61 protein-coding genes (2 of these 61 cut by a window edge) are annotated in these 56,541 nt (G+C 55.9%); 6 read left to right on the forward strand and 55 right to left on the reverse strand.

Annotated elements, in window-relative coordinates; translation table 11 throughout:
• A protein-coding gene (locus ACTVIM_RS10385) for a hypothetical protein (protein WP_445612556.1) crosses the window boundary here: on the forward strand, window positions 1-88 show its 3' portion. The gene continues 65 nt to the left of window position 1, outside the view; the window shows 88 of its 153 coding nt (coding positions 66-153); its start codon lies off the left edge, out of view; the stop codon is at window positions 86-88.
• A gap of 20 nt (window positions 89-108) precedes the next feature.
• On the forward strand, window positions 109-279 hold the full coding sequence (locus ACTVIM_RS10390; RefSeq protein WP_445612557.1) for a hypothetical protein: 171 nt from the start codon (window positions 109-111) through the stop codon (window positions 277-279).
• A gap of 43 nt (window positions 280-322) precedes the next feature.
• Here the strand turns inward: ACTVIM_RS10390 and ACTVIM_RS10395 are convergent, their stop codons facing one another.
• Window positions 323-565, reverse strand: coding sequence for a hypothetical protein (locus tag ACTVIM_RS10395; RefSeq protein ID WP_033021683.1), 243 nt, complete (start codon window positions 563-565; stop codon window positions 323-325).
• Window positions 566-824: 259 nt separating this feature from the next.
• On the opposite strand from ACTVIM_RS10395, the gene recU reads away from it, so the two are divergent.
• The gene (gene recU / locus ACTVIM_RS10400) at window positions 825-1,442 is read left to right on the forward strand and encodes a Holliday junction resolvase RecU (protein WP_445612558.1); all 618 of its coding nucleotides are present in this window, start codon (window positions 825-827) and stop codon (window positions 1,440-1,442) included.
• A gap of 16 nt (window positions 1,443-1,458) precedes the next feature.
• Window positions 1,459-4,131, forward strand: coding sequence for a transglycosylase domain-containing protein (locus ACTVIM_RS10405; protein ID WP_445612559.1), 2,673 nt, complete (start codon window positions 1,459-1,461; stop codon window positions 4,129-4,131).
• Window positions 4,132-4,404: 273 nt separating this feature from the next.
• Here the strand turns inward: ACTVIM_RS10405 and nth are convergent, their stop codons facing one another.
• From nth to ACTVIM_RS10490, 17 genes are all read right to left on the reverse strand, one after another.
• Window positions 4,405-5,058, reverse strand: a complete 654-nt coding sequence (gene nth, locus ACTVIM_RS10410) for an endonuclease III (protein WP_144975037.1) — start codon at window positions 5,056-5,058, stop codon at window positions 4,405-4,407.
• 283 nt (window positions 5,059-5,341) lie between these two features.
• Window positions 5,342-6,049 carry a DnaD domain-containing protein gene (locus ACTVIM_RS10415; RefSeq protein ID WP_445612560.1) on the reverse strand — a complete coding sequence of 236 codons (708 nt, stop codon included), beginning with the start codon at window positions 6,047-6,049 and terminating at the stop codon, window positions 5,342-5,344.
• A 63-nt stretch (window positions 6,050-6,112) separates the two neighbouring features.
• Window positions 6,113-7,408, reverse strand: a complete 1,296-nt coding sequence (asnS, locus tag ACTVIM_RS10420) for an asparagine--tRNA ligase (RefSeq protein WP_445614347.1) — start codon at window positions 7,406-7,408, stop codon at window positions 6,113-6,115.
• 168 nt (window positions 7,409-7,576) lie between these two features.
• A complete protein-coding gene (locus tag ACTVIM_RS10425; protein ID WP_033019577.1) occupies window positions 7,577-8,758 on the reverse strand; it encodes a pyridoxal phosphate-dependent aminotransferase in 1,182 nt (393 codons plus the stop codon).
• 21 nt (window positions 8,759-8,779) lie between these two features.
• The gene (locus ACTVIM_RS10430) at window positions 8,780-9,256 is read right to left on the reverse strand and encodes a cell wall elongation regulator TseB-like domain-containing protein (protein WP_445612561.1); all 477 of its coding nucleotides are present in this window, start codon (window positions 9,254-9,256) and stop codon (window positions 8,780-8,782) included.
• 6 nt (window positions 9,257-9,262) lie between these two features.
• Window positions 9,263-9,433, reverse strand: a complete 171-nt coding sequence (locus ACTVIM_RS10435; protein WP_081897228.1) for a YpmA family protein — start codon at window positions 9,431-9,433, stop codon at window positions 9,263-9,265.
• A 430-nt stretch (window positions 9,434-9,863) separates the two neighbouring features.
• Entirely contained in the window at window positions 9,864-12,593 is a 2,730-nt protein-coding gene (dinG, locus tag ACTVIM_RS10440) for an ATP-dependent DNA helicase DinG (RefSeq protein ID WP_445612562.1), read from the reverse strand.
• Window positions 12,594-12,632: 39 nt separating this feature from the next.
• The gene (panD, locus tag ACTVIM_RS10445; protein WP_033019574.1) at window positions 12,633-13,016 is read right to left on the reverse strand and encodes an aspartate 1-decarboxylase; all 384 of its coding nucleotides are present in this window, start codon (window positions 13,014-13,016) and stop codon (window positions 12,633-12,635) included.
• A 13-nt stretch (window positions 13,017-13,029) separates the two neighbouring features.
• Window positions 13,030-13,899 carry a pantoate--beta-alanine ligase gene (gene panC, locus ACTVIM_RS10450; protein WP_033019573.1) on the reverse strand — a complete coding sequence of 290 codons (870 nt, stop codon included), beginning with the start codon at window positions 13,897-13,899 and terminating at the stop codon, window positions 13,030-13,032.
• Window positions 13,896-14,735 (reverse strand): 3-methyl-2-oxobutanoate hydroxymethyltransferase, encoded by an 840-nt coding sequence (panB, locus tag ACTVIM_RS10455; protein WP_033019572.1) that lies wholly within the window; start codon window positions 14,733-14,735, stop codon window positions 13,896-13,898. Before panB ends, panC begins: the two co-directional genes overlap by 4 nt.
• A 272-nt stretch (window positions 14,736-15,007) precedes the next feature.
• Window positions 15,008-15,997 (reverse strand): bifunctional biotin--[acetyl-CoA-carboxylase] synthetase/biotin operon repressor, encoded by a 990-nt coding sequence (locus tag ACTVIM_RS10460; protein ID WP_033019571.1) that lies wholly within the window; start codon window positions 15,995-15,997, stop codon window positions 15,008-15,010.
• The gene (locus ACTVIM_RS10465) at window positions 15,955-17,169 is read right to left on the reverse strand and encodes a CCA tRNA nucleotidyltransferase (RefSeq protein ID WP_033019569.1); all 1,215 of its coding nucleotides are present in this window, start codon (window positions 17,167-17,169) and stop codon (window positions 15,955-15,957) included. Before ACTVIM_RS10465 ends, ACTVIM_RS10460 begins: the two co-directional genes overlap by 43 nt.
• Complete coding sequence (bshA, locus tag ACTVIM_RS10470) at window positions 17,166-18,302, reverse strand: N-acetyl-alpha-D-glucosaminyl L-malate synthase BshA (RefSeq protein WP_033019566.1); 1,137 nt, start codon at window positions 18,300-18,302, stop codon at window positions 17,166-17,168. The genes ACTVIM_RS10465 and bshA overlap by 4 nt, the downstream gene beginning before the upstream one ends.
• The gene (bshB1, locus tag ACTVIM_RS10475) at window positions 18,299-19,012 is read right to left on the reverse strand and encodes a bacillithiol biosynthesis deacetylase BshB1 (protein WP_033019563.1); all 714 of its coding nucleotides are present in this window, start codon (window positions 19,010-19,012) and stop codon (window positions 18,299-18,301) included. The genes bshA and bshB1 overlap by 4 nt, the downstream gene beginning before the upstream one ends.
• 5 nt (window positions 19,013-19,017) lie before the next feature.
• A complete protein-coding gene (gene mgsA, locus ACTVIM_RS10480; RefSeq protein ID WP_033844062.1) occupies window positions 19,018-19,452 on the reverse strand; it encodes a methylglyoxal synthase in 435 nt (144 codons plus the stop codon).
• 31 nt (window positions 19,453-19,483) lie between these two features.
• Window positions 19,484-20,278 (reverse strand): 4-hydroxy-tetrahydrodipicolinate reductase, encoded by a 795-nt coding sequence (gene dapB, locus ACTVIM_RS10485; protein ID WP_033844063.1) that lies wholly within the window; start codon window positions 20,276-20,278, stop codon window positions 19,484-19,486.
• Window positions 20,275-20,610: a nucleotide pyrophosphohydrolase gene (locus tag ACTVIM_RS10490; RefSeq protein ID WP_033844945.1), complete on the reverse strand. Its 336-nt coding sequence runs from the start codon at window positions 20,608-20,610 to the stop codon at window positions 20,275-20,277. Before ACTVIM_RS10490 ends, dapB begins: the two co-directional genes overlap by 4 nt.
• A gap of 159 nt (window positions 20,611-20,769) precedes the next feature.
• Here ACTVIM_RS10490 and ACTVIM_RS10495 point away from each other — a divergent pair, with 159 nt between their 5' ends.
• Entirely contained in the window at window positions 20,770-21,639 is an 870-nt protein-coding gene (locus ACTVIM_RS10495; protein ID WP_445612563.1) for a YitT family protein, read from the forward strand.
• A gap of 208 nt (window positions 21,640-21,847) precedes the next feature.
• Here the strand turns inward: ACTVIM_RS10495 and ypjB are convergent, their stop codons facing one another.
• From ypjB to ACTVIM_RS10675, 36 genes are all read right to left on the reverse strand, one after another.
• Window positions 21,848-22,636: a sporulation protein YpjB gene (gene ypjB, locus ACTVIM_RS10500; protein ID WP_445612564.1), complete on the reverse strand. Its 789-nt coding sequence runs from the start codon at window positions 22,634-22,636 to the stop codon at window positions 21,848-21,850.
• Between the two features lie 266 nt (window positions 22,637-22,902).
• Complete coding sequence (locus tag ACTVIM_RS10505) at window positions 22,903-23,508, reverse strand: DUF1405 domain-containing protein (protein WP_445614348.1); 606 nt, start codon at window positions 23,506-23,508, stop codon at window positions 22,903-22,905.
• 78 nt (window positions 23,509-23,586) lie between these two features.
• Window positions 23,587-24,351 carry a c-type cytochrome gene (locus ACTVIM_RS10510; protein ID WP_445612565.1) on the reverse strand — a complete coding sequence of 255 codons (765 nt, stop codon included), beginning with the start codon at window positions 24,349-24,351 and terminating at the stop codon, window positions 23,587-23,589.
• A gap of 51 nt (window positions 24,352-24,402) precedes the next feature.
• Window positions 24,403-25,077: a menaquinol-cytochrome c reductase cytochrome b subunit gene (qcrB, locus tag ACTVIM_RS10515; protein WP_033021820.1), complete on the reverse strand. Its 675-nt coding sequence runs from the start codon at window positions 25,075-25,077 to the stop codon at window positions 24,403-24,405.
• A gap of 3 nt (window positions 25,078-25,080) precedes the next feature.
• Window positions 25,081-25,590, reverse strand: coding sequence for a QcrA and Rieske domain-containing protein (locus ACTVIM_RS10520; protein ID WP_033021821.1), 510 nt, complete (start codon window positions 25,588-25,590; stop codon window positions 25,081-25,083).
• A 142-nt stretch (window positions 25,591-25,732) separates the two neighbouring features.
• Window positions 25,733-26,188 carry a YpiF family protein gene (locus ACTVIM_RS10525; protein ID WP_033844066.1) on the reverse strand — a complete coding sequence of 152 codons (456 nt, stop codon included), beginning with the start codon at window positions 26,186-26,188 and terminating at the stop codon, window positions 25,733-25,735.
• An 89-nt stretch (window positions 26,189-26,277) separates the two neighbouring features.
• Window positions 26,278-26,811 carry a ReoY family proteolytic degradation factor gene (locus tag ACTVIM_RS10530; RefSeq protein ID WP_033021302.1) on the reverse strand — a complete coding sequence of 178 codons (534 nt, stop codon included), beginning with the start codon at window positions 26,809-26,811 and terminating at the stop codon, window positions 26,278-26,280.
• Window positions 26,812-26,867: 56 nt separating this feature from the next.
• Window positions 26,868-28,124 carry a tetratricopeptide repeat protein gene (locus ACTVIM_RS10535; RefSeq protein ID WP_445612566.1) on the reverse strand — a complete coding sequence of 419 codons (1,257 nt, stop codon included), beginning with the start codon at window positions 28,122-28,124 and terminating at the stop codon, window positions 26,868-26,870.
• Window positions 28,125-28,391: 267 nt separating this feature from the next.
• Window positions 28,392-29,675, reverse strand: a complete 1,284-nt coding sequence (gene aroA, locus ACTVIM_RS10540) for a 3-phosphoshikimate 1-carboxyvinyltransferase (protein WP_033844948.1) — start codon at window positions 29,673-29,675, stop codon at window positions 28,392-28,394.
• 49 nt (window positions 29,676-29,724) lie between these two features.
• Window positions 29,725-30,828 (reverse strand): prephenate dehydrogenase, encoded by a 1,104-nt coding sequence (locus ACTVIM_RS10545; protein WP_445612567.1) that lies wholly within the window; start codon window positions 30,826-30,828, stop codon window positions 29,725-29,727.
• 83 nt (window positions 30,829-30,911) lie between these two features.
• Window positions 30,912-32,009 carry a histidinol-phosphate transaminase gene (gene hisC, locus ACTVIM_RS10550; protein WP_445612568.1) on the reverse strand — a complete coding sequence of 366 codons (1,098 nt, stop codon included), beginning with the start codon at window positions 32,007-32,009 and terminating at the stop codon, window positions 30,912-30,914.
• Between the two features lie 15 nt (window positions 32,010-32,024).
• The gene (gene trpA / locus ACTVIM_RS10555; RefSeq protein WP_445612569.1) at window positions 32,025-32,849 is read right to left on the reverse strand and encodes a tryptophan synthase subunit alpha; all 825 of its coding nucleotides are present in this window, start codon (window positions 32,847-32,849) and stop codon (window positions 32,025-32,027) included.
• On the reverse strand, window positions 32,827-34,041 hold the full coding sequence (trpB, locus tag ACTVIM_RS10560; RefSeq protein ID WP_445612570.1) for a tryptophan synthase subunit beta: 1,215 nt from the start codon (window positions 34,039-34,041) through the stop codon (window positions 32,827-32,829). Before trpB ends, trpA begins: the two co-directional genes overlap by 23 nt.
• Window positions 34,042-34,141: 100 nt before the next feature.
• A complete protein-coding gene (locus tag ACTVIM_RS10565) occupies window positions 34,142-34,795 on the reverse strand; it encodes a phosphoribosylanthranilate isomerase (RefSeq protein WP_445612571.1) in 654 nt (217 codons plus the stop codon).
• Window positions 34,758-35,558 (reverse strand): indole-3-glycerol phosphate synthase TrpC, encoded by an 801-nt coding sequence (gene trpC, locus ACTVIM_RS10570; protein WP_033021232.1) that lies wholly within the window; start codon window positions 35,556-35,558, stop codon window positions 34,758-34,760. The genes ACTVIM_RS10565 and trpC overlap by 38 nt, the downstream gene beginning before the upstream one ends.
• On the reverse strand, window positions 35,551-36,570 hold the full coding sequence (gene trpD / locus ACTVIM_RS10575; RefSeq protein WP_445612572.1) for an anthranilate phosphoribosyltransferase: 1,020 nt from the start codon (window positions 36,568-36,570) through the stop codon (window positions 35,551-35,553). Before trpD ends, trpC begins: the two co-directional genes overlap by 8 nt.
• Window positions 36,564-38,090, reverse strand: a complete 1,527-nt coding sequence (trpE, locus tag ACTVIM_RS10580; RefSeq protein WP_445612573.1) for an anthranilate synthase component I — start codon at window positions 38,088-38,090, stop codon at window positions 36,564-36,566. The genes trpD and trpE overlap by 7 nt, the downstream gene beginning before the upstream one ends.
• A gap of 496 nt (window positions 38,091-38,586) precedes the next feature.
• The gene (gene aroH / locus ACTVIM_RS10585; RefSeq protein ID WP_445612574.1) at window positions 38,587-38,979 is read right to left on the reverse strand and encodes a chorismate mutase; all 393 of its coding nucleotides are present in this window, start codon (window positions 38,977-38,979) and stop codon (window positions 38,587-38,589) included.
• Entirely contained in the window at window positions 38,976-40,076 is a 1,101-nt protein-coding gene (aroB, locus tag ACTVIM_RS10590) for a 3-dehydroquinate synthase (protein ID WP_445612575.1), read from the reverse strand. Before aroB ends, aroH begins: the two co-directional genes overlap by 4 nt.
• 2 nt (window positions 40,077-40,078) lie before the next feature.
• Window positions 40,079-41,245 carry a chorismate synthase gene (aroC, locus tag ACTVIM_RS10595; RefSeq protein ID WP_033021220.1) on the reverse strand — a complete coding sequence of 389 codons (1,167 nt, stop codon included), beginning with the start codon at window positions 41,243-41,245 and terminating at the stop codon, window positions 40,079-40,081.
• A 90-nt stretch (window positions 41,246-41,335) separates the two neighbouring features.
• Window positions 41,336-42,106, reverse strand: a complete 771-nt coding sequence (locus ACTVIM_RS10600; RefSeq protein WP_445612576.1) for a CheR family methyltransferase — start codon at window positions 42,104-42,106, stop codon at window positions 41,336-41,338.
• A 71-nt stretch (window positions 42,107-42,177) separates the two neighbouring features.
• A complete protein-coding gene (ndk, locus tag ACTVIM_RS10605; RefSeq protein WP_033021210.1) occupies window positions 42,178-42,627 on the reverse strand; it encodes a nucleoside-diphosphate kinase in 450 nt (149 codons plus the stop codon).
• A 98-nt stretch (window positions 42,628-42,725) separates the two neighbouring features.
• The gene (gene hepT, locus ACTVIM_RS10610; RefSeq protein ID WP_445612577.1) at window positions 42,726-43,688 is read right to left on the reverse strand and encodes a heptaprenyl diphosphate synthase component II; all 963 of its coding nucleotides are present in this window, start codon (window positions 43,686-43,688) and stop codon (window positions 42,726-42,728) included.
• A gap of 15 nt (window positions 43,689-43,703) precedes the next feature.
• Window positions 43,704-44,408 carry a demethylmenaquinone methyltransferase gene (gene menG, locus ACTVIM_RS10615; protein ID WP_033021206.1) on the reverse strand — a complete coding sequence of 235 codons (705 nt, stop codon included), beginning with the start codon at window positions 44,406-44,408 and terminating at the stop codon, window positions 43,704-43,706.
• Window positions 44,409-44,412: 4 nt separating this feature from the next.
• Window positions 44,413-45,189 (reverse strand): heptaprenyl diphosphate synthase component 1, encoded by a 777-nt coding sequence (locus tag ACTVIM_RS10620; protein WP_144977260.1) that lies wholly within the window; start codon window positions 45,187-45,189, stop codon window positions 44,413-44,415.
• Window positions 45,190-45,303: 114 nt separating this feature from the next.
• On the reverse strand, window positions 45,304-45,528 hold the full coding sequence (gene mtrB, locus ACTVIM_RS10625) for a trp RNA-binding attenuation protein MtrB (protein ID WP_008879621.1): 225 nt from the start codon (window positions 45,526-45,528) through the stop codon (window positions 45,304-45,306).
• 13 nt (window positions 45,529-45,541) lie between these two features.
• The gene (gene folE, locus ACTVIM_RS10630) at window positions 45,542-46,108 is read right to left on the reverse strand and encodes a GTP cyclohydrolase I FolE (protein WP_033844073.1); all 567 of its coding nucleotides are present in this window, start codon (window positions 46,106-46,108) and stop codon (window positions 45,542-45,544) included.
• A 126-nt stretch (window positions 46,109-46,234) separates the two neighbouring features.
• The gene (locus ACTVIM_RS10635; RefSeq protein ID WP_008879623.1) at window positions 46,235-46,507 is read right to left on the reverse strand and encodes an HU family DNA-binding protein; all 273 of its coding nucleotides are present in this window, start codon (window positions 46,505-46,507) and stop codon (window positions 46,235-46,237) included.
• Between the two features lie 521 nt (window positions 46,508-47,028).
• On the reverse strand, window positions 47,029-48,507 hold the full coding sequence (spoIVA, locus tag ACTVIM_RS10640; RefSeq protein WP_033844075.1) for a stage IV sporulation protein A: 1,479 nt from the start codon (window positions 48,505-48,507) through the stop codon (window positions 47,029-47,031).
• A gap of 158 nt (window positions 48,508-48,665) precedes the next feature.
• The gene (locus ACTVIM_RS10645) at window positions 48,666-49,388 is read right to left on the reverse strand and encodes a hypothetical protein (RefSeq protein ID WP_172418514.1); all 723 of its coding nucleotides are present in this window, start codon (window positions 49,386-49,388) and stop codon (window positions 48,666-48,668) included.
• A 19-nt stretch (window positions 49,389-49,407) separates the two neighbouring features.
• Window positions 49,408-49,611 carry a DUF2768 domain-containing protein gene (locus ACTVIM_RS10650; protein ID WP_033021200.1) on the reverse strand — a complete coding sequence of 68 codons (204 nt, stop codon included), beginning with the start codon at window positions 49,609-49,611 and terminating at the stop codon, window positions 49,408-49,410.
• A gap of 175 nt (window positions 49,612-49,786) precedes the next feature.
• Window positions 49,787-50,824, reverse strand: coding sequence for an NAD(P)H-dependent glycerol-3-phosphate dehydrogenase (locus tag ACTVIM_RS10655; protein WP_172418800.1), 1,038 nt, complete (start codon window positions 50,822-50,824; stop codon window positions 49,787-49,789).
• Window positions 50,825-50,991: 167 nt separating this feature from the next.
• Complete coding sequence (gene der / locus ACTVIM_RS10660) at window positions 50,992-52,302, reverse strand: ribosome biogenesis GTPase Der (RefSeq protein WP_033021196.1); 1,311 nt, start codon at window positions 52,300-52,302, stop codon at window positions 50,992-50,994.
• Between the two features lie 109 nt (window positions 52,303-52,411).
• Complete coding sequence (locus ACTVIM_RS10665) at window positions 52,412-52,597, reverse strand: capping complex subunit for YIEGIA (RefSeq protein WP_033844077.1); 186 nt, start codon at window positions 52,595-52,597, stop codon at window positions 52,412-52,414.
• Window positions 52,587-53,489: a YIEGIA family protein gene (locus ACTVIM_RS10670; protein ID WP_033844078.1), complete on the reverse strand. Its 903-nt coding sequence runs from the start codon at window positions 53,487-53,489 to the stop codon at window positions 52,587-52,589. The genes ACTVIM_RS10665 and ACTVIM_RS10670 overlap by 11 nt, the downstream gene beginning before the upstream one ends.
• Window positions 53,486-54,082 (reverse strand): YphA family membrane protein, encoded by a 597-nt coding sequence (locus ACTVIM_RS10675; protein WP_033844079.1) that lies wholly within the window; start codon window positions 54,080-54,082, stop codon window positions 53,486-53,488. Before ACTVIM_RS10675 ends, ACTVIM_RS10670 begins: the two co-directional genes overlap by 4 nt.
• A 1,233-nt stretch (window positions 54,083-55,315) precedes the next feature.
• On the opposite strand from ACTVIM_RS10675, the gene ACTVIM_RS10680 reads away from it, so the two are divergent.
• Window positions 55,316-55,450: a YpzI family protein gene (locus tag ACTVIM_RS10680; RefSeq protein WP_081897229.1), complete on the forward strand. Its 135-nt coding sequence runs from the start codon at window positions 55,316-55,318 to the stop codon at window positions 55,448-55,450.
• A gap of 750 nt (window positions 55,451-56,200) precedes the next feature.
• Here ACTVIM_RS10680 and rpsA read toward each other — a convergent pair.
• Window positions 56,201-56,541, reverse strand: the end of a protein-coding gene (gene rpsA / locus ACTVIM_RS10685; protein WP_033844081.1) for a 30S ribosomal protein S1. Its footprint extends 823 nt past the window's final position; only the last 341 of its 1,164 coding nucleotides appear in the window; the start codon falls outside the window, past its right edge; its stop codon occupies window positions 56,201-56,203.

Below are 56,541 nucleotides of genomic sequence, written 5' to 3' on the forward strand. Positions count from 1 at the left end.
CGCAGCACCCGTTTCCGTTCATTCACCTAACGAGGGAGCTTTTCCCTTCTTTTTTTTGCATATTTTTCGTAACGACACCCCATCGTAATACAAAGGGGGTGCTAGCTAATGGGACGCGGCGTGCATTTCCATCATAAACAGAAAGGCCATGATCACGAAAAACCGCAACACGGCGAACCCGCTCCGTCCAAACATACCGAACGGGTCGCGTATGACATTCACACCGTCGCCACGGCGGAAAGCGGCCCTGTGTCCATCACCACCAAAAAAGATGGCTGAACGAAAAAAGCTGTCCCCTTGCGCGAGGGGACAGCTTCTCCGCTTACACCCCATACAGTGTGGACGACAGCGGCAGCCGCCCGTCTGTTTTCTTGCCGTCAAGCCGTTGTTCAATGCCGGCGATCCGTTTCTCTAAACGCCCGATTTCTTTTTGATGTTGGCTGTATCGGTCTTCGATAACGTCATGAATCACCTTTTCCATTTTTGCATCCACTTGTTCGAGTAACGCCACCATTTCCTCGAGCTGTTTTTCGATTTCCTCTTTTTTGACGAGCCGTTCTTTCATTCCCTTTCCCCCATTCTTGGCGTGATGATATTCCTTTCGCGGCTGGGCGGAGCACTCCCTTCCTCGGCGACAAAAGTAGAACGAATTCGGCAAAGAAAGAAGCAACTAGCCGCCGTTCGACAGCGATGGCTCCCCAGCGGCTTGATGGTGCCCGCGGCGGAAGCGGGGGATTTCGATGCCTGAGCCGTTCGAAAAAACAAAAAAGCGCACATTCCTCAAGCGTATGGTATAATAAAAACCATTCAAAGGAGGGGAGGCCATGACGCTGAACTATCCGAACGGAAAACCGTACCGCGACGAACGAGCAAGGTGGAAGCCCCCGTCTGTGGCTGGCTATGCCAATCGCGGCATGACGCTCGAAGACGACTTGAATGCAACGAATGAATATTACCGGGAGCACGGCATCGCCATTGTGCATAAAAAACCGACCCCGGTGCAAATCGTTCGCGTCGACTATCCGAGGCGGAGCGCGGCGGTCATTAAAGAAGCGTATTTCCGTCAAGCGTCAACGACCGACTACAACGGCGTGTACCGCGGCAAATACATCGATTTTGAGGCGAAGGAAACGCGAAATCAAACAGCGTTCCCGCTCAAAAATTTTCACGCTCACCAAATCCGGCATATGGAGCAAGTGGTCGCTCATGGCGGCATTTGTTTTGCGATTTTGCGGTTTTCCTCGCTTCAGGAGACGTATTTGCTCGATGCAGCCCACCTGATCACTCGGTGGAACGAGCAACAATCCGGCGGCCGGAAATCCATTCCTAAGCGGGAGATCGAGCAGCTCGGTCACTACATCCCGCTTGGCTGTCAACCGAGAATTGATTATATTAGTGTAGTAGAACGCGTATACTTCACCCTTTCCGGTGAAAACTCGTAAGAAAGGCAGGATTTTTATGTCTGGTGAATATCGTTCTCGCGCGGAACGGAAACAGGCGACAAAGCGAAGAAAACAAAAAAAAGGAAAAGCGAAAAAAGGGACTTCATGGATGAAAACAATCGCCATGGCCATATTATTTGTCATCGTCCTCGCCGTCGTCGGGGGCGTGGCGACGTTTGCCTATTTCATCAAAGACGCTCCCCCGCTCGATGAGGCAAAGATCAAAGACCCGCTCTCTTCGACCTTGTTCGATATGAACGGAAAGAAAGTAGCGGAACTCGGCGGCTACAAGCGGACGTACGTTTCGTACAAAGAAGTGCCGAAAGTGCTGGAAAAAGCGGTTTTAGCCGCGGAAGACGCGCGCTTTTACGAACATCACGGCATTGACATCGTCCGCTTGGCCGGCGCCGCCCTCGCCAACATTAAAGAAGGATTCGGCGCTGAGGGAGGCAGCACGATCACCCAGCAAGTCGTCAAAATGACGTTTTTGTCGCCGAAAAAAACATTGGAGCGGAAAGCGCAAGAAGCATGGCTGGCGCTCCAGCTTGAGCAAAAATATTCCAAACAAGAAATTTTGGAAATGTACTTGAACAAAATTTATTATTCCGATGGCATTTACGGCGTCGCCCGTGCCGCTGAATATTACTTCGGCAAAACGAATCTGAAAGACTTGACGCTTCCGGAAGCCGCGCTGTTAGCCGGCATGCCGCAGGCGCCCAACCGCTACAACCCGTTTGACCATCCGGAGGCGGCGAAAGCGCGGCGGGACACCGTGTTGACGCTCATGGCGCGGCACGGCTTCATCAGCAAAGACGAAGCCGAAAAAGCGAAACAAGTGCCGATCCAATCGATGCTCGTCAAACATCGGAAAAAGCAAAGCGGCGTGCCGTACGACGCCTTCATTGAAGAAGTGATCAAAGAAGTGACGGATAAAGCGAACGTCAACGTCTTTGAGGATGGGCTGAAAATTTACACGACGCTCGATCAAAACGCCCAGTCCTACGTTGAAAACCTGCTAAACTCCAATCGCTATTTCACGAATAAAAAAGATTTGCAATCGGGGATTGCCGTCATCGACACGAAAACGGGTGCGATTCGCGCGTTGGGCGGCGGCCGTCATCGCGACCAAGTCGAGTTTGGCTTCAATTATGCGATTAAACCGGTCGGCCAGCCTGGATCGACGATTAAACCGATTTTGGACTACGGCCCGGCCATCGAATACTTAAAATGGTCGACAGCGCACATCCTCGTCGATGAGCCGTATGCGTACTCAGATGGCACGCCGATCCGCAACGCCAGCAACAGATACGCAGGAGCGGTGACGATGCGCAGGGCGCTCACGTGGTCGTATAACATCCCGGCGCTCAAAACGTTCCAAGCTGTCGGCAAAGAGCGGGCGATGGAGTTCGCCAACCGGCTCGGCATGGGCTTCACCGAAGTGTATGAGCCGTTTGCGATCGGCGGCGTTTCCCATTATGTATCGCCGCTGCAAATGGCCGGTGCCTACACCGCGTTTGGCAACAACGGGATCTACACCAAACCGTACGCCGTCACCAAAATCGTCTTCCCAGACGGCACGGAAATGGATTTGCGGCCGAAACCGAAGCGAGTCATGCACGATTATACGGCCTATATGATTACTGATATGCTCAAATCGGTCATCCGCTCCGGAACGGGGCAGTCCGCTTACGTACCCGGGCTCGAGATGGCCGGGAAAACGGGGACGACCAACTACGGCGAGGATGGCCGCAAATTCGGGCTTACTAAAGACCATGTGCCTGACAGCTGGATCATTGGCTATACGCCGAACTACACGACCGCCGTCTGGGTCGGCTTCAGCAAAAAAAGCGAAACGGCGTTCCTGACAGATCGAGAACAGCGGATTCCAAAACTGCTGCTCAAAGACATCATGTCCCATATTGATGACGGCAGCGGCAAGTTTCAACAGCCGTCCAGCGTCGTGAAACTGCCGATCAAAAAAGGGACGAATCCGCCGAAGCTCGCCGGCAAATACACGCCGGAAAACGAGATTATCTATGAACTGTTCATCCGCGGCACCGAGCCGACGGAAACAGCGAAAGATGAGCCTAAAGAGCTGCCGATGGTCACCGGCTTGACTGCTTCATACGACCAAGCAGCGAACGCCATTTCGGTTTCGTGGTCGTATAGCGAACAGACGGACGACACGGTCTTTGAGGTGCACATTAAAGACAGTCAAGGCCATGTGCAGACCGCTGTGACGAAAGAGCTGGCCGTCTCGATTTCCAATCCGACGCCGGGCTCTTCCTACACGATCGCCGTCTATGCGAAAGAAGGCGAACGGATGAGCAAACCGGCCATCACCTCCGTTCAAATTCCTAGCGGCGAACCAAATGAAGGAACACCGACCACGCCGGGTGATGGTTCCAACAACTCCGGAAACAACGGGCAAGGGAACGGCCAAGGGAACGGCCAAGGGAACGGCCAAGGGAATGGCAGCAACCAAGGTGAAAACAACGGAAATAACGGAACGAGCGAAAATGGTGGAAACGATGAAAACGAAGGTCATTCCGACAACCCAAGCGGACAGCCGAACGGCGGAACCAACAGCGGCCAGCCAAGCGGAGGCACGGGGGGCAGCTCGCCACCGTCAGCGCCGTCGACACCATCAAACAAAGGATCAGGAACCCCAAACGGAAGCGCTCGATAAAAAAGATGGCGGCATTAGCCCACCACTTCCTATGTAGCCGGCATCCGCCAGCTGCTTTCAGACCAACGTTGAAACAAAAAGCAAGTGGAGAGAAACGAAAGGTTTTTCTCCACTTGCTTTATTTTTTAGCGACTTATCGGACAGCCCTTTTTCTATATAAGTTGAAATTTTGTTTTACATCCCGCTGATTCCTCTCATATCAACTTGCACTTAGATGAAACCCGCAACGAAAAATCGGAAATTCTTTATTGCAACTTATATAGCGCGGGTAAGTTATGGCTCGCGCTTTTTCATTCGTTTTTTTCCTTCCCGGCATAGCTCAAGCAGCGGACAGACCGGACATTGTGGTGCTTGCGCCTTGCAATGGTAGCGGCCGAAAAAAATCATCCGGTGGTGGGTGATGGACCACTCCTCTTTCGGGATTTTTCTCATCAGCGTCTGTTCCACTTCGAGGACCGAGTCGCTCCAGCGGCAAAAGCCGAGCCGTTTGCTGACGCGTTCCACATGTGTATCGACGGCGATGGCTGGAACGCCAAACGCGACAGAAACAACGACATTCGCCGTCTTCCGTCCCACTCCCGGCAGCTTCATCAATTCATCGCGGTCGCGCGGCACTTCGCCGTTATACTGTTCTATCAACATCGCACACAACTTTTGAATATGTTTCGCCTTGTTTCGATACAAACCGATCGAGCGAATATCCTGCTCCAACTCCGCCAGCGGCACAGCGACGTAGTCATGCGGCGTTCGATATTTTTCAAACAGCCGTTTGGTCACTTTATTGACTAACGCGTCCGTGCATTGCGCCGACAGGACAACCGCAATCAACAGCTCAAACGGATTGCGGTGCACAAGTTCGCAATGCGCATCGGGAAACATGCGCGCCATGACATCCAAACAATAACGGATTTGCTGTTTCGTCAGCACCCGTCTTCCCCCTCCTTTCGTTGCCGCGCTCGCAGACCAAACAAAAACGAGAGACAACGCCTCTCGTTTTCGGAGACCGATGATCGAAGGGCGCTGACCGCCCCCGAGTCACTGACCGTTTCCTCCCTTGTGATTTCCCCGCTCTGTCGGTCTTTCCCGTTCTTTGACGAAAGCGGGTCGGATCCCAGCCCCGTTTTTCAACGAGAACCTCCTTGCCGCATCGGCGCTTCTTTTCCCACGTTTCCTCATCGATCGCGGGGAGCCGTTGGTGTTCACCGGCCGTTTAGGAATCGAGCCAGTTGAAAAACGGGATCGTCGGTTGAAATTCCCCTGTCGCCTGCTTCGCCGGACGAGCGGACGGCTTCGGTTTGCGGAATTTTTTTCCGTAATCTTGCGCCTGTTCAATCGTCCGAATGCCGTTCTTTTTCCATTCGAATAAAATGCGATCAATGTAGCGGAAATTCAATTTTCCCGACAGCACGGCCTCGCGCAGCGCCGCCTTGATGATCGCCGGCTCGTGGCCGTCTTGATCGATCCACATCGCCAGCGTTTCGCATTCAAACGGGGAAAGGGGGCGGCCAAACTCTTGTTCAAAAACGGTGTATAAGCTTTCCTCCGCCTTCTCTTCGCCAGCTTGCCCGCTGCGAACGGCTTCTGTATACAAATGGTGCACCAACTGCTCCCAGAGGGGCTCGAGCGTATATTTTTCGCTGCGAATGCCTCGCTCATCCGTCTGTTCCTCGATGGCGATCATTCCCTTTTGCAGAAGCCGCCGCACCATCTCCATGCATTCCGCCGCCGAGATCGTCATTTTGTCAGCCAGTTCAGCCGGTGTTGGAAACGAAACCCCCGCTTCGAAAAACGACTGCATGTGCAGAAGCAGGACAAGTTCCCTTTCGTCCAAGCCGAGCTGCTTGTAGCGGTCAAGCAGCAGTTTGGAAACAGCAATGCTTCCTTGCGCCAGCCATTCGGCCACTTTTTTCTTTTCCATGCCGATGCACCTCAATGATAGTATACCATGCCGGCGGCGAAAAAACCCTTTTTTGCCGAGGGATTATGGATAAAGACGATTGAGCAGCCGCGGGAACGGAATGGTTTCGCGCACATGCTCAACGCCGCAAATCCACGCGACGGTTCGTTCCAAGCCAAGGCCGAATCCGGAGTGCGGCACGGAACCGTATTTGCGCAAATCGAGATACCACGCATAAGCGTCAAGCGGCAAATGATGCTCCTCGAGGCGCTTTTTGAGCAGCTCGTAATCGTGAATGCGCTCGGAGCCGCCGATGATTTCCCCGTATCCTTCCGGCGCGATCAAATCGGCGCACAACACCACTTCCGGGCGATTCGGGTCCGGCTGCATATAAAACGGCTTCAAGGATGTCGGATAATGAGTGATGAACACCGGTTTGTCAAAACTTTCAGCGATGGCCGTCTCATGCGGCGCGCCGAAATCATCGCCCCATTGGATATCGGTAAACCCTTTGTCATGCAGCAGTTCGATCGCCTCATCGTACGTCAAGCGCGGGAACGGCGGCTTCACCAATTCCAGCTTGGCCGTATCGCGCTCAAGGCGACCGAGCTCGAGCCGGTAGCGAGCGAGCACGGACTGCACAAGGTGCGACACATACTCTTCTTGCAGCCGCAAGTTGTCCTCAAACTCATAAAACGCCATTTCGGGCTCAACCATCCAAAACTCGATCAGATGGCGGCGCGTTTTCGATTTTTCGGCGCGAAACGTCGGACCAAAGGAAAACACTTTGCCGAGCGCCATGGCGGCCGCTTCCATATAAAGCTGGCCGCTTTGCGATAAATACGCGTCTTCTTCAAAATATCTCGTATGGAACAGCTCGGTCGTTCCTTCCGGCGCGCTGCCGGTCAAAATCGGGGCATCGACCTTAACGAAACCGCGGTCATTGAAAAATTCATACGTCGCACGGATGATCTCGTTGCGAACTTTCATGATGGCGTGCTGGCGCCGCGACCGCAGCCAAAGGTGGCGATGGTCCATCAAAAATTCAACGCCGTGCTCCTTAGGCGTAATCGGGTAGTCGACCGCTTCATGAATGACTTGCAAATCGGAAACCGATAGTTCATAGCCGAACGGCGAGCGCTCATCGATGCGCACCGTGCCGGTCACATAGAGCGACGTTTCCTGCGTCAGCGCTTTTGCCCGCTGAAACACTTCTTCGGAAACATTGGCTTTTTCCACCACCGCTTGAATAAAGCCCGTTCCATCGCGCAGCTGCAAAAAAGCAATTTTTCCGCTCGAGCGCTTGTTCGCCAGCCAAGCGCCGATCGTCACTTGTTGTCCGACGTATTGATTCACTTCCGCAATCGTTGTCGTTTTCACGTATCCATTCCCTTCCTTTCCTCTTATCACCTTGTCTGTGCGTTTGTCCTCATGATGCCGCCCCGCCGCGACAACCCGATCCCCAGCTGAAGCGCGGAAAAAGCGGCTTTGCTTCAAGCAAAGCCGCCCTTCCATTGCCTAGCGGCCAAAGAGGCGGGCGGATCGCTGTTACGCGCGCGCTTCCATAAAGCGGCGAATGCGTTCGATGGCGGTTTCCAACGCCTCTAACGAAGTCGCATAGGAGAGGCGAACGTTGTCCGGCGCCCCAAATCCTGAACCCGGCACAAGGGCCACTTTCGCTTCTTCGAGCAGGGCGGCGACAAGGTCATCAACCGTGCGGCAGCCCGCCATCGCGGCCGCTTGGCGAGCGTTCGGGAACAAGTAAAACGCCCCTTGCGGCTTCAGGCACGTAAAGCCCGGAATTTGCACGAGTTTGTCGTAGATGATATGAAGGCGCTGTTCAAACGCTTGGCGCATTTGTTCCACCGGCTCCTGTGGGCCGCTGTAAGCAGCGATCGCCGCGTATTGGGCGATCGAGGTCGGGTTGGACGTGCTATGGCTGGCCAAATCGGTCATCGCGCGAATGATCTCTTTCGGCCCCGCCGCGTAGCCAATGCGCCAGCCTGTCATCGAGTGCGATTTCGACAAGCCGTTGATAATGACCGTCTGCGCCTTTAACTCCGGCGACAGTTCGGCGATCGACACATGCTTTGCCCCACCGTAAATGAGTTTTTCATAAATTTCATCGGAGACGATCAGCACCCCATGCTCCAAGCAAATGTCGCCGAGCGCTTTTAATTCTTCGGCCGTGTAAATCATGCCGGTCGGATTGCTCGGCGAGTTGATGATGACCGCTTTCGTCCGCGGCGTGATCGCCTCTTTCAGCTGCTCCGGCGTCATTTTAAAGCCGTTTTCCTCCCGCCCCTCCACATAGACGGGAACGCCGCCCGCCAGCTTCACCTGTTCCGGATAGCTCACCCAATACGGGGTGGGGATAATGACTTCGTCGCCTTCGTCCAACAGCACTTGAAACAGCGTGTACAGCGCATGTTTCGCCCCGACGCATACGATCACTTCCGCCGGTTCATAATCGAGCCCTTGGTCGCGAGCGAACTTTTTGATAATTTCCGCTTTCAACGCCGGCAGTCCGCCCGATGGCGTATATTTCGTATGCCCTTCGTTCATGGCTTGAATGGCGGCCTCGATAATGTGCTGCGGCGTGTTGAAATCCGGTTCGCCGGCTCCTAACCCGATCACATCGTGCCCGGCCGCTTTCAGCTCCTTCGCTTTCGCCGTAATCGCCAGTGTAGCCGACGGCGTCAGCGCCGCTACCCGTTTTGCCAATTTCATCGCTTTTTCCCCCTCGTATCGTCATCGTTGAAAGCTGTACCTTTTCAAAAAAGAGCCGTCGGTGAAGTGCAAATAGTAAAACGAGTATCTTCCCTCGTCGTCCATATAGGTCAACTCCCAAACCGGCACGCCTTTTTCCATGCCGAGCGTGGCGTCAATCACCTGCTGCGGGTGGCGATCGCGCCGCAAAATGGCGCGCGCCTCCGCCTCGCTGATGCCGCTATCTGCTCGCCGAACGACGACATCCCCGCTTTTTTCTGGCACCCACACGACGAGATCTTCCCCTCGCTTGGCGCGGCCGATGAATACGGTGTATGCTTCATCGCCATAATATGTATAGACTTTCTTGATCTCGACAAGCTCCGCCGCTTCCTTTGCCCGCTCCAAGGCGCGCGCGACCATCGCGCGCTTGGGCGCCAACGCTTCGCTATAAATGGACCACGCCTGCCACACGAGAACGGCAAAAAAAAGCAATAGAAGCCATCCCCACTTTTTCATGGCCGATCACGTCCGGTAAATGGTAAAAACGGCTTGGCGCTTGTCGTTTTCATCCAAAGCAAGGCCGAACATCAAATTGTCGCGCTTGAGCGTCCGGTTCAGGCAATCGACGATCTTGTACAAGTCCTCGGAATGCTGAATTTTGACGGTGGCGAGCACTTCGATTTTGCTTTCCATTTTCGTCGCTTCCTCCTGTGCGGCGCAAATTTTGTTACTTATACAGACGGGCGGCTCCGGCAACAATACAAATACAGCAGCCGCAAACGTCACACCGGTTGCGCGTCTTCGCCTTTTGCGGCCAGCCGGCATGGCGGAGACGCCTGTTTGGCACCTTGTGCTTCTTCCCTATTATAGCAGGTTTGTCCGACCATTTCATAACAAATTTGCCCGCCTACACCGCCAACGCAAATTTGCCTCTTTCCCGCCCCGCCTTTGCGCGGGGCTTCTTGCTTTGCGCTCTGTTTGGCGAGTGGACGCCATCTTTAGATTGCGCCGTTTTTCTCCTCTTTATGAGAAAAAGACGGGCGGAACCGCTCTTCCTCCATCCCCCTCCGCCGTTTTCTCAAGCTCATCATTTTTTCAGGAACGCTAAAAAGCCGCGCCGGCCTTATGCCAGCCAGTCTTCCGCCGCCTCGAGCAGCGCGGCAAGCGGCCCTTCGTGCACCGGAAGCGGCGGCAAGGAAGCCAAAAAATCGGCCCCGTAGGAAGCGGTCAGCAACCGGCGGTCAAGCACAAACACCACCCCTTTATCGCGTTCCGTGCGAATCAGGCGGCCGAATCCTTGGCGAAAGCGAAGCACCGCCTCGGGAAGCGAGAGCCGAGCAAACGGATCGCCCCCCGCGGCGCGAATCCGTTCACTTTTTGCCGCCGCCACCGGATCCTCAGGAGAAGCAAACGGCAGACGAGCGATGACGAGGGCGGCGAGCGCCGGCCCCGGCAAATCGACTCCCTCCCAAAAACTGCTCGTTCCCAGCAACACCGCTTGATCAAATTGCAAAAATGTCCGCAAAAGTTTCGTCGGGCTGCCGCTTTGCACTCCTTGGGCGATCAGCACGAACGGCTCGTTTCCCTCCTCGGCCTTGAGCGCTTCAGCGGTCAGCTTCAGCAATTCATAGGAAGGAAACAGCACAAGCATCCGCCGGCCGAGGCGGCGCGCGATCGCAACGATGGCCGCGGCGGCCGCTTCCGCGTACCGTTCCAGCGGCACGGCTGACACAAGCGGCAGATCGGTCGGCACAAAGAGCGCCGCCTGTTCCTCATAGCGAAACGGAGCTGGAAACGAGCGGCAAAGCGGATAAAATTCTTCGAGGCCGAGCCGCGCCGCCATGTAGCTGAACTGACCGCGCACCGTGAGCGTCGCCGAAGTCAATATGACGCTCCGCTTGTTCATAAACAACCGGTCCGCGAAAAAAGCGGAGAGATCGACCGGCTGCGCATAAAGACGGACGGCGTTCGCCGCCCCCTTTTCGTCCGCTTCCATCCAGCGCACGACTCCTTCCTCGGTTTCTGTCAGCAACCGAACGAGGGCGGCGATGTGCCGGCGAAGCGCGGCCATATCAGCCGAGAACGAGACGGGCAGCGCCATCGTCTCGTTCTCGGTCGCCAACAGCGGTTGGACCGCCGCTGCCAGCGCCGCTATCGCATCGCGGAGACGCCAACACAACTCGACGGCCGCCTCCCATGTTTGTCCGCGCTCATCGGCCGGGGAAAAACGATAACGGCAACGCCCGGCTCTGGCTGGCTGTTTTGCCAGCGCGTAGCGGCGCAACAGCCGAAACAGCTCATCCCCTTCAAACTGCAGCTCCTCAAGAAGCCGTTGGCAACGGGCAAGCGTCGCTCGCGCCTCGCAACGCTGCTCCTCTTCCCTTCGCTTCGCCATCGTTTGCGCGAGTTTCGCCGTCAGGAAGCGAAACGATACGTAGTCGACCCGCTCGCCAAAATGACGGGCCGCCGCGTCTTCCAGCCGATGCGCTTCGTCGATGACAAGATAGCGAAACGGCGGGAAAAGCGGCCGAGGAGCCGTCAAATCATGAAGCAAAAAAGCATGATTCGTGATGATGAGATCAGCCTCTTCAGCCCGTCTTTTCGCTGCGGCGAAAAAATGGTGCCGCCCACCCTCTTCCTCTTCTCCAATGGCAAGGTCCGCTAACAGCATCCGGGCGCCGGATGGAACGTTCAACTCATCCAAATCGCCGCTCTCCGTCTCCAGCAGCCAAACGAGCAGCTGACATTTCAAAAGGACGGCATCGTATGGATCGGACGGCTCGGCTAAAAACGAAGCAAACTTCTCGATGGAGAGGTAGTTTTGTTTCCCTTTCAGCACGGCCACGCGAAGCGGAAACGGCACCACTTCTCGCAGCACCGGCACATCGCGGCGGATAAGCTGCTCTTGCAGCTGGATCGTATTGGTGCTGATGACGACCCGCTCTTGCCGCTCACCGGCGAAAAAAGCGGCTGGAATCAAGTAAGCGAGCGATTTGCCAAGCCCGGTCCCTGCCTCCATCATGGCGTGCTGAGATGTCGACAGCGCCTCATAGACGAGCCGCATCATCTCCCACTGCGTCGGACGCCGCTTGTAACCGGGAAGCGGCAACGGCGGCTCCTGTTCAGAGAAGGCGGCGAACGAAGCGGCCACAGCCCCCTTTTCTTTTTCCGGGCGCGCTGGGGCCGGCCGTTTCAGAGCGATGCCGCCATGCATGACAAATGGTTGGTCGTTCGGCGCTTCTCGCTGTTTTTCCGCGATCAGCGCATCAAGAAGCAAGTAAATGTCGCTCTTGAGGCGGCGGGCGAGGCGCCGCAGCTGTTCGAGCGTCACGAGCGGCAGGCGGCCAAGCCGCTCAAGCAAAGCGAGCAGCAGCTTGGCGGTCACTTCGGCATCGCTGTCCGCCTGATGGGGGCGATCATGGCGGAGGCCGAGCTGCCTCGCCAAGTCGCTGAGTTTGTAACTTTCCGCCGTTGGCAGCACGATGCGGGCGAGCTCCACCGTGTCAATCGTCGGGCCGGTGAACGGGGGGCGACCGGCCCGTTCTAGCTCAGCCTGCAAAAACGGCAAATCGAAATCGACGTTGTGGGCGACAAAATACGCATCATCCATCATGGCCGCGATCTCGCCCGCCTTGTCGGCAAACAGCGGCGCCCCTTCCACCGTCTCTTCGTTAATGTTTGTCAGCTGCTGGACGAACAAAGGAATCGGCTGTTCCGGGTTAAAAAAACTGGAAAACCGCTCAACGATCAAGCCGTTTTCCACAACCGCCATGCCGAGCTGAATGATCCGATCTCCTTTTTTCGGCCCATTTCCAGTTGTTTCTAGATCAATAATGACAAAGCGGGTGGCCATTTTCATCACCTCAAAACGAAAAGGGGCGGAAAGCCCCCTTTATAAAATCGTATGTGCCGGCTCTTCAGCAATTAGCTGGACAATTCGGTTGTTTTCATCCATAATCGCAATTTTCGGCCGGTGTTTAGACACTTTGTCCTCGGGAACAAGCGCATACGAAATGACGATAATGACATCCCCTTTTTGCACGAGACGGGCGGCGGCGCCGTTTAGACAGAAGACGCCGCTGCCCCGCTCGCCGGGGATGATGTATGTTTCAAAACGGGCTCCATTATTATTGTTGACCACTTGCACTTTTTCATTAGCTACCATGCCGACGGCATCCAAAATATCTTCGTCGATCGTAATGCTGCCGACGTAATCCAAATTCGCTTCCGTCACGCGGGCGCGGTGAATTTTCGCGTTCATGAGCGTGCGAAACATGGGTGATCCCCCCTTACTCCTCTTGTCTTGGCGCCTTGGGCAGCTCAAGGATGAGATTGTCAATCAGCCGGGCGCTCGCAAACCGGACGGCGATGGCGATAATGACGGTGCCCTCTAACACCGCCAACGGCGCCAAGTCCGGATATGAGCATACGTCCACATAGTCGATCTCCGCGTTCGTATGGGCTTCAATCTGTTCGCGGACGAGGCGACGAATGGCGGCCGCGCTCCGTTCCCCGCCCTCAACAGCCGCCGCTGCGGCCTGGAGCGCTTGATAGAGCGCCGGCGCCTCACGCCGTTCCTGCGGGGACAAATAGACGTTGCGCGAGCTTTTTGCCAGCCCGTCGGCCTCGCGCACCGTCGGCACCGGCACGAGCTCAATCGGAAAATTGAAATCGCGAATGAGGCCGTCAACAACCGCCACTTGCTGGGCGTCTTTCCTGCCAAAGTAGGCGCGGTCAGGCATGACGATGTTAAACAGCTTGATAAGCACCGTCGCCACCCCGTCGAAATGCCCGGGCCGCGACCGTCCGCACAATACATCGGTGCGCGCTTTCACGACGGCCTGCACCGTGAGCGGCCCCGGATACATTTCCCCCGCCTCTGGGTGAAAGAGCACGTCGGCTCCGTGCTGTTCAGCGATGCGCCGGTCGCGGGCGAAATCGCGCGGATAACGGGCAAAATCTTCATTTGGGCCGAACTGAAGCGGGTTGACGAAAATGCTGACAACGACTACGTCATTCTCTTCCCGCGCCCTGTCGATGAGGGCGGCATGTCCTTCGTGCAAATAGCCCATCGTCGGGACGAATCCGATCGTTTTTCCTTCGCGGCGGCATCGGCGCATGAGCGCCTGCATGTCAAGAATGCGGTCGATGATGATCATGATGATGTTCCTCCGTATAACGCTACCCATTCTTCTTCCTTCATCGTAAACGTATGCGCCGGCTCCGGGAATTGGCGCAGCTTAACCTCCGCGGCGTAGTGGGCCAACGCCGCGACGATCGTTTCTTGGATGGAGGCGTACGGTTTGACAAACTTTGGCACGCGGCTGACCCCATAGCCAAGCAAGTCATGGTAGACGAGCACTTGCCCGTCGACATCGGCCCCAGCGCCGATGCCGATGACAGGAATCGCCAGCTCGCGCGCAACCGCCGCGCCGAGCTGCTTCGGCACGCACTCCAAGACGAGGGCCATCGCTCCCGCCTGCTCGCACCGCTTGGCATCCTCGAGCAGTTTTTTGGCGCTTTCCGCGTCTTTGCCTTGCACTTTGTAGCCGCCAAGCACGCCCACGGACTGCGGCGTCAGCCCAAGATGGGCGACGACCGGCACCCCGGCTTTCGTCAAGGCGGCGATGACATCGACGACTTCATCCGCCCCCTCGACTTTGACGGCGTTCGCCCCCGACTCTTGCATGATGCGCCGAGCATTGTGCAGCGCCTCCGCTCTCGATGTGTGGTACGACATAAACGGCATGTCGGTGACGATAAACGTATTCGGCGCACCGCGGCGGACCGCTTTCGTGTGATGAATCATGTCATCGACCGTCACCGGGATCGTCGAGTCGTAGCCGAGCACGACCATGCCGAGTGAGTCGCCGACCAAAATCATGTCGACTCCCGCTTGCTCAGCGAGCTTCGCCGCTGGAAAGTCATAGGCGGTCACCATGACAATCGGCTCGCTCTCCTGTTTCATGCGCAAGAAATCGGCTTTCGTTTTCACGTTCGTTCCCTCCTCTTTTCGCTGCAGAGGAGATGAACCGCCCGAAAGAAAGCGTCCTTCTTTCCGCCTTGAGAAAGAAGGACGCTGCTCAACCGCCGTCGGCCCCGTTCATCCCTCTGTCCCAGTCCTTCCTGCAAGGATCAAGGCAGATCTTTTCGTTGCTTCTTTTTTCATTCACGTCGCCATATCCGGTGCAGTTCTTTTCGACAAAGATACTGCCCTTTTCCTCACTTTGCATTTTAACAAAATTGTCACAATTTTTCTAGTGGCAATTACAGTTGAATGTCGGCTGAATGAATGTAATGAATCGTGTTTTGCTCATCTTCCAAGATGAGCAGCCCATCATCGGTGATACCGCGGGCGATGCCGCGCATCACCCCGCCCAACGTCCGGGCCGTCACCGGCTTGCCGATCGAAACGGCGTATCCTTCCCAAAGAAGCTTGATCGGTCGGAACCCGTGCGTCAAGTATTGGCGGTACAAGCGTTCCAGCCGGAACAAAATGTCTTGGATGAGCCGCGCCCGTTTGATGGGCTTCCCCTTTTCGATGGCGAGCGAGGTGGCGATGGCGCGGATGTCCTCGGGAAATTGCTCGCTCGTCTGATTGACGTTGATGCCGATGCCGATGATCACCGAATGGACGCGATCCGGATCGGCCTGCAGCTCGGTTAAAATGCCGACGCATTTTTTGCCGCCAAGCAAAATGTCGTTTGGCCATTTAATGTCCGGGACGAGGCCGGTCACTTCTTGAATGGCCTGGCTGATGGCGACAGCCGCAAGCAAGGTCAGCTGCGGCGCCTGTTGCGGCGGGATGGGCGGGCGCAAAATCAGGCTCATCCAAATGCCCGTTCCTTTTGGCGAAAACCATTTCCGGTCGAGGCGCCCACGTCCGGCTTTTTGCTCCTCAGCAACGACGAGCGTCCCTTCCGGCGCTCCTTCGTGGGCCAGCTTGGCCGCCACCCGCTGGGTCGAATCCACATCCTCGAAGGAATAAATCACTTGGCCAAACGTCTCCGTTTTTAAGCCGAGTTGGATTTCGTTCGCCGTCACTTTGTCCGGAGTGCTAACGATCCGGTAGCCGAGGCGGCGCACCGCTTCGAGCTCAAATCCTTCCTTGCGCAGCTCCTCGATATGCTTCCACACCGCCGCGCGCGAGCAGCCGAGCCGTTCGCTAATTTTTTGTCCGGATAAAAACTCGCCGTTTGCCTCGGCAAACAGTTCTAACAGCCGTTTCCTTGTGTCCGATTGCGCTCCGTGAGCCATGCGTGAATCCGCTCCTTCTCGTTTTCAACTTCACCGTTGACGACCGCCCGCCATATGGCGTAAAGCGTCTCTTTCACCCACGGGCCGGCCGGCTTTCCGATCCACTGAATGACCTCTTTGCCGCTCACCGCGAGTTCCGCTTTCGTTTTGATGGGCAAAGCGGCAAAGCGGCGGCGCAGCTCATCATGCGATGAATCGGGCGGTGTGCCGGTGTAGGCGGCGCGCACTGTCTCAACGGAAAGCGCGCGCTTGAGGCCAGCCAAAAACAGCCGCTCATTCGTCCATTCGTCTGAATGGGGAACGGCCTCGAGCGCCGACAAGATCGCGCCGGTTTCGTCCATCACTTTGTTCGGCAGCTTCCATGCCCGCAAAAACGGCCGGCTTTCCGTGATGTCAAGCGCTCGGCACAACAGCGCCCACCGCTCTTCGCGCGCTGTGAGCCATCCCCAGCGGTACGCCGCCGCCCGGCGCACTCCCTCCTCTTTTCCAACGAGACCTGGCAAATACGCGCACAATCCGGTTTCCGCCAACAGCGACAACGCTTCGCCGGCAAACGGGCCGGCGAGCAGTTTTTCCATCTCCATGGTCATCCGCTCCACGGAAATATGGGCAAGAAGCGGGGCATTGTCTATGACCGCCCGCTTCGTTTCCGGCGCGAGGGAAAAACCGAGCTGGCTGACAAATCGAATCGCTCGCATCATGCGGAGCGCATCTTCGCGAAACCGCTCTTCGGCCTTTCCCACCGTGCGAATGAGCCGCCGCGCAATCGCCTCCCGTCCCGCAAACGGATCGATAACGGTCCCGTTTTCGTCCATGGCGATGGCGTTCATCGTAAAGTCGCGCCGCTTTAAATCTTCTTCCAGCGAACGGACGAACGTCACCGATTCGGGGCGGCGGTAATCTTCGTAATCCCCGTCCGTGCGAAATGTCGTCACTTCATACGCTGTTCCTTCATGGACGACGACGACCGTACCATGCTTGGAGCCGACGTCGATCGTTTTCGGAAATATGGCCATCACTTCTTCAGGACGGGCGCTCGTCGCAATGTCGACATCGCCGATCGCACGCCCGATCAAGAGGTCGCGCACGGCGCCGCCGACGAAATACGCTTCATAGCCATGTTGCTTCAGCTGTCGGATAATGCCAAGCGCCTGCCGGAACGGCGGTTTCATCGTCTCACCTTCCTTGCTGCCAGCGAAGCGTACAGCTGCTCATACTGCCCGACGATATCGGACGAACGGAATTTGCGCTCGACGGCCTGCACCGCCCGCTTCGCCATCTCGGCGTGCAGGCGGCGGTCGGTCAGCAGCGCCAGCGCCTTCCTCCCCGCCTCTTTTACATCGCCAAGCGGGCATAAAAATCCGCTTTGGCCGTCATCGATCACTTCCGGAATGCCGCCAATCGCCGTGCCGATGCACGGGACGCCGCACGCCATCGCCTCGAGCAGAACGAGGCCAAAGCTTTCTTTTTCCGACAGCAGCATCATCACATCGCTGATCGAATACAGCTCGTCCAGCTTGTCTTGTTTGCCTAAAAAACGGACTTCATTCTGTAAGCCCAGCTCTTTGACAAGCCGGCAGACGACGGTCATTTCCGGCCCATCGCCGACAAACAAAAGCTTGGCCGGCACGTGACGGCGAATGATGGCAAAGGCGCGCACCACATCGGGGACGCGCTTCACTTTGCGGAAATTGGAGACGTGAATCACGACGCGCTCCTGCTCGCCGATGCCGTATTCGCGCCGCAAATGGCCGGCTTCCCGGCGCTGGTAGACGCGCTCGTCGACAAAATTGTACACCGTTTGGATCGGTTTTTGCACATCGAGCAGTTCGTATGTTTGGCGGACGAGAGCGTTTGATACAGCCGTGACCACATCGGACTGCTCAATGCCAAACTTGATCATATCAGAAAGCGACGGGTCATAGCCGAGCACTGTGATGTCCGTGCCGTGCAATGTCGTCACAATCGGCAATTCGCCCACCATTTGCCGCGCCAGCACGGCACAGACCGCATGCGGCACGGCGTAATGGGCATGAAGCACATCGAGCCGTTCCCGCTTCGCCACCTCGGCGATTTTGCTGGCCAACGCCAAATCGTACGGCGGATATTGAAAAACCGAATATTGGTTGACACTCACTTCATGGTAATAAATATTCCCGTATACTTTGCTGAGCCGAAACGGCATGCTCGATGAAATAAAATGGATCTCATGCCCACGCTCTGCCAGCAGCTTGCCAAGCTCGGTGGCGACGACCCCCGAGCCTCCGACCGTCGGATAACAGACAATTCCGATTTTCAGCTTCATCGCGCTCCCTCGAATAAGTCGAAAAGATGAATCGGTGCTTTGGACAAAAACCCTTCGGCATATGCCGCGCCAATTTGCTGGCCAAACCAGCGCTCGCGGCTTTCGATCATCTCGATGTAGTGGTTGGTCAGCGGGGTGTCGACCGATCCGGGCCGCTTTTCAAACTGGCTTCCGTAGGCGCGCAAACAGGCCCGCTTGTCGTCGATCGCCTCGCTAATATCGATGAGAAAGTGCGGGCGGCAAAAGGCATTGATCATATAGTAGTACACGGCGCGGACGCGGTGCGCCTCTCCCAGCTCGCCTGCGCCATAGCGGCGGATGCCGGCGGAAAAGACCGCCTCCTCAACGAGGCGGGCGCATCGCCCATGATCGGGATGGCGATCCTCCCAATACGGAGCGAATACGAGCTGCGGCCGATAACGGCGAATGACGGCGACTAGGCGGCGAATCGCCTCCTCATCATCGACATCAAGACCGCGGTCGGGCAGCCCGAGGTTGAGCCGTTCCGCTACGCCAAGCCGGCGCGCCGCTTCAGCCGCTTCGTTCTGCCGCTCGTCAACCGTGCCGTTTGATGACAGCTCGGCCTTCGTTAAATCGCAAATCACCGCGCGGTATCCGCGCCGCACATATTTGGCGATCGTCCCGCCCATGCCGATTTCAACGTCATCGGGATGGGCGCCAAACGCCAATAGATCACATGTTTCCACCATTGCGGTCACCTTTCTGTTTCCGATTCCTCCCCACTTTTCGCCCGACCGCGGACGATGTTGCGCCATGCCAAATCGCCGCGCTCCAACGCGCGAATGAGCAGCTCGGCCGTCCCGATGTTCGTCGCCAGCGGCACGGCGTAGACATCGCAAAGCCGCATCAGCGCGCTAATATCCGGTTCGTGCGGCTGGGCGGTGAGCGGATCTCGGAAAAAAATAACAATATCCATTTCATTGCGGGCGATCATCGCCCCGATTTCTTGATCGCCACCGTACGGCCCGGATTGGAAACGGTGAACCGAAAGACCGGTCGCCTCTTGAATGCGCAAGCCGGTCGTGCCGGTGGCGTACAGTTCGTGGTTCGCCAAAATCGGTGCATAGGCGGTCACAAACGCGACCATCTCCGCCTTTTTTTGGTCGTGAGCAATCAACGCGATTTTCATCTTGTCCTCTCCCCCGTTGGCGCTGTCCGCGCTAGTCTAAAATCTGTTCGAGCCCGTAGACGAGCGTATGTAAATGCATGACCGTTTCCACCGCCAGTTTCACTCCCGACATGAACGAACGGCGGTCGAAGGAATCATGGCGGATCGTCAACGTCTGTCCGTCGCCGCCGAACATCACTTCCTGATGCGCCACAAGCCCTGGCAGACGGACGCTGTGAATCGGAATGCCGGCGTACGCGGCACCGCGCGCACCGGCGAGCGTTTCCTTTTCATCCGGATGGCCTTGTTTTTTCTCCGGGCGCACTTCGGCGATGAGCTGCGCGGTTTTCAGCGCTGTTCCCGATGGGGCGTCAAGCTTTTGGTCGTGATGCAGCTCGATAATTTCCACATCGGTGAAATATTTGGCCGCCATGCGGGCGAACTTCATCATCAGCACCGCGCCAACGGCGAAGTTCGGGGCGATGATGGCGCCGAGCTCTTTTTCCTCAGCCAATTCGGTCAGCCGCTCGATCTCGTCCGGCGTAAATCCGGTCGTGCCGACGACCGGGCGAACGCCGTGGCGCAGCGCCAGCTCAGCATGCCGTTTTCCGGCTTCCGGCGTGGTCAAATCGATCAAGACATCCGGCTTCACTTCGGCAAAACAGCGAGCCGCATCAGTGTAAATCGGGGCGTCGACACCGGCAAATCCATCGATCTCCGCTAAATTTTGTCCGTCGTAACGACGGTCGATGACCGCGGCCAGTTCAAAATGGTCCGTTCTTTGCACAAGCGCCACCGCTTCACGGCCCATGCGGCCGCGCGGCCCGGCGATGACGATGCGAATCATTTCGCTTCCTCCTTCCGCGTCCAACGGTCACGGTCGCGGGTGCGGAACTTGTCCATCACCCGGTCGTGCGCCGCTTGCAAATCAATGCCAAGCGAATTGGCGAAGCAAATGAGCACAAACAGCAAATCGCCCAGCTCTTCTTCGATTGTTTTTTCTTGTTCGGTCGCCTTTTTCGGTTTTTCCCCGTAGTAGTGGTTCACCTCTCGCGCCAGTTCGCCGAGCTCTTCGGTCAGCCGCGCGAGCATGGCGAGCGGACAAAAATAGCCTTCCTGAAATTGGCTGATGTACTCGTCCACTTCTTGTTGCATCTGTTTCATCGTTTTCTCTTGCATCGCTCTCACCTCGTCTGCTTTCATGTTAGCGAAAAGCGGCGCATTTGACAAATGTTTTCGCCCGCTGTCCATTCCGTCCGTTTGCGCTCATCATTGCCTAGATGGATGAGTTCCTCTATAATTAAGGGCGCCGACTATTTTTGCGGACGGAGGGACGTTATGATTTTTGGACTCAAGATCAAAAACTGCGTATTTATTTTGCTTGGCGCCGCCATTTTCGCCTTCGGGCTCGTCCATTTCAACATGCAAAACAATTTGGCGGAAGGCGGATTTACCGGCATTACGCTTCTCCTTTATTTTTCGTCCGGTTTGGATCCGGCCATCACCAACTTGGCGCTCAACATCCCGGTCTTTTTCATCGGCTGGAAACTGCTCGGCCGTCAGACGTTTCTCTATACGATCATCGGCACGGTCGCCGTTTCTGTATTTTTGTCCATCTTTCAACGCTACATGATTCATATGCCGCTTCGCCATGATTTGACGCTCGCCGCCTTGTTCGCCGGCGTGTTCATCGGCGTCGGCCTCGGCATCATTTTTCGCTACGGCGGCACCACCGGGGGAGTGGATATCATCGCCCGCTTAGTCTATAAGTACAAAGGCATCAGCATGGGCAAAACGATGTTCGCCTTTGACGCCACGGTCATCACGTTGTCCCTTCTTTACTTATCATACCGGGAAGCGATGTATACGCTGGTCGCCGTCTTCATCGCCGCCCGGGTCATCGATTTTATCCAAGAAGGCGGGTACGCCGCGAAAGGAGCGACGATCATCTCCGACAAAAGCGAAGAGATCGCCAACCGGATTTTGACGGAGATGGAGCGCGGCGTCACCGTGCTCAAAGGGCGCGGCTCGTACACGAAGCGCGACCGTGACGTTTTGTATTGCGTCGTCGCCAAAAACGAACTGCCGCGCTTGAAAAACGTCATTATGTCCGTCGACCCGCACGCGTTTGTCGCCGTCACCGACGTGCATGACGTGCTCGGCGAAGGGTTTACGCTCGACGAACAAAAACGGCCGCTCGAGCCATGAGCGAATCGGCCCTGTTCCCTTGATCAGCCATGCGGAAGGGGCCTTCCCCGGCCGGCAAACCGGGCTCGCCGCGCCGAGCGAAAGCGGCGAACCCGCTGCGCCCCTCATAAAAAAGGGCAAGGACACGTGCCGACAGCCGCACTGTTAAAAACCGCTCCCCCCGTCAAAAAAAAAAAAAAAACGGGGAGCATCCCCTTGAACCACCCGTTTATTCCTCGGGCTGCCGCGCCCGTTTTTCCTCTTTTTCCCCTTTGTATTTCCGCCAGCCGACGTACGTCAACGTCAACACGATCATTCCGCCGGTTGAAATCATGACCCAAATCAGCGACGGGTCGGCCTCGTCCTTTTTCACTCCGGCAAACAGCGCCTCAAAATCATGGCGCGCGGTCGAAAGCCGCTCGCGCCGCTTCGTTTCATCGGCTTGCCAAAACGCGGCGGCTTGCAGCGCTTCGAGATCGTCATCGACTTTTGTCGCCACTTCGGGCGGGACGTCAATTTTCACGCTCGGTTCGATCAACGTGTAGCGGTCAACCAGCTGGCGCACCGCAGCGGCATATGCCTCTTTTTCGCCGCGCTCCGCCGCTTTTTCCATCGCCGCCAACGCTTCCATCACCGCCGGCTCCATCTCCGACCAAAGCGGCTGGTAAGTTGAATGGATGGCATCAACGACAAGGCGAAATTGGGTGACCGCCGCCACCTTGTCTTCCGCTGGGATCGGTGCGCTCATCGCCCTGACCGCCTGTTCGTGCGTCACGGTCACCGCTCGCAGTTCATCTGCTGATCTCAATCGTTCCTTCGCCTCTAACGCGAAAAATCGCTCGGAGAAATAGCGGAGCACTTCTTGCGCTTCAGCGAAGCGCTCATTTTTGGCCAATTGCAGCGCCTCGTCGGAAATATCATCTAATTTTCCCCAATCGCTCCGTTGCCCCGCCGCATCGACGGACACCGACCATAAAAAAGCGAGCGACAACAGCAGGGCCAGCCCGATTCGTTTCATCATCGTCCCTCCTCCATTCACTACTACAATGTATGAAGGAGTGGACAAGAGTAGACCAGCCAAATGTCGTAAAGCGCCGCCCGTCTTTTCGCCGCAGCCCTCCGCGGCCGGCGGGACGGAGGGCCGCCCAACGCCGGCTCAACAAAGAAAGCGGGAAAACCGATCCTCCCCTTCTCCATTTGCGAAACAAGCGGGTGGAGCGACATGAACCTTAGCCGGAAAAGTTGATCGTTCTTGCCGAAAGAACGACCGGAGCATCACCTCCGCTAGGCGCCGCGATCGGACAGACAGAGCCGACGGCGCGGCTGACGGATGCCGAGCCAATACGCGCCGGCAAGGGAAGCGATGCTCAGCCAAAACGTGAAATAACCGATGACATCGGCGTAATTCGCCAACATCTGATAGCGCGGCATCATGCCGAAAACGTAGTCAATGATGTCATTATGCAGCGTCCAGACGGCAGCCAACGCCAAATGCGAGCAGCGGAACCGATAGAACGGAGCGTATACGATCCCTTCGACCGCCATCGCCCCGTGCGAGACAATGAGCAGCCAACCCGCCCAGTCAAGCGTGCCGGTGACCCGCCAGACGAGCACGTTCATGACGACCGCCCAAACGCCGTACTTGACGAGTGTCACCACGGCCAGCGCTTCGAACAGCGGCGCCCGCCGGCCGAGCAGCCAAGCGCCGAGGACGATGAGAAAAAAAAGGCTCGCCGTTGGGCTGTCAGGCACAAACGGTAAAAACAAAGGGGGCGTATCGGCCAGCTGATACCTATACCAATAATATCCATATGCTGTACCGGCAGCGTTGACGACAAACAGCAGCCAAACGACCGACCGGGAAGCGAGCAGCGCATAAAGCCATGCCATCATTCGCACCTCTCTTCGATTGGGCACGAGCACGAAAAAAGCTGACTAACGCGAGTCAGCTTTTCCGGACCGAACCTATTATTTCGCTTTTAAACCAGCGATGAATTCAGACAGCTTTTTCAGCTCTTCATCCGTCCCTTTAAATACGCCGGCTGGCATGTTCCCTCTTCCTTGCTTAGCAATTTTAGCAATTTCTTCCGGTTTTAAGCCGGTGCCGATAAGCGACGGACCAGCGCCGCCGGACAAGTTTTGCCCATGACATGACGTACACGTATTCGCTTGAGCGATTTTATAACCTTCCGCGTTCGTATCAATTTTGACTTCAGCACGAATTTTTCCTTGTTCAGCCGCTTTTTTCCAGTCGTGCGTGACGACCGATTCCCATGTCAAATAAATCATCGCTGCCAACGTCAAGAGCATCATGCCTGTCGCCACCGGACGCTTCCACGGACGGCGCTCCGGGCCGCGGTCCAAAAACGGTGCCAACAACAATGCAGTAAACGCCAATCCTGGCATAATAATGGCGCCAACAACCGTATACGGACCAGACGCATACGAATATTTGAGCAATTGGTACAAGAACAAGAAATACCAGTCAGGCAGCGGCACATACGTCGTATCCGTCGGGTCGGCGATCCGCTCAAGCGGCGACGGATGGGCGACCGTCAAGCATAAAAACCCGATCAGGAAGACCGAACCGACAAGCCACTCTTTCAGCAGGAAGTTCGGCCAAAACGCTTCCGTTTTCCCGGGATATTCCGAATAATCCTTTGGGATATTCGGTTTTTTCACCGCGGGAACGCGGGAATCGCCGACGAATTTCATTCCTTTTCCGCGATGCATTGCGTCGTTCCCTCCTTTTTTCTGTCACCTGCAAACGCTAGGCCGACCGGATCATAGCGGACCGGAAATGCCTTGTCTGCGGATCATTAAGAAGTGCGCTGCCATTAAGCCGAGCAATGCCGCCGGCAGGAAGAAGACATGAATGGCAAAGAAGCGCGTCAACGTTTGCGCGCCGACAATCTCCGGATCGCCGGCCAACAGCGTTTTGATCGCCGGACCGATAAGCGGAGTTGCTTCGGCAATTTTCAACCCTACTTTCGTCGCGAACAGCGCTTTCATATCCCACGGCAACAGGTAGCCGGTAAAGCCGAGCCCCATCATAACCATGAAAATCAATACGCCAACGATCCAGTTCATTTCGCGCGGCTTTTTATATGCCCCTTGGAAAAAGACGCGCAGCGTATGTAAAAACATCATGACGATGACCAAGCTCGCTCCCCAATGGTGCATGCCGCGCACGATTTGGCCGAACGCTACTTCGTTCTGCAAGTAATACACCGACTCCCACGCATTTTTAATATCCGGAACGTAGTACATCGTCAAAAACATGCCCGACAAAATTTGAATGACCGTAACAAAAAATGTCAGCCCGCCAAAACAATACACGAAGGCGGAAAAATGGTGGGCCGGGTTGACATGCTCCGGAACTTCGTGATCGGCAATATCCCGCCACAAAGGCGTAATATCCAAGCGCTCGTCCACCCAATCATACAGCTTGTTTAACACGCATTACGCCTCCCCTCTCGGTTTCGCCTTGCCCAAGTACAGCTTCCCGTCTTTCACTTTGTACTCGTAGCGGTCAAGCGGCGCCTGCGGCGGTGTCCCCGGAATGTTGGTGCCGTCCTTCGTATAGCGCCCGTAGTGGCACGGACAGAAAAACTGGTTCGGATGCTCTTTGTCCGTATTCCAGTCGACCGTACAGCCAAGGTGTTTGCAGATCGGCGACAAGGCGACGATGTTCCCTTTTCCATCCTTGTACACCCAAGCAGATCTTGGCTCTTCCGCTTCATACCAAGCGTCTTTCACCTTGACCTTGAAGTCGAAGCGCTTCGGCTCTGTCGTGATTTCCTTGACGTCAGCCACCGCGACCATACCCGTTCCCGCTTCGTCTTTCAAAAGCGGATCAAAAGCAAAGCGAAGCATCGGCATGAGCATTCCCGCGGCCATAAAGCCGCCGACGCCGGTCAACGTGTAGTTCAAAAACTGACGTCTCGTGACGCGATGTTTGTTGTCGCTCATCGTTTTCCCCCCTCTATGCAAGATCAAGTCCGCACCGGACGATTGTATGTATAACACATATGGAAAACTAGGACATTCTAATGATAGCGCAATCGTCCGGCAAGGTCAATATCGCAGCTGGCAAAACGTCCGACTGTCGTGTTTACTCTTGCGCCCAGCGGCCGACAAGAAAGCGGAGCAACCCGGCGGCCTGCTCTCTAATGAGCTCATGCTTGTACGATGCCTCCATGCTTTCGAGCGGAACGGACGGAACGAACCAAACGCGGTCGGCTTCGTCCCCCTCTTGCCACGAACGATCGCATGTCACGTAGACGGAATGCGCCATTCCTTCCCGCCCAAGCCGCCTTGTCCAATCGGAAAGCCGTTCGCGAAGCACGGAGCGCGGTTCATCGACAAAATATACAAACGGCGGCAACAAAAACACCCGCCCGCGGAGCTGCCGCTCAGCTTCAGCGGCGACAAGCCCGACCAGCTCCCCGCCGGCGGCGAGCCGTTTCGCCTCTTGGTCAAAGGCCAGCGGCAGGAGCGGAACGAGCGCCGTATCGACGTACCCGCGCTCCTTTTCATACACGTTGACGTCTTCACTGATCCATTTCATATGTGCTCCCCTCTGTCCGAAAAGTGAATTTCTTGTTATCAACATATCACATTTTTCGGCAAAAGAAAAACCTTGCCGATGGCAAGGTGCTACAGTTGATTCAACTCGTCCGTCAGGCGGCGGAACGCCTCTTCATCGCGGCGGTCGAGCGCTTCATCGATCCATTTCATGAGCCGATCGCGCCGAAACTCGTAAATGGACCGCTCCAAAAACTGTTCGGCTAGGCGCTGGTCGTTTTCGCTCACCTGTGCCTGCCTCGGCGCGTACGGGTTTTCCTCAAGGACGGCAACGTATTGCGGTGAGTGAAAAGAAGCGCGAAAATTGAGCTGAATGTAAATATCTTCGTCGCGGTTCAGCCGAATGTCATGAAACGACTTTTCCGCATCGGTCGTCATCACATTGCCTTTATAAAACCGAAACGGCACATCGTCAACGCAGTGGGTCGACATCACGATGCCGCGCGGGCAATATTGGGCGTTCTCGACGAAATGCACCTTTTGCATCAGCTGGTCATGGCTCATCAAATAGTTCAAAATCCAAACACACTCGCGCCGCTTCAACTGGTAATGGCTTAAAAACCAACGGATAAACTCCTTTTTTTCATTGACGGACACGTGTGTCATTGTGCGCTTCCCCCTCGATCGGTTTCCAAAAAAGAGGTTGGGCCACCGCTTCTCCCCTACTCCTCCAGTTCCAACAGAACGTCAGCCGCCTCAGTGTGCGTTGGGTCGAGGCGAACGATTTGTTGAAATATTTCTCTCGCCGCCGCTCGATTTCCTTCTTCGATGAGAAAATATCCATACTCTTCGAGAAAATCGATGTCGTGTTTAAAGAAATTATATGCCTCATTGTAATGGTTTAATGCATCTTCATACCGCTCAAGCCGGTGTTTGGCGCGCCCTAAATCCCATTCGAACTGCGGGTCGTACTCACCATCGGCCATCGCCCCTTCCAACAGCGACACGACCTCCTCATAGCGCTGTTCGTTTCGCCAAAGCGCCGATAAAACGGTGAGCGCCTCGATGTAGCCCCCATCGATCTCAAGCGCTTTTTTCAAGTGTTCCTCCGCTTCCTCCGGCTTGTTGAGCTTGAGCGCCAGTTTGCCGGCGTAAAGGCGGAGCTCTTTATTCCATTCATCGACGCCGATGCCCTCAAGCGCCGTCTCATAGCTCTCAACAAGCCGCCCTTCCTGTTCATACGCTTTCGCTAGGTGAAGGTAAAGCGGGCTGTAGTCGGGGTCGAGCGCCTTTAAGGCGCTAAACTGCTCGATGGCCGTTTGCGCATAGCCGGCCTGCAAGGCGGTGAACCCATAAGCGAACAACGTCCGGCTGTCCGTTTTTTCCCGAAGCGCCTCTTGATAATACGGGAGCGCGGCTTCGAATTCGCCTGAGCGGCTGAGCGCCTCAGCGATTCGCTCGGCGATCAAGACGCCGGCCAGCTCCGTTCCTGTTTTCCGCACTTGCTCATAAAGCGGCACGCTTCTCGCGTACTCGCCTTGGGAAAAATAGAGCTCAGCGAGCGCCAATGGCACGATTGGCTCATGAGGCGCTTTTTCATAGGCTTGGCGCAACTTTCGCTCGCTCACTTCCGTCAGCCCTTGCATTTCGTACAAATCGGCAGCCAGCAAGCAGGCGCGCACGAATTGCGGATCGTCCTCGCCAATCTCTGCCAAAATGGCAAGCGCATCGTCTTCCGCTTCCAATTCCGTATACACTTCAGCCAAAAACAGGCGAATATCGCCATCATCCGGGTAGCGGGCGGCAAGCTCTTCAAGCAGCTCTTTCGCTTCTTCCGGCATCCCTAAGCCGTACAAATAGTCGGCAAGCGCATACTTTTCCTCATCATTTCCGTATTGTTTCACCTTCGGCACGAGCGCCAGCGCTTGATCGATGTGGCCGTTTTCCACAAGCCGAATGATCTGTTCGACGCGTGTCATGCTTCGTCAGCCCTCTCCTGCAGCAAGGAGCGCGAATCCGCTTCGGTCTGAGGCCCCTTGCTTGTTCAAATTATGTACCGTTCCAACCGGAACATCCATTATCATAATCGACAACGGCCGTTTCGGCAACCAAACCGCTCACCGATCGCCATCGGCTCGTCATGTATCCGCTTTCAAAAAAGAAGTGGAGAAGCCCGCCCTCTCATTGACAACATATGAGGGAACAGTGCCAAATAGAACCGCCCGCCCGCTCGAGGCGGGGGGCGGTCACAACAAGGAACGAAGATCGGCAAAAAACGTTGGGTAAGAGACGGCGACCGCCTCTTTCCGGTTAAGGCGGACCCGGCCTTTCGTGATGCAGGCAGCAATGGCGAGCATCATGCCGATCCGATGATCGCCGTGGCTGTCGACTACAGCGTCATCGGCCACCAGCGGCGTTTTCCCGCGGATGATCATGCCGTCATCGGTCGCTTCAATGTCGGCGCCAAGCTTTTTCAGCTCGGCCACGACCGTATCGATCCGATTCGTTTCTTTCACCTTTAGCTCAGCAGCATCGCGAATGACCGTCGTCCCTTCCGCTTGCGTCGCGAGCAGAGCGATGATCGGGATTTCATCGATCAATCTTGGAATCAGATCGCCGCCAATATCGACCGCCCGCAGTGTTGACGTGCGGACCGTTATGTCGGCAACCGGCTCGGTCTCCTCGTTGCGGACGTTGTCAATGGCGAGATCCGCGCCCATTTGCGCAAGCACGTCGAGGATGCCGGTCCGCGTCGGATTGAAGCCGACGTTTTTCAGCGTAATTTCACTGTTTGGCACAATGGCGCCGGCGACCAAGAAAAAGGCGGCCGATGAAATGTCGCCGGGAACGTAAACGCGCGTCCCCTCTAAGCGCTGCGGACCCGCTATGGAGACGGTGAAGCCGGCAACGTCCACCCCGCCTCCAAACAGCCGAATCATCCGCTCCGTATGGTCGCGCGAACGGTGCGGTTCCGTAACCGATGTCACGCCGTCTGTGAACAAGCCGGCAAGCAAGACGGCCGATTTCACTTGGGCGCTGGCCACCGGCGAAGCGTAATGAATGGGGCGGAGCGCGCCGCCGCGAACGGAAAGCGGCGTATAATTGCCGCCCTCGCGCCCGTCAATGTGCGCCCCCATCTCGCGCAGCGGCTTCGTCACCCGGCCCATCGGCCGCCTGGCGATCGATTCGTCGCCGACCAAGCAGGCGTGAAACGGCTGGCCGGCCAAAATGCCGAGCAAAAGGCGCGCCGTCGTCCCGGAGTTGCCGACATCGAGCACCGCGGCCGGCTCGCGCAACCCGCCGGGGCCGACTCCTTCGACAACGACGGTCGTCCCGTCTTGGCGAATGTCAACGCCGAGTTTGCGGAAACAATCGATGGTGCTCAAACAATCCGCTCCGGGCAAAAAGTGTTCGATTACCGTCCGCCCGGAAGCAAGCGCGCCAAGCATGACGGCGCGATGGGAAACCGACTTGTCGCCGGGCACTTCAATCGCGCCCCGGAGCGCTGAGACGTTCGTTGGCAGCTGCATCAAAACCCCTCCACTATCTTTCATCGTTGCCTTGATCGGCGGCATCGCCCTATCCCTCATAGGCGGCATAGCTCGTATGTTGGGCGAGGCACGCTTTCGCCCGCGCCCGGTCCTCCTCGCTTTGAAAGCTGAGACGAAGCACGCCGTAAATTTCTTCGCGCGTTTCAATAATGCGAATGTTGGTGATGCTGATGTTTTCCTTCGCCAAGTAGCCGGTCACCTCGGAAATGACGCCCGGATAATCCGGCACATCGACGTACAGATCATAGAAGGACGGGATCGCCCCTTTCGTGCGCGCCGGCAGTCCGTCGCGAAATTGCTTGGCTTCTAGAAAGTAATGGTAAATGGCCGGGCTGTTTTCTTCTTCGACAAAGGAACGCAACTTTTCCATCTCCGCCATCCATCGGTCAAACAACGTCAGCATCTCCTGCTTATTATGGATCAAGATATCGCGCCACATTTCCGGATTGCTCGACGCAATGCGAGTGATATCGCGAAAGCCGCCGGCCGCCAGCCGGCTGACAAGCGCATTTTCACACTCGTACTCGCGCGCCTGATGGACAAGGCTCGCCGCGATCAAATGCGGAAAATGGCTGATGACCCCGGTGATGCGGTCATGTTCCTCGGGCGTCAAGATGACGAACTGGGCCTTCGTTCCGGAAAGCCATCGTTTCAGGATTTCGACCCGCTGCACCGCCACCTCTTCGGTCGGCGTCAAAATGTAAAACGCATTTTCGAACAGATGAGCTCTAGCCGCCGCCACCCCGCTTTTATGCGATCCGGCCATCGGGTGGCCGCCGATGAAAGCTACGCCGCGTTCAAGCAGGCGGCGCGCCCGTTCGACGATGCGCCGCTTTGTGCTGCCTACATCCGTCACAATGACGCCCGGCTTCAGCCGCTCAAGCGGCAGCGAGGAGAGCAGCGCCTCTGTCTGCATGACCGGGGCGGCCAAAACGATCAAATCAGCCCGTTCGTATGCTTCGGTCAATGAACCGGCGGCCTCATCGATGACTTTGAGCGAACGGGCCAAGCCGAGCTGCCGCTCATCGACGTCATACCCAATGATCACCGCCTCCGGATGCGCTTTTTTGATGGCGAGCGCCATCGATCCCCCAATCAAGCCAAGGCCGACAATCAACACGTTTCCTTCCAATCGTCCCACCTACTTATGTAAACATGCGCCTGCCGCCTCAAAAAGCGGCAGGCATGTTCTTCCGAAAGTTCGCCATCAAGCCTCTAGGCGAGCTGTGCTTCCCGCAGCATCTCCGAAAGAAGCGTAAACACGCGATCGTTTTGCTCTTTCGTGCCGACAGTGATGCGCACCCCGTTCGGCAAGCCAAGCGCCCGTCCCGAGCGGACGATCACACCCCGCTCAAGCAAGTAGCGGAACACCTCATCGCCGTCCACTCCAACCTCCATAAACAAAAAGTTCGTTTGCGACGGATAATACTTCAGGCCGTTCTCCTCGCAAAAGCGATAATACCGCTCAAGCTCGGCCCGATTTCGCTCAACGCAGGCGCGGATGAACGCCTGATCGTCAAGAGCGGCAACGGCGGCGGCTTGGGCGATGGTGGAGGTGTTAAACGGTTCGCGCGCCGGTTCAATGGCGCGAATGAGCGACTCGTTGGCGATGCCATAGCCGACGCGGAGCGCGGCAAGCCCGTACGCTTTCGAGAACGTGCGCATAATGACAAGCTGTTCGTACTCGTTCAACAGCGGAACGGTCTGCGGATAATCGGCCGCTGTGACGTACTCATAGTACGCCTCGTCCAAAACGACAAGCACGTGCGGCGGCACACGGTCCAAAAAGGCGCGCAACTCCGTTTCGTTCACGTACGTGCCGGTCGGGTTGTTCGGATTGCAAATCCACACGATGCGCGTATTCCCGTCGATGGCGTTAAGCATCGCCTCTAAATCGTGCCGGCCGTCAACGAGCGGCACTTCGCGCACGTCCGCCCGTTCGATGACGGCGTTGTGCCGGTACTGCGGGAACGTCGGCGTCGCCATGACCGTGTTCGCACCCGGCTCCAGGAAGGCGCGGCAAACCATTTGCACGACTTCATCCGAACCGTTGCCAAACAGCAGCTGTGTTTCCTTGACGCCGAGATGCTTCGCCACTTTTTCACGCAGCGTACGGGCATAACCGTCCGGATAGAAGGCGAGGTGGTCAAGCCTAGCGGCGATGGCCGCTTTCACCGCCGGCGACGAACCGTATGGATTCTCATTGGAAGCTAGTTTAATAATTTCGGAAAGGCCGTACTCCCGCTTCACTTCTTCGATGGATTTTCCCGGCTGGTACGGGGAAAGCCCCCGGAGCGATTCCTTGACTTGCATCGATCGCCAACTCCTTCATTGGAACTTTTCGCGCGAAGCACACGGTTCGCGCAGCGGCGCGGCGAGCGCGCGAGCATAGGCCGCAAACTCAGCGATGGCCGCTTCCTTTTCCCCCGGCGCCTGCAGGCGTTCAAGCAGCTGTTCGACTTTCTGGACGAGCGCGCTGCCAACGACAACGCCGTCGCATTCGCGCTTGAGCACCGCCACTTGCTCGGGCGTGGAAACACCAAAACCAACGACAACGGGCACGCGGCTATGCCGCTTGACTTCACCGAGAAAATCGCCAAGCGTCTCGGGCAGCGTCTCGCGCACACCGGTGACGCCAAGTGAAGAGACGCAGTACAAAAACCCTTCAGCCGCGGAAGCGATCCGCTCGATCCGCTGCTTCGACGTCGGAGCGACGAGCGAAATGAGCGGCAGACCAAACCGCTCGCCAAGCCGACGGAGCGGCGCGCTTTCCTCAAACGGCAAATCAGGGATGAGCACGCCGTCGGCGTCATTTTCCCGCGCTAAAGCAAAAAAGGATTCTTCTCCTAATTGTAACACAGGATTATAATACGTAAAGATGATAATCGGAATTTTGACTCCTTTTTTTCGCATCTCGGCGACGAGATGAATGGCTTTCGGCAGCGTCATTTGTCCGGCGAGCGCCCGAGCGGCAGCCCGCTGGATCGTCGGTCCATCGGCGAGCGGATCGGAGTACGGCACACCAAGCTCGAGGACATCCGCCCCGGCGTCTTGGAGCGCCAACGCAAGGTCGACGGTCAAAGCGGCGGTCGGATCGCCGGCCACGAGAAACGGGATAAAGAGCGGCGGATTAACGGACAACAACGCCTTCACCTTCCTTCCCACCGAGATGATGCATCATCGTCTGCACATCTTTGTCACCGCGGCCTGACAGGCAAACGAGCACCGTCTCATCCGGGGTCATCCGGCGGGCGAGTTCAACCGCTTTTGCCACCGCGTGGGCCGATTCGATCGCTGGAATGATCCCTTCTGTTTGCGCCAGCAGTTGGAACGCGGCGATCGCTTCCGCATCGGTCGCGCTTTCGTAGTCGACGCGGCCAATGCTCGCCAAATACGCGTGTTCCGGACCGACGCCGGGATAATCCAAGCCGGCGGAAATCGAATACGGTTCGAGAATTTGCCCGTATTCATCCTGCAGCAAGTACGTCATCGCCCCGTGGATGACTCCTTTCGTCCCTTTGGTAATGGTCGCCGCATGGTGCGGAGTGTCGATCCCTTTGCCGGCCGCCTCGACGCCGACGAGACGGACGTCATCTTGCAAAAACGGGTAAAACATGCCGATGGCGTTGCTGCCGCCGCCGACGCAGGCGACGATCACATCCGGAAGCTTTCCTTCGCGGGCAAGAAACTGTTCTTTCGCTTCATCACCGATCACGCGCTGAAATTCACGCACCATTTTCGGATATGGATGGGGACCGACGACCGAACCGATCATATAAAAGTGGTCATCGCAATGAGCGACCCAGTAGCGGATCGCCTCGTTCGTCGCGTCTTTCAGCGTCCGGTTGCCGCTTGACACCGGCACGACTTCAGCGCCTAACAGCTTCATGCGAAACACGTTCAGCGCTTGCCGCTTTATGTCCTCTTCCCCCATAAAGACGATGCACTCCAAGCCGAAGTGAGCGGCCACGGTCGCCGCCGCTACCCCGTGCTGCCCGGCGCCGGTTTCGGCGATCAGCTTTTTTTTGCCCATCCGCCGCGCCAAAAGCGCCTGACCGATGGCGTTGTTGATTTTATGGGCGCCCGTGTGGTTTAAATCTTCGCGCTTTAAATAAATTTTCGCGCCGCCCGCCCATTCTGTCAAATTCGGCGCGAACGTCAGCGGCGTCGGCCGCCCGGAATACTCGTGCAAAATGCGCACATATTCGCTCTGAAACGACTCGTCGGCTAACGCGCGGTCAAGCTCTGCTTCCAGTTCCTCAAGCGGACGCATGAGCGTCTCCGGAACAAATTTGCCGCCGAAATCGCCGAATCGGCCGTATTCATTTGGAACGTGTTCCCTCATCGAAGCCACCTTCTTTTCATTTTTGTCCGCAGGAAAAAAGCCGCCTGCTAACGGGCCGTTGCCGCAGCGGCGCGGTTTCGCCTCGCGGCACGGGCTCCCGTCACTCCCCTTTTTCCCCGCAACATCGTTTGACCTTGTGTTCGATTCGCTTCATCTTGGACGGATCTTTGCGGCCGTCTGTTTCGATGCCGCTGCTGATGTCGATGCCGTCAGGACGATAGGCCGCAAGCCGTTCGACATTGTCCGGAGTGATGCCGCCGGCGATAAAGCACGGCACGCCTTGGCGCGCCGCCTCTTCCAAATAACGCGGCACCGCCTCCCAATCGAAAGTGACGCCCGTGCCCCCCCATGCGCCGGCGACGCGGCTGTCAACGACATAGCCATCGGCAAGGCCGGCATACTGTTTCATCGCTGCAAGCGCTCCGTCACCATGGTGAATCGCCTTCCAGACCGGGAGGCGCACCGCCTCTTTCACCGCGGCCAGCTCCGCTCGATCCTCCCGCCCGTGGCATTGAATGATATGGAGCGGGAGTTCGCGGACGACGGCCGCGATCCGTTCGACCGGGGCGTTGACAAACACGCCGACAAGCTGTTTCGCCCCGAGCGCCTGACCGTCGAGCCAACATCTCACTTCCGCGGGCAACACTTTCCGCCTGCTCTCAGCAAAAATAAAACCGAGATAGTCAGCCCCGCTTGCCAAGGAAGCCTGCACGTCCTCACGGGATCGGTTTCCGCAGTATTTCAAGCGGATCATTCTCATCTCCCTCTCCAAACAGCCGGTAAACCGCCCGCTCCACATCCGGCTGGCGCATGAGTGATTCACCGACGAGCATAGCCTGCGCCCCATACGATTCCACCGTCTTTACATCGCTGTAAGAGCCGATCCCGCTTTCACTGACGATGACGCACGATGACGGAATGAGCGGGGCAAGCGTTTTGGTCGCCTCAAGCGTCGTCACAAACGTGCGCAAATTCCGGTTGTTAATGCCCACCACTTCGGGCGTAAACCGTTCAAGCACGCGCTCTAGCGTTTCTTTCTCGTGCACTTCGACCAAACATTCCAGCCCACGGTCATACGCTTCTCGATAAAGCGACTCCAACGTGTCAACAGAAAGAGCCTCGCCGATCAGCAAAATGGCATCGGCCCCAAGCCGGGCGCTTTCCTCCACCTGCCGTCGGTCGATGATAAAATCTTTGCGCAGCACCGGGATGTCGACCGCTTCTTTGACCGCTTGCAAATAGCGGCGGTGCCCTTGGAAATATCGTTCATCCGTCAGCACGCTGATGGCGTCGGCCCCGGCGCGCTCATACGCTTTGGCGATGGCGACCGGATCAAAATCGGCGCGGATGATCCCTTTTGACGGCGACGCTTTTTTCACCTCGGCGATCAACCCGAGCGCCCGCCGCGGCCGTCGGAGCGCCGCCGCAAACGAGCGGCGCTTCGGTTGTGGCAGCGGTTCCGGCCATACGAATGTGTCCAGTTCGCTTCGCTTCGTCGCTAAGATTTGTTCAAGCATCGTGCACCACTTCCTTCGTCCGCAGCCGCTCCAGCTGGGCGTAGGCGGTTTTGGACAAAATGGCGTCTTTTGCCATCGCCGTCCCGGCGGCGATCGTTTCGGCCTTGCCGGCGGCGTACAGAGCGGCGCCGGCATTCAATGCCACCATGTTTACGGCGCTGGCTGGAGCCGTCCCTTCCATAACGGCCTGAAGCAGGGCGGCGCTTTCTTCCGGATTGCGCACTTGCACATCGGCGAGCGCGCCGCGCGGAAGGCCGGCATCTTCCGGGGCGATGACGAAACGGCGGATCTCGCCGTTTTTCAGTTCGACGACATCGGTTTCCGCCGCAATGCTGCATTCATCGAGACCATCGCGGCCGGTGACAAACAAGACGTGTTCGGAACCAAGGCGGCGCATCGTCTCGGCCAGCTTCTCCGCATAATCCGTCGAGGAAACGCCGATGACTTGCCGCTTGCAGCGCGCCGGGTTGGCCAGCGGGCCGATCAAATTGAACACCGTGCGGAAGCCGATTTCCTTCCGCGGCCCAGCCGCGTGTTTCATCGCCGCGTGATACAGCGGAGCGAACAAAAACGCCAATCCTGTTTGATCCAACGCCCGCCTGGCGGTCTCCGGCGACGATTGGATATCGATGCCGAGCCGCTCCAACACATCGGCGCTGCCGCTTTTCGATGAGACGGCGCGGTTGCCGTGCTTTGCCACTTTGACCCCGAGCGAAGAAACGACGATCGCGGCGGCGGTGGAGACGTTGAACGTCGCCGCGCCGTCTCCACCTGTGCCGCACGTGTCAATGACCTCATCACCGGCGTCAATGGCCGTCATTCGATCGCGCATCGCCCGCACAAACCCGACCAATTCATCCACCGTCTCCCCGCGCACGCGCAACATCGACAACAAACTGGCGATTTGGCTGGCGGTCGCCTCCCCCGCCATCACCGCATTCATCGCCGCGTACGCTTCCGCTTCGGTCAGCGTTTGCCCTTCTGCGCACTTTCCAAGCAGCTCTTTTAGCATACGGTCCTCTCCCCCTTGACAACGAATCGTTCCGCTTGTTCGATCGCCTTTAGTAACGCGCTCGCTTTATTGCGCGTCTCTTTCCATTCGAGTTCCGGAATCGAGTCAGCGACGATCCCGGCGCCCGCCTGCACGTAAGCGCAGCCGTCTTTGACGACCGCCGTCCGAATAGCGATGCAAGAATCGATGTTGCCGTCAAAGCCGATGTAAGCCATGGCCCCAGCGTACAGCCCGCGGGCAGTCGGTTCGAGCTCCTGCAAAATTTGCATCGCCCGCACTTTCGGCGCCCCGCTGACCGTCCCGGCCGGAAATGCGGCAAGCAGGGCATCGATCGGATGAACGTCGTCCTTCAGCTCCCCGACGACTTTGGAAATTAAATGCATGACATGCGAAAACTTCCCGATCTCCAGCAAAACCGGCGTTTCGACCGTTCCGAACTTCGCGACGCGGCCGATATCGTTGCGCGCTAAATCGACGAGCATGTAATGCTCGGCCCGCTCTTTCGGGTCGCGATACAGCTCATCAGCAAGCGCGGCATCTTCCTCCGGCGTCCGGCCGCGCCGCCTCGTCCCTGCGATCGGGTCGATTTCGACGCGCCGCTTTTGCACTTGAATAAGCTTTTCCGGCGAGCTGCCGACGATTTCTGTTCCATCCATGCGAAAGTAAAACATGTACGGAGACGGATTGATATGGCGGAGCAGGCGGTAAATGGGAAATCCACCCGCTTGCACCGGCACGGAAAACCGTTGCGACAGCACCGCTTGAAACACGTCGCCGGCGGCGATATATTGCTTGACTTTTTCAACATCGCGTAAAAATTGATCTTTGTCGTAATTGGACACCACCCCAGCAAACGAAACGGCGCCTTTGACTTCTTCCGCCGCCGGCAGCAGCAGCCGCTCGCTTTGCTCTCTTGCCGCTTTCGCCGCCAAGGTGTCAAGCCGCTTCTTTGCGGCGCTGTATGCTTCGATCCGTTCTTGTTTCGTTTCCCCGCCGTTCAACCGAATGTAGTGAATGAGGGAAAGTTCGCGTTTTTGATGGTCAAAGACAAACAGCGACTCGCAAAAGACGAAATAAGCGGCTTTCATGGCGACATCGCGATGGCGATGGCGCGGCACTTTTTCGATGGCAGAAATCAAATCATAGGCTAAAAACCCGACCGCGCCGCCAGCAAACGGCGCCACCCCGACAAGCGGCTTGACAGCGAGCGTCCGCTCGACCCACTGAAACGCCTCTTTCAGCGTCGGAGCCGTCATGCGCTCCATGCCGGTTTCGTCCTTGACTGTAAACGTCTCCCCCGTTTCGCTTTCAAGAGTCAAAAACGGAGAAACACCGATAAAGGAATAACGCGCCCACGGCGATTCATCATCTTTGCTTTCGAGCAAAAACACCGCTTCATCACGCAAATTGTGAAACACGCCAAGCGGTTCGATGACATCGGCCAAAAATTTGCGCACGATCGGAATGGTGTGAAACTTGTCGGCATCCGCCAAAAAAGCGGCCAACTCATCGGTAGACATCTCTTCTCCTCCCCTCCGGACAGCCGGGTGGAGAATGAGGGTTTATGAGGCGAAATGTGAGGAAAGAAAAGCCCAAAGACGGTCGTCTTTGGGCAGATGATCGCCAATCAAAGCAACCTCACCTCGGCTAAACTCGCTCATTCTCATCTACCCTGCGCTCGTTCTCTGCTCATGCTCTGCTTCCACCGCCCGCGCCAGAAGGCCGGGGATTTAAGGGAGCAAGCCGCTTATCAAGCTCGTTTCTCCTTGTCGCATCAAGATCGTCTTTCAAACGCTCCCCATTGCTCAAAAGAAACAACCGTTTTTCACCAAGCCATCTAGAAAGACGGGGATTTCGTGTAAAGTGCTACTGATCCCATCCGTTTCTCAATGAGAGAACCCTTGCCGAATCAGCTTTCTTTGAAAAGCCGCCGCTTGGTGTTGACAGCGGTTTTTCACCGGCCTTCTAGGCGGGCAAAGAAGTTATTTTCACTATATTACATTTCTGTTTTTTCTGTCAACGTTGACATTCTCCGAAGCGGCTTTCACGATCGGATAAGTCGGGCCGCAGCCCGACCGCCTCTCCCAAATACACATGGTGGATCTCATGCTGTCCCTTCTCGGTCGCCACCGTCATCATGACGCGAATGCAGCGCGGCAAAGAGCCGGGCACTGGAATTTCTCTTGTACACATGACCGGCACATACGTCCAACCGTCAATTCGCCGCAGCGCCTGCGCCGGAAACGCCGCATCGATGTCATCAGTGACGGAAATGAGCACGAAGGACACGTGATCAGCGGCGACATCATTGGCGCGGATCATCTCGCGCAACAACGTTTCTGTCGCCGTTACGATTTCGTTCGCCTCGTTTTGTTCGACCGTGATCGCCCCGCGAATGCCGCGGATCATCGCCCTCCCCCCTGTCGGACAAACTCCTCAAGCCATGCGAGCAGGCAGCCATCCTCCAGCTCCGCTACTTCCACGTCGCCAATCGCGCGAAGCAGCACCATTCTCACCGTCCCGGCGTATGACTTTTTGTCGCCCTTCATTCGTTCAAGCAGACGGACGGGCTGAACCGTTGGCGGCGGCGCGGTCGGGAAGCCGTATCCGGCCAGCCACTCGTCCAGGCGCTCAGCGGCGAACGAGCAGCCGTAGAAGCGTTCGCTAACTAGCACGGCAAACAACATGCCGATCGCCACGGCCTCCCCGTGGGTGAGCGCGCCGTACCCGCACTCGCTCTCTAGCGCATGGCCGAGCGTATGGCCGAAGTTCAAATGAGCGCGCACCCCGGTCTCTTTTTCATCTTCGCGCACGATTGCCGCCTTAATGTCAATGCCTTTTTCGATGCAATAAACGAGCTTCTCGCCGCGCAAGTCAGACAACGTCTTGATTTCGGCGCGCAGCCACTCGTAAAAGCGGCGGTCGCGGATGAGCGCATGTTTGATGACCTCGGCAAATCCGGAGCGGAGTTCACGCTCAGGCAGCGTGCGCAAAAACGCGGTGTCATACACCACGGCCTCGGGCTGATGGAAAGCGCCGATCATATTTTTTCCGCGCGGATGGTTGATGGCGACCTTGCCGCCGACGGCGCTGTCATGGGCCAACAATGTCGTCGGCATTTGGATGTAGCGGATGCCCCGCATATAGGTAGCGGCGACAAATCCGGCCAAATCGCCGACAACGCCGCCGCCGAGCGCAACAATGATCGAGCGGCGATCAAGGCCAAACTCGAGCGCTGCCGTTTGGCAGGCGTAATAATTCTCAAACGACTTGGCCGCCTCGCCGCTCGGAATGACAAAGGCCGAGGCATCATAACCGGCAGCGACGAGCAACGACCGCACCTCATCCAAATACAACGACGCCACAACCTCATCCGTGACCATCAGCAGCTTCGTTCCAGGCGGGCAGGAGAGCGACCGCAGCAAACTTGGCAGCGCACCGGCCGCGCCATCCCCTAAAAGAAGCGGATATAGTTTCGTCGCCGTTTCGATCGTTCGCTCGATCATCGTCAAAACTCCCTCGCGTAACGCCGGGCGCGCTCGACGTTTTCCTTGATCAAGTCGATCCGATCCTGCCCGAATTGCGCCACGATCGCCGCGGCCACTTCCCAGGCAACGACCGCCTCGGCAACGACGCTCGCCGCCGGCACGGCGCAGCTGTCCGACCGTTCGATGCTGGCCGCAAACGGTTCTTTCGTGTCGATGTCAACGCTTTGCAGCGGTTTATACAGCGTCGGGATCGGCTTCATCACCCCGCGAACGACGATCGGCATCCCGGTCGTCACCCCGCCTTCAAAGCCGCCCGCCCGGTTGGTGCGGCGCGAAAAGCCTTCTTCCGGGCTCCAAACGATCTCATCGTGCACTTCGCTTCCCGGACGGCGCGCCGCTTCAAAGCCGATTCCGAATTCAACGCCTTTAAACGCGTTGATGCTGACGACCGCCGCGGCGATTTTGGCGTCAAGCTTCCGGTCGTAATGGACATAGCTGCCGACTCCAGCCGGAACGCCCTCAACGATCACTTCCACGATGCCGCCGATCGAATCGCCGTTTTTCTTCGCTTGATCGATCGCTTCCATCATTTTTTGCCCCGCCTCCGGGTCAAAGCAGCGCACCGGCGACTCTTCCGTCACCGCCTGCAATTCCTCCAGCGAACGATAATCAAGCTTCTTGGCGCGCACGCCGCCGATTTCGATGACATGGCCGGCGACGCGGATGCCGACCTCTTGCAAAATGCGTTTCGCCACCGCTCCGGCGGCGACACGCACGGTCGTTTCGCGCGCTGACGAACGCTCGAGCACATTGCGCATATCGCGATGCCCGTATTTCAGAGCGCCGTTTAAATCGGCATGCCCCGGCCGCGGACGCGTCACTTTCCGCTTCACTTCCGCTTCGTCATCCACCGGTTCAACCGCCATAATCGTTTGCCAATGTTTAAAATCGCGATTCTCGACGACGAGCGCGATCGGCGAACCGAGCGTTTTGCCGTGCCTGACGCCGGCGGTGATGTTCACTTCGTCTTTTTCGATCTGCATACGCCGGCCACGCCCGTACCCTTTTTGCCGACGCGCCAATTCTTGATTGATATGCTCGGCGCGCAGCTCTAGACCGGCCGGCACTCCTTCCAAAATGGCCGTCAGTTGCGGGCCGTGCGATTCCCCTGCTGTCAAATACCGCACCTTCGTCTCTCCCTTCAGGTCTTTAACGCGTTTAAGTAAAAATATATCATAAATGCGAAAAATGAAAATAGTGATTTGAAAAAAAAACTGCTACTTTCGACGGTAAAAAAACGTTTCCTCCACCTCGAACCCATACAAGCCGGGGTTGAAAATTTGCTCGGTGCTGCCGACAAACAGCACGCCGCCGGGCCGCAGTGCCGCATGGAACTTCCGATACAGCGTCCGCTTCGCCTCCTCGGTAAAATAAATGAGCACATTGCGGCAGACAATTAAATCAAACGGCCCCGGAAACGGATCAGCGAGCAGGTTATGTTTCTCAAACGTCACCGTCCGCTTGATCTTGTCGTCTATTTTATACCAATCGCCGTCTTTCGTAAAAAATTTTTTTCTCATCGCCTCCGGCAGCTCGGCGAGCGATCGTTCGCTGTACAAGCCAAGCCGCGCGCGGGCGAGCGCGTTTTCATCGATGTCGGTCGCCAGCACCGAGATGCGCGGAAGCGGCACGTGCTGAGCCAGCACCATCGCCAACGTATACGGCTCTTCGCCGGTCGAGCACGCGGCGCTCCATACGCGCGGACGAGGGTTTTCCGCTAAGAGCCGCGGCAAAATGGTCTGTTCCAACACTTCCCACCGTTTGGCATTTCGGTAAAATTCGGACACATTGATCGTCATGCGATCCAAACACTCATGCCATAGAGCCGGATCTTTTTCCATCGCCGCAAACAGTTCGGTGAAGCTGTTCAATCCTTTTTTGGCGTAAAGCGCCGCCAGCCGCCGCTTCATCTGCGCTTCTTTGTACAAGGACAAATCGATGCCTGTTTTTCGTTTCACTTTGGCGATAAACTGCGCGTAATCGTCCATCGTCGTCTCCCTCTCCCTCATGGATCGATGATGAAAATGGAAAACCGGCCGAATTGCGGCCGGTCTTCGCATCAGTACAGCCATGCGTTGATCTGTTTCGAGTAGCGGACGAGCTCGTCTTCTTTAAAGAACAAATTGATTTCCCGTTCGGCGCTTTGCGGCGAGTCGGAGCCGTGGATGACGTTTTTGCCGACCGTCAAACCGAAGTCGCCGCGGATCGTGCCGGGGGCAGCCTCCTGTGGATTCGTTTTCCCCATCATTTGCCGGGCGGCGGCGATTACGTTTTCGCCTTCCCACACCATGGCAAACACCGGCCCGGAAGTGATGAAATCAACGAGTTCGCCGAAGAACGGGCGCTCTTTATGCTCGGCGTAATGTTGCTCAGCCAGTTCGCGCGACACTTGCATCAGCTTGGCGCCAACGAGCTGGAAGCCCTTTTTTTCAAAGCGGGCGACAATCTCGCCGATCAAATTGCGTTGAACTCCGTCCGGCTTCACCATGATGAATGTCCGTTCTGCCATTCGCTCTCCACCCCTACCGTCGTATGTACTGGGAGACAAGCTCCCACCCATCATAGTATCATGGTTTCCCGCCGTTGGCAACCGACTCCTTGAAAGCGCTAATAATCCCTTTTTCCAATATACAGCGCGAGATCGCGCAACAAGGAGCGCGCCTGGTTGGCCGGCAGCTCATCGAGGAGGTGGAGCGCCTTTTCCAAATAACGGTCGCTGAGCGCATACGACCGCTCGATGGCGTCCGTTTGTTTGATCGCCGCCAATATAGCGGCCATCTCTTCCGCATTCGTGTCCGCGCCGACGGCGGTAATTTTAGACCGCACGCGCGCATCGCCAAGGGCATACAGCACCGGCAGCGTGATGTTTCCTTGCAGCAGATCGCTCCCGGCCGGTTTGCCGAGCTGTTCTTCCGTCCCGGTAAAGTCGAGAATGTCATCGGTGATTTGAAACGACATGCCGACGTAATGGCCGAACCAATACAGCCGGTTGGTCACCGCTTCGGGGGCGCCGGCGGCTAACGCGCCAAGCTGGCAGCTGGCAGCGATCAATAGCGCCGTTTTGCGGCGGATGCGCCGCAAATACGTGCGCAGCGGCTGGTCGAATCGGTATTTGTCCTTGATTTGCTCGATTTCCCCGCGGCACACTTCGACAATCGTCTCCGCCAGCACTTGATGGGCGCGCGGGTCATCGAGCGCCGCCATCCGTTCCAGCGAACGGGCAAACAAATAATCGCCGGTGTACATGGCAAAGCGGTTGCTCCATTTCGCTTTGATCGTCGGCCGGCCGCGGCGCGTGTCGGCGTCATCGATGACGTCATCGTGGACGAGCGACGCCATATGAATGAGCTCGAGCGCGACGGCGACATGTTTCACCTGTTCGACGTCCGCTTGGCCAAAACGGGCCGCAAGCAAGACAAAAACGGGACGGATCCGCTTTCCGCCCGCCTGCAACAAGTGAAGCGCCGCTTCTCCAAGCGCCCCGTACTCGGACCGGACCGTCCGCTCGAGCTCCGTTTCCACTGCCGCCAAATCATCATGTAAAAACGAATAAATGGCCTTCAACTTCATGGTGTTCACCTTAACTCATCGTTTATAGCCTATGTGCATCGCCGCGACGCCGAACGTGTACGGTTTGACCTCGACATCGACAAAGCCAGCTTGGCGAAACATCTCGGCCAGCTCATCCCGCCCCGGAAACTCGCGCGCCGACTCTTGCAGCCATGAATACTCCTCGTAGCTTTTCGCCAACAGCTTGCCAAACAGCGGCATGATAAACCGAAAATACAGGTAGTACAGCTGGCGAAAGCCAAACAGTGTCGGCTGCGACGTCTCCAGACAGACGGTCATGCCCCCCGGCTTCGTGACGCGGTGCATTTCCCGAAGCACTGTCATGTAATCGGGAACATTGCGCAAGCCAAAGCCGATCGTGACATAATCAAATGTGTTGTCGGGAAACGGCAGCTGCATCGCGTTGCCGTGGATGAGCGTCACATTGGCGAGGCCGCGCGCCTTCACCTTTTGCTCGCCGACTTTCAGCATGTTTTCGCTGAAATCAAGGCCGTACACTTCCCCCTCCGGGCCGACCGCTTCAGCTAGCGCGATCGCCCAGTCAGCCGTTCCGCAGCAAACGTCAAGCGCTCTTTTCCCTTTTTGCACGTTCATCCGCCGCATCACATCTTCACGCCACTTGAGATGGCGGCGAAAGCTGATCACCGAATTCATTCGGTCGTAATGAGCAGAAATGGTTTCAAATACACGATGGACTCGCTCTTCCTTCGATTGATGCATCCTTCTACCCTTCTTCCACCGTCTTTTTGCCGATGGCTTGAAACCCGCCGGAAAGCTCGGCGAGACGAAGCGCCAACAAACTGTTCAGCGGCAGATTCGCCGCAAACAGCGCTTCTTGACAACGGTCGATATAACGATCGCAAAGGCGAAGCAGCTGCCGACGCGGTTCCTTCACCGCCTTCACCCGCGGGAAGGCGATGCGCGCCATCTGGTCAAACAGTGCCGACGCCCCGCCGCGAACAAACGATTCTTTTTCCGAGCGCAAGCGCCGCAGCAGCAAATAATGGCGGGCAAACTGCCCCCACTGCGGCGCCCCGATGCGGTCGGCGAGCTTGACGAGCAGCGCTGATTCAACCGTAGCAACGGCGGAAACGAGCCGTTCGAGCTGCTCCGTTTTTTTCTCATACAGCAGCACTTTTTGTTCGTTCACCTCGCGGACCGCCTCGGCAAACAGCCGGATCAGCGCCGCATCGCCGGAGCGGGCCAACAGCTCGTAAAAAAGCCCGCTGTACAAGTCCCCGGCCAAAACGGCGAGCTGCCGCGTCCGCAAATCGCCGCCGCGATCCGTCACATCTTCATGGGTGTCAAGAGCGATTTGCATCAGCATCATGGCCGTGATGCACCGATCTGGCTCGTCCAGCGCCTCTTTGGCGCCATCAAGCATCGACAGCGAAAGCAGCAGCCGATCTTCGTCCACAGCCGGCACCGGTATATGCGCGCGCAAGTATGGATGATCGAGCAGACGTTCAATTTGTTCCTTCAATGAAGCCAGTTTCACCATGATGCCATTCACATCAACCACCCTTGTCCCCGAAAAAATATCCGCACCGTCATGTCGGACTCATTATAACATAATTTTGCCGAAAGCGCTCTAGTTTGCTAGAAATTTGCCGAATCACTTTTTCCCTTCCGATTCAATTGCGCCATGGCGCGTTTGGATGTACGCCTTTCCCCTCACTTTGATCGCCGACGTATGTTCGGTGAACTGGGCGATCAACACTTCCCCTTTGTCCAGTTTTTCCGAATGGTGGAATCGCGTGTCGGCGCCGCGCGTCAGTCCAATCACATTCACCCCGTCTTCGAGCGCCTTGATGACGACAAAGTCGCTGTTTGTGTACATCGACCTTTCCTCCTTACGCTTTGATTAACGAAAGCACTTCCGCGCGGGCGTTGGCATCCGTTTCAAACACGCCGCGCACCGCCGTTGTCACCGTTTTCGCTCCCGGTTTTTTGACGCCGCGCATCGTCATGCACATATGTTCCGCCTCCACGACAACCATCACCCCATACGGCTCGAGCGCCTCGACGATCGAGTCGGCGACCGTCGCTGTGATGCGCTCTTGCAGCTGCGGACGGCGCGCCACCGCCTCAACCGCCCGCGCGAGCTTGCTCAAGCCGGTCACTTTTCCTCCCCGGGGAATATAGGCGACATGGGCAACGCCGAAAAATGGAACCAAATGGTGTTCGCACATCGAATAAAACGGAATATCTTTGACGAGCACGAGCTCTTCATGCTCTTCGCTGAAAACGGTCTGAAAGTGCTGCTTCGGATCTTCGTTGAGCCCGGCGAACACCTCGGCATACATTTTCGCCACCCGTTTTGGCGTATCGACAAGCCCTTCGCGGTTCGGATCTTCTCCGATCGCCTCGAGAATGAGACGAACGGCATATTCAATTTGTGCAATATTGATCTCTGGCATACAAATAACATCCTCCTGCATCGTAAAAGCTGCATGTAATCCGATTCTAGCATAGGGATGAGAAAAACACAAAAAAGAAGGGCGGTGTACACCTGCCCTTCTTTTCTCCACTCCGGCTATGTAGGCTTATTTGACAGCGTCTTTCAACGCTTTGCCCGGTTTGAATGCAGGAACTTTGCTCGCCGGAATTTCCATTTCTTCGCCCGTTTGCGGGTTGCGTCCTTTGCGAGCGGCGCGCTCGCGCACTTCAAAGTTCCCAAAGCCGATTAATTGCACTTTATCGCCTTTTCGCAGCGCTTCTGTAATCGAATCAAACACCGCATCAACGGCTTTTGTTGCATCTTTTTTCGAAAGACCGCTTGTTTCAGCGACCGCGTTGATCAATTCCGTTTTGTTCATGCCATTCACCTCCTCCCAAGGCTTTGCTTGTTTACTGCCATTTGTAGACACTTTTCTGCGTTTCTATACATTGCAAGGAACGGTGACATGCCTAATCTTAACCAATTCACCGCAAGAATTCAACCTCTTTTTTCGCAAAAACGGCCAATTTTAGGCATATTTCACCAAAACAACGATTTCAGATAAAAGATTACCATAACGCCATGCCTATAATCAAGTACCAATCCTGATTTCTCAAGGGGTTGGGCGATTTTTTCCCGTTGCCGCTTCGCAGTTGAAAAAACGACATCAAAAAAAAGCCCCCTTTTCGGGAGCTTGGCGCGCGGCCTCCGTTTTTCTTTTCTATCTAGCTCCGGCCGCAAAATACCCCCGCCCTCGAAGTACAAGCACTGCTGCAGGCGGGGAACATTGTTCCTCGGGAGCTTGGGCGCGCGGCCTCTTCTTTTCCACGAAAATGCCGAACTGGCGCGAGATTTTCATCCTTGGGTGGAGGGCAGATCGCGCTGCCCATGAAACTTTTTCTATAAAATAATGGCGATGAGGCCGCCGGAGCCTTCGTTGATGATGCGCTCAAGCGTTTCTTTCAGCTTGTAGCGGGCGTTTTCTGGCATGAGCGCCAGCTTCGCCTGAATGCCTTCGCGGACGATGGAGCTGAGCGAGCGGCCAAAAATATCGGAATTCCAAATCGACAGCGGATCGTCCTCAAAATCTTGCATCAAATAGCGAACGAGCTCTTCGCTTTGCTTTTCCGTGCCGATGATCGGCGCAAACTCCGATTCGACGTCGACTTTGATCATATGAATCGACGGCGCAACGGCTTTCAGACGGACACCAAAGCGCGACCCTTGGCGGATGATTTCCGGTTCGTCAAGGCTCATGTCCGACAAAGCGGGAGCGGCGATTCCGTAGCCGGTTTGTTTGACCATTTTCAAGGCATCGGCGATTTGATCATATTCCGCTTTCGCATGGGCGAAATCTTGCATCAACTGAAGCAGATGGTCTTTGCCGCGAATCTCGACACCGACGATTTCTTTTAAAATTTGATCGTACAGCTCATCCGGTGCGTACAAGTCGATTTCGGCGATCCCTTGCCCCATTTCGATACCGGCAAGCTGCGCTTTTTCGATGAAATCGTACTCGGCAAACTGCTGCACAACCCGGTCGACGTCGCGCAGCCGTTTAATGTCTTTGACCGTGTCACGCACCGCTTCTTGGTAGCTTTCGCGCAGCCAATGGTCTTCGCGCAGCACCATCACCCAGCTCGGCAAGTTGACGTTCACTTCAAGGACCGGAAATTCATACAATGCTTCGCGGAGCACGTTATACACGTCGGCTTCGCGCATGCTTTCCACGCTCATGGCGAGCACCGGAATATCGTATTTTTCCGCAAGCTCACGGCGGAGCGCCTCGGTTTCCGGATGGTGGGGCCGAACAGTGTTGACGATCATAATGAACGGCTTGCCGACTTCTTTCAGCTCGCCAATCACCCGCTCTTCCGCTTCGATGTAGTCTTGGCGCGGAATTTCCCCGATCGTGCCGTCGGTCGTAATGACGACCCCGATCGTCGAATGTTCTTGAATGACTTTTCTTGTCCCGATTTCCGCCGCCTCTTGGAACGGAATCGGCTCTTCATACCAAGGGGTGTGAATCATCCGCGGCCCGTTTTCATCCTCATATCCTTTGGCGCCGGGCACGGCGTAGCCAACGCAGTCGACGAGACGAATGTTGACTTCGAGCCCTTCATCGACTTTCACCGTCACGGCCTGATTCGGCACAAATTTCGGCTCCGTCGTCATGATCGTCTTGCCGGCGGCGCTTTGTGGCAGCTCGTCTTGAGCGCGCGCCTTGTCGGCTTCGTTTTTAATGTTCGGAATGACCACCAGCTCCATAAAACGCTTAATGAACGTCGATTTCCCGGTGCGAACCGCGCCGACTACCCCTAAATAAATGTCGCCCCCAGTCCGCTCGGCGATATCTTTAAAAAGATCGACCTTTTCCAAACGGCTTCCCTCCAGTCCTTCGGTCGTTATTGGAAACAGCGAGATGAACCAATAGAGCAGGACACTATATGCATATGATGTTGTCCGATTCAGTTATGACTAAAAGCAAGAAAAAATCCCTTCTCTAGAATGTATTTTCCTAGAGAAGGGATGATGACTTATTTCGTGAAAAAAATCGGTTCGTTCGTTTTCACATCGATCGTATACGGCAACGAATACGCCGGCACGAAAAGCGAATGGTCGGTCAACAACGGACGAATATCATCGCCGGGTCGATAATGGTGCCGATATTTCTTTAAAGCCGCGTACAAATCAGCGCGATAATCGATGTAAATCTCGCCGTTCCCATCGATGACAAACGGCAAGTTGTTGCCGGAAAACGGGCTGACCGCATACGGCGGCTCTTTGTAGCCAAGTTTTTTGTAATCAAGGGTGAACACACCGGGCGCAACGACGTCTTGAAACGGCGGATAACGGTGCTCGTCCGTATACATTCTCAGCCGCAGCTTCAAATCGCGGACGCGCTCGGCTAGGCGCAGATCAAGAAGCTTGACCGTCGGCTTCGTTTCCGCATCAATAATGATATATTGAAAGACGCCCCCGCTTTCATAGGCGTTTCCCGGCGGCTCCTGCATGTAGCGCGGGACGAGTTTTTGAAAATCGACCGGGTATTTTAGGTACAGTGGCGTTTTCATATCCCGTGTTTTGATCGGCAAAAGCCCCCCGGTCTCCTTCCGGTATTCGTCGACCGCCGATTGCACCGCCGCGACTTGATCTTTGTAAGGAATTTGGTTTTGTTTTAGCCGCTCTTGCGGATACAAACACCCGGAAAGCAGCGCGAGAAACAAGCAAGCTAAAAGCAAGCGAGCGATCTGTTTCATAGGTTCCTCCATCCTTTGCCTATTGCGGCGTCGGTCCGCTGAACACGACAAAAACGATGATGATGCCCGATACAATCAGCAGGATGTAAGCGATGAACGCCAAAAGAAAGCGCAGCCATTTCATCTTGATTTTATAGCGGCTCAAATAAATGAAGCCGACTGAAAGAAACATAAACACCATTGACGTGATGGCGATCCACATTTTCGCTAGCGCCGGTGACATACACGCTCCCCCTTTTCGACAACTATCATTATACCATCGACATAAAAAAAGCTGAAGTAAAGCGGGGCTTTCTTTACTCCAGCATCGCCTTATACCCTTCCGGAAGCTCAAGCCGATGATCGTTCGCCATATTGTATGCACACCGAAGACAACTTGTACCGTCATTGGCCTATTTTCACGATTCTTGCGCCGCAAAAATGGTGTTGAGGTCATCCATTTCCTCTTTTTTTCCGCGCGCCATCAGCGAATCGACCGCCTCTTTCGGGTCTTTGCCAGCAAACAGCACGTCATAGAGCGCTTCAGTGATCGGGATCTTCACACCAAGCTCCTTCGCCAGCTCATAGGCAGCTTTGGTCGTCCGCACCCCTTCGACGACCATCCCCATGCTCTCGAGCACCTCGTCGAGCTTTTTCCCTTGACCGAGCATGTGCCCAGCCCGCCAGTTGCGGGAATGAACGCTCGTGCACGTGACGATCAAATCGCCGACTCCCGTCAAACCGGCGAACGTCAGCGGGTTAGCGCCGAGGGCGCAGCCGAGGCGGGCAATCTCGGCGAGACCTCTTGTAATGAGGGCCGCTTTGGCGTTATCTCCGTAGCCGAGCCCGTCACTGATGCCAGCGGCCAAGGCGATGATGTTTTTCAACGCTCCGCCAACTTCAACGCCGATTAAATCCGGGTTCGTATACACGCGGAAATAGTGATGGTTCATAAAGAGGTCTTGGATGCGGCGCGCCGCTTCCATATTGGGCGAGGATACCGCCACGGTCGTCGGATGGCGGAGCACGACCTCCTCAGCATGGCTCGGCCCGGAAAGGACGACGACATCCTCAAGCCATTCGCCGAGCTCTTCCATCACCATTTCCGACACTCGCTTATGCGTCCCTGGCTCGATTCCTTTGCTGACGGCAACGACCGTGATCGGTGCCGTCAAGCAAGAACGCGCTTGGTTGAGCACCGTGCGGATCGCCTTCGTCGGCACGGCCAACACGACGATGGAAAGACCGTCAAGCGCAGCGCAAAGATCGTCATACCCCACGACGGATTCTGGCAAACGGGCGGCGGGTAAATATTTTTCGTTCGTCCGCCGCTCGTTGATCTCTCTTACTTGTTCAGCGCGATGGCTCCAAAGACGGACGCGATGCCCGTTGTCGGCCAAAACGAGCGCCAACGCCGTGCCCCAGCTTCCCGCTCCCAGTACGGCGATATTCTCCATCGTTTCCCACTTCCTTCGTCCCATTGTCGCAAGCGTGAAAAAGCAGCCGCATCGCTCCGTCTCCATCCCGCCTTCGCCAGAAACAGAGGCGGCCCCCAGCAGCTGAGCTGCCCTATGGAGCGCGCGCACTGACCTCCCCTGCCCGATCAAAAAGATCGGCTCTCTCCTTATTTCCGCGGACGGGCGATGATTTTGATCGGCGTGCCTTCAAAGCCGAACGCGTCGCGAATGCGGTTTTCCAAAAAGCGCTCATATGAAAAATGCATCAATTCCGGATCGTTGACAAACGCGACAAACGTCGGCGGTTTGACGGCCACTTGCGTCATGTAATAAATTTTTAGCCGCTTGCCGTTGTGCGTCGGCGTCGGATTCATCGCCACTGCGTCCATAATGACTTCATTGAGCACATTCGTCTGAACGCGCATCGCGTGGTTGTCGCTCACAAGCTGGACGAGCGGCAAAAGCTTATGCAGCCGCTGTTTTGTCTTCGCTGACACAAACAAAAGCGGCGCATAATCCAAAAATGGAAAATGATCGCGAATCTTCCGCTCAAACTCGACCATCGTTTTGTCGTCTTTTTCAATGGCATCCCATTTGTTGACGACCAAAATGACGCCGCGTCCGGCCTCATGGGCATATCCGGCGATTTTTTTGTCCTGTTCGATGATGCCTTCTTCGGCGTTTAGCACGACAAGCACGACGTCCGAGCGTTCAATGGCTCTTAACGCGCGCAAGACGCTATATTTTTCCGTGCTTTCATAAATTTTTCCTCGCTTGCGCATCCCTGCCGTATCAATGATAACATATTCCTGCCCGTCGCGCACGAACGAGGTGTCCACAGCGTCCCTCGTCGTGCCGGCGATATCGCTGACGATGACCCGCTCTTCGCCTAAAATGGCGTTCACTAGCGACGACTTGCCGACATTGGGGCGGCCAATCAAGCAAAATTTAATCACGTCCTCCTCATATTCCTGCCCGCCGCCTTTCGGGAAATGACGGACAACGGCGTCAAGCAAATCACCAAGCCCCGTCCCGTGCGCCCCGGAAATCGGATACGGCTCTCCAAAACCGAGGGCGTAAAAGTCATAAATCAAATCGCGCATCTCCGGATTGTCGATTTTGTTCACCGCGAGCACAACCGGCTTGTTCGAGCGATGAAGCAGCTTGGCCACTTCTTCATCGGCCGCGGTCACGCCATCGCGGCCGTTGGTCATAAAAATGATGACATCGGCCTCATCGATCGCGATTTCCGCCTGCTGACGAATTTGCACAAGCAGCGGCTCATCGCCGATGTCAATGCCCCCGGTATCGATCAAGTAAAACGAATGGTTCAGCCATTCGGCCCGGCTGTAAATGCGGTCGCGCGTCACTCCGGGTACGTCTTCAACGATGGAAATGCGCTCCCCGACGATGCGGTTGAAAATCGTCGATTTCCCCACATTCGGACGGCCGACAATGGCCACGACTGGATTCGCCATGCTACCACCCTTTATCGTCATTTTTATATCGTTCCTCGTGAAAAACGCCCTTTTCGAAAAGGGCATACCGCAGCTGCTTTATTTTATCAAAAAGCGAAACGCTCAACAACTAATGTTTGACGATAATAAGAAGCCCCTCGCTCAATTCATGGGCGATGCCATCCAAAATCGCCTCTAAATTAGCGGCGATCCGCACCATTTCCTCGTTGGTCTGACAAAGAAAGATCGGCGCGCCGCCGGCCACGGTTTCGCCCTTGGTCGTCACAATGGCCAAAATCATTTTTTCATGCGTCATCACCGCCACCTCCTCTCCGCTTCCAGGGCCGCTTCGCCGGCATGCGGATGGCGCTTTCAAGCACCGGAACGTTTTCAATGACCGCCTTCGCCTTCTCGACATCTTCTACTTGCGGCAAAACAAAAATACCGACGCGCCCATCGTTTAAGTCCCGCTTCGCGAGCGGCACGAGCGCCGGCGTCCCCGAGTCCCGATAAATGCCGAGCGCTGTTGACACATCGTGCAAAATCGCTTGCCGCTGGCCGAGGTTGGCGATCGTCGTGCGGGCGTTGAAATTTTTCGGCGTTAAAACAAACCCCATGCCATAGCGCAAAATTTCTTCGCGCCGCGCCGGCAAGCCAATGTTCATGATGTAGATGTTGTCCACATACAGCCCTGCCCCTTCAAAATGCGGCTTGACATACTGGACGTCGGCGATATCTTTCAGCCGGCTTCCGCTCATAAACCGCCGCGCCACCACCAAGCCGATGAGGCTGGCGGCCAGCGCCGCCCCAATGTTCCATACGAGATAGGCCAGCGTCGATAAAAAAGAAACAAAGATGACCAAATAATTTCGTCCTTCAAACACGATGGCGATCCCTTCAATATACGTCTTGCCGCGCGGCACGAGCTCATACTGATCAAGCTCGTTCAACGTGTTGCGCTCCATGTTGCGCACATCGCGAAATTGTGAGGCGGCCAAGGCCAAAAATGTGATCGCTGCGAACTCTTTTTCCATAATCGCCGGCACGGCGACCGTTCCTAATCCAGCGGCAATCGCTCCAAGCGCAAGGTGAATCGTCCGACCGTGCAAATACGTCGGGTATTGCCGGTAATCGGTGCGCAGCAAGTAAAGGCGCGTCACCACCCCGGCGATCACTCCGTATAAGATCGGAAACGTGTATTCATTCACGGCTGCCTCGTCCTCCTTATCGGCCGTTTTTCTTCGAGCTGGAAGGCAAAAAAGCGAATCATTTCCCAAACAAGCAGCGACGCCACGCTAATGGCAAGCGCATCAAGAAAAGAAAAGGAACCGATGACATAGTCGGGCGCCATGCGGTCAATCGCCAAGGCATACACCACCTCGCCTTGACAGCCGCCCATGGCGACACAAACAAGACGGGCGAAAAGCCGGCGATGAAACAACGCGCTGACGATCGCCAGCCACCAAGCAAGCAGCCATCGCTCATCAAGCCAAATCCACACCGGATCAAACAGAGCCAGCAGGCGCAAGGCGGCGTAGGCAAACGCCACCCCCGACGTCGACCACACCATCAGCAAGGAAGAGCACGGCCGCTGCTTCACCATCCCGTAGCAAGACGCGAACAAAAGGACAAAAAAGGACAGCGCCGCCCGCATCGAACCGATTTTCAATTCAAGCGAGGCGGAACTGATCATCAAAAGCGCAAACGCCGCCAAAGCGGTCCGCTCCGGTGTCTTTTTCATAAAAAAGGTCGCCATCAGCCACAGCAACCAACAGCCGACATAAAAATAAGCGCCTTCCATTTTTTCACTCCTTATGATGTTCATTATGCCACCTTTTCTCCTTTCTTAACCGTTCGTTCCGCGGCACAGCGGCATCTTTCCTATCGCCTCCGCCAAAAGGGCCGCTAGGTTTTTGTTGAAACACGGGCAAACGATCGAGCTTGCTCAGGAATAAACGCAAGAGTGAGCGAAAAAGAGCAGGCCTATCGAGAATGAAAAGAAGGGGGGAGAAGCCGGAGGGCGTCCAAAAGGATCAGGACACCTGTCTCATCGCCATATAAGTACCAGCCGTATCTCTGCCACACGATATTCTTTTGAGGGGGAGATCGCCTTTTCGGTCAGTCCCCTCCCCAACAGAAACTGTCCCCAAAAAGTCGGTGAACGATCTTTTTGGGGACGCACCATTTGCTGATCTCCGGTTGTAATAGGAGTACATATCACAAAGGGGATATTATTTCACGTTATTCACTTGGTTCATCTCGCCGTCGTCTTCAATGAATACTGCTTCCCAAATATTATTTCACTTTGTTCACTTGGTTGATTTGAAAATCGTTAAATGGAAGCCATTGAAATGGTTCGGTATAATTTCGCATTCGAACGAAATATTGATGTTGATTATCTTCCATTTTGAGAACGAGCTCAAAGGCATGACTTCCTTTTTTCGTCTTTGACAAAATTTTGAATCGAAGCGGATGATTTAACGAACGAATTTCCTCCACCGCCTTCGGATCCGAGCGGAAATTCACTTTCTCAACTGATAAGTTGTCTAATTGTGTTCGTAACTGGTAATTCAACAACAAAGTAGAATGACCTAGCAACGGAATGAACATAATGAGAAATATCAAACTTGGAAAGAGATAGGCAAGTATTTTTCTTGGGATAAAATCATGAAACACTACAATCAAAATCAAAATCAAAATAAGAAAGAAAAATAGGAAGTTGAAAAACAAAGATACCATAAATCTGCCTTCTTTCCATATCAACTTGAAAATTTGCGCAATATCCATGCTCTGAAAGAGGAACCTCTCCAGAGCCGGTGATTGAACTTTGCAATGTCATTGCTTAACTAGACAAACCTTGTTGCAGCGCTCCTACTTTTCACGCGTTCCCCCATTGATAAAAGGAATCAGCGATCTTTCACGTTATCCCTGCGCATCCTCAACGCCTTGTCCTTTCCTCCAAGATCCCATGTATAAAATCCTTGGTCGAAATCCATAGTAAAAATGATCCTTGGACAGAAAGGAGCAACGTATCATGGGAAACGACCGGCAGGAGAAAAAACTGAAACAGTCGCGGCAAGTTCAGTCCGACCGCGACCAGTCGCTTTCGTATCAAGGAGCCGCTCGGCTCGATACACCAGACGAAGCGCGCGAACGGAACAAGCACTAGCAGGCTGGTGAAAAACCGCTGTCACACACCAATCGGCGACATTTTCATTCCAAAAAGAAAGCTGATTCTGCGAGGTTTCTCTCATTGAGAAATGAGTAGAACTCAGCGGTATTTTGCCCTAAATCACCGGCCTTCTAGAAGGCCGGTGAAAAACCGCTGATTCCTTTCATCAATAGGAGAATGAGCGAAAAGCAGGACCGATGTAACAAGGTTTTTCTAAGTGAGAAATAACATTGTAAAGCGGTATCACGATTAAATCACCAGCCTCCTAGAAACCTGATGAAAAACAACGTTGTTCGATTGGTGAGAAATGACAAGGAATGAAATGATGACGTTGCAAGAATTTTCCGTTTGAGAAACACGGTTCGAGAGCAGTAGTTCCCCTTCAACATCGGCCTTCTAGAGGAAAAGCGCAGGCGTCCCCACGGAACGGACGCCTGCACTTTTTTTGACCGCGGGAGCAGCCGGCCAACCAAAGAGGCCGCGGCGGGCAGGCTGGCTTCATTTCTCGGTTGTTTGGCGTGAAAGCCCGCACGTCGATTCTCGTCTTTCGGCGCCCCAACAACAAAGAGAGGGGGCCCGAACGAACGAGCCCCCTTTTTCACCGCTATATCTCGCTTGCCGTTTCTGCCGCGCGAGGGTGGGCCGATTCGGGAGACGGGCGACCGTTTCGGCCCTCTTTTTTACTGCTGTGCACCGCCCTGTCAGCGGCCGTTGCGCGCGTTTGATCCGGCGTTCGATCACCGCCTGTTATTTTAATTTTTTCAGCTGTTCGCCGATCACTTCGCCAAGCTGAAAGCCGCGCGCTTCCGCAGTCCTTGTGTACGAGCTGTAATCCTCAGCCGGCGCAGCCGCCTCTTCTTCAAGCAGCGCGCGAATGCTCAAGGAAATGCGGTGCTCCGCTTCGTTGACATCGAGCACTTTTGCCTTGACTTGATCGCCTTCTTTCAGCACTTCATGCGGCGAACCGATGCGGCGATTGGCAATTTGCGAAACGTGGACCAGTCCTTCGACGCCCGGGAAAATTTCCACAAATGCCCCGAACGACGCGAGCCGCTTCACCGTTCCCGCCACGACATCCCCCGGTTTCA

This window comes from Geobacillus sp. YF-1, from assembly GCF_052692335.1.

Coding starts and splice junctions, on each gene's coding strand:
- ACTVIM_RS10665 (WP_033844077.1), bottom strand. CDS start 52,597: ATGACGCATGAAAAAATGATTTTGGCCATTGTGACGACCAAGGGCGAA.
- hisC (WP_445612568.1), bottom strand. CDS start 32,009: ATGCAAGTCAAGGAATCGCTCCGGGGGCTTTCCCCGTACCAGCCGGGA.
- trpB (WP_445612570.1), bottom strand. CDS start 34,041: ATGAGGGAACACGTTCCAAATGAATACGGCCGATTCGGCGATTTCGGC.
- ACTVIM_RS10460 (WP_033019571.1), bottom strand. CDS start 15,997: ATGGCTCACGGAGCGCAATCGGACACAAGGAAACGGCTGTTAGAACTG.
- ypjB (WP_445612564.1), bottom strand. CDS start 22,636: ATGAAACGAATCGGGCTGGCCCTGCTGTTGTCGCTCGCTTTTTTATGG.
- trpD (WP_445612572.1), bottom strand. CDS start 36,570: ATGCTAAAAGAGCTGCTTGGAAAGTGCGCAGAAGGGCAAACGCTGACC.
- folE (WP_033844073.1), bottom strand. CDS start 46,108: ATGCCAGAGATCAATATTGCACAAATTGAATATGCCGTTCGTCTCATT.
- ACTVIM_RS10405 (WP_445612559.1), top strand. CDS start 1,459: ATGTCTGGTGAATATCGTTCTCGCGCGGAACGGAAACAGGCGACAAAG.
- ACTVIM_RS10675 (WP_033844079.1), bottom strand. CDS start 54,082: ATGGAAGGCGCTTATTTTTATGTCGGCTGTTGGTTGCTGTGGCTGATG.
- ACTVIM_RS10465 (WP_033019569.1), bottom strand. CDS start 17,169: ATGAAACCGCCGTTCCGGCAGGCGCTTGGCATTATCCGACAGCTGAAG.
- aroH (WP_445612574.1), bottom strand. CDS start 38,979: ATGATCCGCGGCATTCGCGGGGCGATCACGGTCGAACAAAACGAGGCG.
- ACTVIM_RS10655 (WP_172418800.1), bottom strand. CDS start 50,824: ATGGAGAATATCGCCGTACTGGGAGCGGGAAGCTGGGGCACGGCGTTG.
- panC (WP_033019573.1), bottom strand. CDS start 13,899: ATGATCATCATCGACCGCATTCTTGACATGCAGGCGCTCATGCGCCGA.
- ACTVIM_RS10425 (WP_033019577.1), bottom strand. CDS start 8,758: ATGAAATTGGCAAAACGGGTAGCGGCGCTGACGCCGTCGGCTACACTG.
- ACTVIM_RS10395 (WP_033021683.1), bottom strand. CDS start 565: ATGAAAGAACGGCTCGTCAAAAAAGAGGAAATCGAAAAACAGCTCGAG.
- mtrB (WP_008879621.1), bottom strand. CDS start 45,528: ATGTACACAAACAGCGACTTTGTCGTCATCAAGGCGCTCGAAGACGGG.
- der (WP_033021196.1), bottom strand. CDS start 52,302: ATGGCGAATCCAGTCGTGGCCATTGTCGGCCGTCCGAATGTGGGGAAA.
- ACTVIM_RS10645 (WP_172418514.1), bottom strand. CDS start 49,388: ATGAAACAGATCGCTCGCTTGCTTTTAGCTTGCTTGTTTCTCGCGCTG.
- ACTVIM_RS10535 (WP_445612566.1), bottom strand. CDS start 28,124: ATGACACGCGTCGAACAGATCATTCGGCTTGTGGAAAACGGCCACATC.
- hepT (WP_445612577.1), bottom strand. CDS start 43,688: ATGAAGTTGAAGGCCATTTATTCGTTTTTACATGATGATTTGGCGGCA.
- recU (WP_445612558.1), top strand. CDS start 825: ATGACGCTGAACTATCCGAACGGAAAACCGTACCGCGACGAACGAGCA.
- ACTVIM_RS10635 (WP_008879623.1), bottom strand. CDS start 46,507: ATGAACAAAACGGAATTGATCAACGCGGTCGCTGAAACAAGCGGTCTT.
- ACTVIM_RS10415 (WP_445612560.1), bottom strand. CDS start 6,049: ATGGAAAAGAAAAAAGTGGCCGAATGGCTGGCGCAAGGAAGCATTGCT.
- ACTVIM_RS10680 (WP_081897229.1), top strand. CDS start 55,316: ATGGGAAACGACCGGCAGGAGAAAAAACTGAAACAGTCGCGGCAAGTT.
- trpE (WP_445612573.1), bottom strand. CDS start 38,090: ATGTCTACCGATGAGTTGGCCGCTTTTTTGGCGGATGCCGACAAGTTT.
- menG (WP_033021206.1), bottom strand. CDS start 44,408: ATGCATCAATCGAAGGAAGAGCGAGTCCATCGTGTATTTGAAACCATT.
- ACTVIM_RS10435 (WP_081897228.1), bottom strand. CDS start 9,433: ATGGAAAGCAAAATCGAAGTGCTCGCCACCGTCAAAATTCAGCATTCC.
- dinG (WP_445612562.1), bottom strand. CDS start 12,593: ATGGCCACCCGCTTTGTCATTATTGATCTAGAAACAACTGGAAATGGG.
- ACTVIM_RS10650 (WP_033021200.1), bottom strand. CDS start 49,611: ATGTCACCGGCGCTAGCGAAAATGTGGATCGCCATCACGTCAATGGTG.
- trpC (WP_033021232.1), bottom strand. CDS start 35,558: ATGCTTGAACAAATCTTAGCGACGAAGCGAAGCGAACTGGACACATTC.
- ACTVIM_RS10620 (WP_144977260.1), bottom strand. CDS start 45,189: ATGGTGAAACTGGCTTCATTGAAGGAACAAATTGAACGTCTGCTCGAT.
- ACTVIM_RS10505 (WP_445614348.1), bottom strand. CDS start 23,508: ATGGCATGGCTTTATGCGCTGCTCGCTTCCCGGTCGGTCGTTTGGCTG.
- ACTVIM_RS10520 (WP_033021821.1), bottom strand. CDS start 25,590: ATGAGCGACAACAAACATCGCGTCACGAGACGTCAGTTTTTGAACTAC.
- ACTVIM_RS10510 (WP_445612565.1), bottom strand. CDS start 24,351: ATGCATCGCGGAAAAGGAATGAAATTCGTCGGCGATTCCCGCGTTCCC.
- ACTVIM_RS10430 (WP_445612561.1), bottom strand. CDS start 9,256: ATGAAAAAGTGGGGATGGCTTCTATTGCTTTTTTTTGCCGTTCTCGTG.
- ACTVIM_RS10530 (WP_033021302.1), bottom strand. CDS start 26,811: ATGACACACGTGTCCGTCAATGAAAAAAAGGAGTTTATCCGTTGGTTT.
- ACTVIM_RS10490 (WP_033844945.1), bottom strand. CDS start 20,610: ATGCAAGAGAAAACGATGAAACAGATGCAACAAGAAGTGGACGAGTAC.
- dapB (WP_033844063.1), bottom strand. CDS start 20,278: ATGATTCGCATCGTCATCGCCGGGCCGCGCGGCCGCATGGGCCGTGAA.
- ACTVIM_RS10390 (WP_445612557.1), top strand. CDS start 109: ATGGGACGCGGCGTGCATTTCCATCATAAACAGAAAGGCCATGATCAC.
- bshA (WP_033019566.1), bottom strand. CDS start 18,302: ATGAAGCTGAAAATCGGAATTGTCTGTTATCCGACGGTCGGAGGCTCG.
- ACTVIM_RS10525 (WP_033844066.1), bottom strand. CDS start 26,188: ATGAAATGGATCAGTGAAGACGTCAACGTGTATGAAAAGGAGCGCGGG.
- mgsA (WP_033844062.1), bottom strand. CDS start 19,452: ATGAAAATCGCGTTGATTGCTCACGACCAAAAAAAGGCGGAGATGGTC.
- bshB1 (WP_033019563.1), bottom strand. CDS start 19,012: ATGGTGGAAACATGTGATCTATTGGCGTTTGGCGCCCATCCCGATGAC.
- ndk (WP_033021210.1), bottom strand. CDS start 42,627: ATGGCAGAACGGACATTCATCATGGTGAAGCCGGACGGAGTTCAACGC.
- ACTVIM_RS10565 (WP_445612571.1), bottom strand. CDS start 34,795: ATGATCCGCTTGAAATACTGCGGAAACCGATCCCGTGAGGACGTGCAG.
- aroB (WP_445612575.1), bottom strand. CDS start 40,076: ATGATCGAGCGAACGATCGAAACGGCGACGAAACTATATCCGCTTCTT.
- panD (WP_033019574.1), bottom strand. CDS start 13,016: ATGTTTCGCACGCTCATGAACGCGAAAATTCACCGCGCCCGCGTGACG.
- ACTVIM_RS10600 (WP_445612576.1), bottom strand. CDS start 42,106: ATGGACGATTACGCGCAGTTTATCGCCAAAGTGAAACGAAAAACAGGC.
- ACTVIM_RS10495 (WP_445612563.1), top strand. CDS start 20,770: ATGATTTTTGGACTCAAGATCAAAAACTGCGTATTTATTTTGCTTGGC.
- aroA (WP_033844948.1), bottom strand. CDS start 29,675: ATGCAGCTGCCAACGAACGTCTCAGCGCTCCGGGGCGCGATTGAAGTG.